This is a genomic window from Williamsia phyllosphaerae, from assembly GCF_014635305.1.
GTDB classification, from domain to species: Bacteria; Actinomycetota; Actinomycetes; order Mycobacteriales; family Mycobacteriaceae; genus Williamsia_A; species Williamsia_A phyllosphaerae.
In genome coordinates, this window is record NZ_BMCS01000002.1 from 748015 (window position 1) to 803670 (window position 55656).

Below are 55656 nucleotides of genomic sequence, written 5' to 3' on the forward strand. Positions count from 1 at the left end.
GGTGGCCGGTCGCCCGTGGCGGCTCCGCGTCCATCACCGATGCCCTCGCCGCGATGCTCACCGCGCACGGCGGGACCATCGTCACCGGTACCCCGATCCGCACGGCGGCCGACATCCCCGCGGCCGATGTCGTCCTGCTCGACGTGTCCCCCGCAGTCGCCCTCGACATCTACGGCGACGCGATCCCGAGGCACATCTCGAGGTCCTTCCGACGGTTCCGGCGGGCGCCGGGCGCCTACAAGGTCGACTTCGCCGTCGAATCCGGTGTGCCGTGGGCGGACCCGGACAGCGGCCGGGCCGGGACGGTCCACGTCGGGGGCAGTGCGGCGGAAGTCGCCGACGCCGAACGTCAGGTTTTCGGCGGCTCCATGCCCGAGCGCCCGTTCGTCCTGGTCGGTCAGCAGTACGTCGCCGATCCGAGTCGGTCCCGCGGCGACGTGCATCCGCTGTACGCGTACGCGCACGTGCCGAACGGCTACACGGGGGATGCGACGGAGGCGGTCACCGCCCAGATCGAGCGGTTCGCCCCGGGCTTCCGGGATCGGATCCTCGCGACGACGGTGACCACACCGGCGCAGCTGGAGAGTTCCAACGCCAACTACGGCGGCGGCGACATCGTCGGCGGGTCCAATTCCGGTCTGCAGGTGTTGTTCCGGCCCCGCGTCGGCATCGACCCGTACAGCATGGGCATCCCGGGCACCTACCTGTGTTCGGCGTCGACCCCGCCGGGCGCGGGTGCGCACGGGATGTGCGGGTACAACGCGGCCGAGTCCGCCCTGAAGTACCTGCGCACGCGCTGAGTCAGCGTTCGGCGCGAGAGGCGCGCTCGTAGAACGCGATCGCGGCGGCCGTGGCCACGTTGAGCGAGTCGGTGCCACGCGCCATCGGGATGCGCGCGCGGATGTCGCCGGCCCGCATCGCCGTCTCGGTCAGACCGGGCCCCTCCGCCCCGACCATGAACGCGACCTTCGCGCCGGTGACCGCCTGCGACAGCGGCACCGCTGATTCGTCCGGCGTGAGCGAGACGATCTCGAACCCGTTGTCGCGCAGCATCGTCAGGTCGTGCGGCCAGTTCGCTGCGGACGCGAACGGGACCAGCAGCGCGTGCCCCATCGAGACGCGCACGCAGCGGCGGTAGAGCGGGTCGGCGCAGCCCGCGCCGAAGAGCACGGCGTCGACGCCCAGGCCGGCGGCGTTGCGGAACACACTGCCGATGTTCTCGTGGTCGTTGACGCCCTCCAGTACCGCGATCGTCGAGGCGGTCGTCGCCAGGTCGGCCGCGGCCAGGGTCTCCGGACGTCGGGCGACACCGAGCACGCCGCGGTTGAGGTGGAACCCGACGATGTCGGCCATCACCTCCGCCGACGCGCGGTAGAACGGCAGGCCCGCCACCGATGGATCGGACAGATCCGCCCGTAACTCGGTGAGACGTTTGTCGACGCCGAGGAACGCGTGCGGGGAGAACCGGGAGGCGATCATGCGGGCCACCACCAGCACGCCCTCCGCGATGACCAGGCCCTTACCTGGGCGCCCACCGGGCAGGACGGGCAGGTCGGGGCGTCGGTCCACGGAGTTCAGGTCGCGGAAGTCGTCGACGCGCGGGTCGTCGCGGTCGGTGATGTCGATGACGTCGACGGCGAGGTCGCCCGTCTCGATGGGGGAAGGTGGCACGCGATCAGTGTGCCGCAGGCTCCGGATCGGACTCGACGCCACTCGAACGGCGTTGTTCGATCGCGGTGAGCGCACCCGCGGCCAACGCGAGCACGATGATGACGCTCGCGAAGACGATCCCGGCGGTCTCGACCCCCACCGCCCGCGACAGCAGCCCCTCGGCGACCACCGGGACGCTGATGCCGATGTAGGCGATGACGAAGTACGCGGAGGTGATGCCGGCCTTGTCGTCGGCGGGGGCGGCCGCGCTCACCCCGGCCAGCCCCTTGGAGAAGGCGATGCCCTGGCCCAGACCACCGACGACGCCGGCGACGGCGAGCAGCGGCCACTGCCCCACGATCAGGGTCACGATCAGCAGGACCATGCCGAGCACGAACAGCGCGATCGACAGCGGGTCGGCCACCCGGGAGGTCAGTCTGCGGGCCGCGATCTGTCCGATGATGGAGCCGCCGAAGGTGGTGGCCACGAGGAACGCGGTCCCGATCAACGACTCGACCCCGGCGATCTGGGTGGCGATGGTCGGGGCGACGGCGGTGAACAGACCGAGCACCGCGAACCCGGCGAAGCCGAGCAGCGACGCGCGGATGAAGTAGGTGCGGATGTCGGCGGGCACCGACAACGGCATCGGGCGCAGCGGCTCGTCGCGGTGCCGTGACCGTGTCTCGGGCACCACCACGACGATGAGGACCGCCACCACCATCAGGCCCAGGTGGACCCAGTAGCTCGTGCGGGTGGGCGCGGGGGCCACGGTGACCACGACGGCCGCGAGGATTGGCCCCAGACCGAGCCCGCCGATGTTGGCCATCGATGCGAACAGCGGGGCCCGGGCGGACAACCGACCGCGCGCCATCTCGATGATGGCCACCGACGCCGTCCCGACGAAGATGCCCGCCGACATCCCGGAGATCAGACGCCCCACCAGCAGCAGAGCGGTGTTGTCGGCCAGCAGGAACACCACATCGCTGAGCGCCGCGAACCCGATACCGGCGAAAAGCAGAGGTCGCCGACCCAGCGCATCGGACCACTTGCCGAAGGCCAGCAGCGTCGCGAGGACGCCGACCGCGTACGTCGCGTAGATGACGGTGACGGTCAGCAGGGAGAAGTGCAGCTCACGCTCGTAGGTGGCGTAGATCGAGGTGGGCATCGTGGTGCCGACCATCACCAGGGCCAACACGAGCATCAGCCCGGCGGTCTGCGGAGCCCGCGTCGTGTCGGATCGGGTCGATGTCGCGTCGGTCATGGTGTCTTCAAGGATGTCGGACCCCGGGATATTTCGCGAGGCGAGCAACCGGCGGCGGATGCGATATGAAAACGTAAAGATCGTGACCGATTCCGATCTGACCATGCGCCGCGCGACCGACGAGGACTGGCCCGCCATCATCGCCGCAGATGCGCGCGCTTTCGCGTTCATCCATCCGCTCGACGACGAGGCCCAGGCCGACATCCGCAGCAAGCTGCGTGACTCCGACGTGGTGGTGGTCTACGACGAGTCCGGATCGGCCGGTCCGGTGCTGGCGGGCGTGGCGATGTTCTATCGGATGACGCTCACCCTGCCCGGCGGCGTGCGCACCGAGCTCCCGGGTCTGTCCTGGGTGTCGGTGGCGGCCACCCACCGGCGGCGCGGAATCCTGCGCCTGATGATCACCGAACTGTTCGAGCAGTGGGAACGCGAGCAGAGCGTGTTCTCGATCCTCACCGCGAGCGAGGCGACCATCTACGAGCGCTTCGGCTACGGTCCCGCCTGCTTCGAGGAGCAGGTGAAGATCGACCTCGCCAAGGCCGAACTGCGCGAGCCCACACCCGCCTACTCCCCGGTCCACTTCGCCGACGAGCAGCAGGTCCGTGACATGGTTCCGGACCTGCACGACCGGTGGGCATCGATGAGCCCCGGCGCGATCGTGCGCTCCCGGGTGTGGTGGAACATGATCTTCGCCGACCGGGAGATGCTGCGTGAGGGCCGCAGTGCGCTGCACTATCTGGTCCATCCCGACGGCTACGCCAGCTACCGCATCCACCGCGACAACGGATCCGCCGTGGCCGAGGTCTCGGAGTTCATCGCCGTCACCGACCAGGCGCACACCGACCTCTGGCGGGTCCTGCTCGGGCTCGACCTCATCCCCCGGATCACCGCATCGATGCCCGTCGACGATCCGCTGCCGATGAAGCTGACGAACCTGCGCGCGCCGACGGTGACCGCCATCTCGGACTCGATGTGGCTGCGCATCCTCGACGTGCCGAAGGCGCTCGAGGCCCGTACCTACTCCGAGGACGTCGACGCGGTTCTCGAGATCACCGACACGTTCCGCGACAGCGGTGGCCGCTTCGCGTTCACCGTGCGCGACGGCGCGGCGACGGTGTCGGAGACCGAGGAGCCGGCGACGGTCCGGATGGACATCTCGGTTCTCGGGAGCATCTACCTCGGCGGGTACCGCGCCACCGAGTTCGCCGCGGCCGACCGGCTGTGGTCTGCCGACCACACCACCCTGTGCGAGCTCGACCAGGCGTTCCTCACCGACCGGAAGCCGTTCTCCGGCACGTTCTTCTAGACGCCCACCTTGTGCAGCCCGATCCGGCCGTGGTCGATCGTCGGGCGCAGGTGGTGGGCACGCATCAGCAGCGCGACGCAGACGATCCCGGCGACGGCGGACACCACCCCGCCGATCAACAGCGACGAGCGGGGTCCGTAGACGCCGGCGAGCCAGCCGAGAAGGGGGCTCCCCACTGGGGTGCCGCCCAGGAAACAGAGCATGTAGATGCCCATGACCCGGCCGCGCATCGACGAGTCCACCGACAGCTGCACGATGTTCATCGCGGTGGTGCTGAACGTGATCACCGCCGCGCCGGCCGGGATGAGCATGATCGCGACCAACCAGAAGGTCGGCATCAGTCCCACGACCACCTCGAGGACACCGAACACGGTTGCCGCCGCGAGGAAGTGGCGTAGCCGGGCGGGGGATCGGCGTCGCGCGGCGAGCGTCGCACCGGCGAGGGTGCCCACGGCCAGCATCGTCGAGAGCAGGCCGTACCCGCCCGCCGATCCCGCGAAGGTGTTGCGGGTCATCAGTGCGAGCGACAGCGGGAAGTTCATCCCGAACGTCGCGACCACGAACACCGTGGACAGCACCACCACCAGGTGCGGATGTCCACGGACATAGGCGATCCCGCTCCGCACCGACCCCCGGCCCGCGGGTTTGTCCGAACGGATCAGGTCCCCGGGTCGCATCATCAGCAGACCGATGATCACCGCGACGAAACTGACGACGTTGACCAGGAAGACCGGTCCGGTGCCGATCAGGTTGATCAGCACGCCCGCGATCGCGGGGCCGATGATGCGTGCGAGGTTGAACGTCATCGAGTTCAGGGCAACGGCGTTGGGCAGATGTTCGGGACCGACCATCTCGATGGCGAAGGACTGCCGCACCGGTGCGTCGATCGCCGAGATGGCCCCGAGCGCGAACGACAGGACGTAGACCTGTCCCAGGGTGGCCATGCCGAGGGTGTCCGACACCCCCAGGACGAGCGCGCACACCGCCATGCCCACCTGGGTGCCGAGGAGGATTTTGCGTTTGTCGTAGCGGTCGGCCAGTGCGCCCGCCGGCATCGACAGCACCGCGGTGGGACCGAACTGCAGCGCCATGACGATGCCGACGGCGAGGCCGTTGCCGCCGGAGAGGTGCAGCACCAACCAATCCTGGGCGATGCGCTGCATCCACGTACCGACGAGTGAGACGACCTGGCCACCGGCCCAGAGTCGATAGTTGCGCACCCCGAGCGAGGAGAACATCAGGGGCAACGGCACACACTGATGTTACCGCTGCTAAAAAGCGGATTTTTCGGACGACCGGCTCACGTGGTGAGACCTGCGCCGGTCACAGCGACCGGCGGTGCAGAGTCAGTCGCTGCTGGAGACGAGCGTCGACATGATCTCCACGGCCTTGCGCAGCGTGGTGAGATCGTCGCCGTCGAGCTTGCCGAGTTCCCCGCGGAGCCACTCCTCGCGGGCATTGGCCTCGTCGGTGATGACCTCGTTGCCCAGATCCGACAGCGTGACGATCACCTGGCGTCCGTCGGTCGGGTGCGGATCGCGCTTGACCATTCCCAGGTCGGCCAACGACGCGATGACGCGGGTCATCGACGGCGGCTGGACACGCTCCTGAGCGGCCATGGCGCCCGGCGTCATCGGCCCTTCTCGCTGCAGCGTCGACAGTGCGGACAGCTGCGTCAGCGACACCGTCGACGATGCCCGTCGGCCACGAAGGTGCCGGGCCAGCCGTACCACGGCCAGAGCCAGGTCACTGGCCAGTTTGTCGTCTTTGGCGTTCACGGGCTCAACAATAGGTCACACATTGTGTAATGCATGCCGAACTAGCGATGTGGCGCGCATTCTCGTCATGCTCACGGGCACTTGATCAACCGTCCAGTAGCGACTCGATCGGGCCCTTTGCGAAATACAGGACGAACAGGACGGCCACCACCCACAACAGCGGGTGGACCGACCGGATCCGGCCCCGCGCGGTCGCCAGGACCACCCAGGTGATGAACCCCACGCCGATCCCGTTGGCGATCGAGTAGGTGAACGGCATCACCACGATGGTGAGGAAGCACGGCAGCGCCACCTCGAAACGCGTGAGGTCGATCGACCGGATCTGCGCGATCATCATGGCGCCCACCACGACCAGCGCCGGCGCGGCCGCCTCGAGGGGGACGACCGAGTACAGCGGCGTGAAGAACATCGCGACCAGGAACAGCAGGCCGGTGACGACGTTGGCCAGTCCGGTCCGAGCACCCTCGGCGATACCGGAGGCCGACTCGACGAAGACGGTGTTCGACGACGAGGACGCCGCACCGCCGACGATCGCGCCCGCTCCCTCGACCACCAGTGCGCGGCCGACGTTCGGCAGGTTGTCGTCGGGGTCGGTGAGACCGGCCTCCTTGCCGAGGCCGGTCATGGTGCCCATGGCGTCGAAGAAGTTCGACAGCACCAGCGCGAACACGAGCACCGACGCCGACAGGACCCCGATGCGGACGAACGCCCCGAAGATGCTGACGTCGCCGACCAGGCTGAGGTCCGGCAGACCGCCGACGCTGCCCGGCCACTGCGGGATGTTCAGGCTCCAGCCGGAACGGTCGGTCGTCGACGGCCCGAGATCGGCGAAGGACTGCACGATCATCGCGATGGCGGTGGTGACCACAATGCCGATCAGCAGTCCGCCACGGACCTTGCGCACGACCAGGATTCCCATCAGCAGCACACCGATCACGAAGATCAGGGCGGGCAGGGTGGTGACCGAGTTGCCGACGCCGAGGCCCACCGGGACGGTGGTGTCGGCGGCGTCCGGGACACGCGTGACGAAACCGGAGTCGACCAGCCCGATGAACGCGATGAAGCAGCCGATGCCTGCGGCGATCGCCGCCTTGAGTTCCGGCGGTATGGCCGTGAAGACGCGTGTGCGCAGGCCGGTGACGGCGAGCAGCACGATGATGATGCCGTCGATGACGACCAGTCCCATGGCCTCGGGCCAGGTGACGTCGGGGACGATGGTCACCGCCAGCAGGCTGTTGATGCCCAGGCCGGTCGCGATCGCGAAGGGGTAGTTGGCCACCACGCCGAACAGGATCGACATCACGCCGGCCACCAGCGCCGTCACCGCGGCGACGGCGGCGATCGGGAGGATGTTGCCCAGCACGTCGGCGTTGCGGTTGCTGCCCGCGACACCGCCGATGATGATCGGGTTGAGCACCACGATGTAGGCCATCGTGAAGAACGTGACGAGTCCGCCACGCATCTCGCGGCCGATCGTCGACTCCCGTTCGGTGATCTTGAAATATCGGTCGATGCGTCCCGACACGGCGGTGGGGACGGCGGCGGTGCGGCCACTCAGCGACACGGGCGCAAACCTCTCTCGGTGGGCTCGATCATTGTCCGGTGTGCGCGGGTGACCTTACCCTGGGCGCATGACCACTCCCCCCGATCCGGCCTCCACCGGGCCTGCGCCCGCGGCCCTGCCCGCATTACCGGCGTGGCTGGGTTCACCTCAGGTGGTGATCTACATCGGGATGCCGCTCTGGCTCATCGCCACGATCGTCGTCGGGGTCACCGGCATCGGCAGCACCACGACGCTCATCAGCTGCCTGATCGGGCTCGGCGTCGGGTTGTTCGGTACGACGATCTTCCTCGTCCAGAGGCGCGCCAGCCGACGCGGCGACCGTTCGGCGCAGCAGGGTCTGGGCTAGGAACCGCTGCGCCGCGACCGCGACACCGATCCAGACGAGCGCGAACAGCCACCCGCCGACCACGTCGGACGCCCAGTGCACCCCGAGGTACACCCGGGACGCGCCGATGAGCAGCGACGCCGCGGGGGCGATCAGCAGGACTGCGCGGTGGCGGCGGATCCACGGCGTGCCCTGCAGCAGCGCCACCGCGATGAGGCCCAGCACCAGGGCCGACATCATCGCGTGGCCGGACGGGAACGCGTAGGTGTCGATGTCGACGAGGCGGTCGGCCCGCGGTGGTCTGTCCCGGGCGAAGAGGTGTTTGAGCCCGACCATCACGAAATAGCCGGTGGCGGAACCGGTCACGATCAGCCAGGCCTGCGAGCGTCGGTCCGACCGGGCGAACAGCAGACCTGCGACGATCGCGATGATCGTCATCGACAGGGTGTTGCCGACGGTGGTGATGACATGGAACGGGGTCTCGAGCCAGTCGAGACGGTGATCGACCACCCAGTCGGTGATGTCGTGGTCGATCTCCAGTGCGGGGAACTGCATTCTGCTGGTGCCTAGGCCTTCGGTGTCGTCGGTGTCGTCGGGGCGGGGGCGAGGAGATGGTGGATCCCGGTGTCGTCGACCCACCAGGTCACGTCCACGAGTCGGCGTCGCTCACCGCGGCGCACCTCGATCCGCAGCCGGTCGTGGATCACCACCGTGCCCGACGCGGCGGGCGCACCCCGGGTGATCGCGTCGGCGAGTGCGGTCGGCGAGTCGCGCCACGTGGTCGTCACGGCATCGTGATCGACGATCTCGGTGCGCAATTCCTCGCTTGCGGTGGGGATGTCGAGGACCGTCGCGAGTCCGGCCGCCGCTCCGGCGTCGATCGGCGGGGCGCAGATGACGGTCTCGGCCGGGTCGAGGACCTGCAGCATCCACGGGCGGTCGAGGACGAGCGCGGTGTCGGAGGTCGTCCCGGCCAGCGTGCGGACCGCGGTCGGCGCGTCGAGCCGGTCGAGGTCGATGATCCGACGCCGGTGGGCGAGCATCAGGGCCGAATGTGCGTGGGCGGCGACGCCCGGGGCGATGGCGCGGTCCGGGTCACCGAGGTGCCGGAGGACCAGTGCGGCATGGTCGTCGGACTCGATCGTCGCCCCGGCCAGCGCTCCGGCGAAACGGTCGGCGTCGGGATGGTCGATCGGGTCGAGGAGTCCGGTCAGGTCGACGTCGTCGGGGGCCCTGAGATGTCCGAGTGGGCGACCGTCGATCTCGGCGAAGGTACGCAGCCACCAGGCGGTGTAGCCGGTGCGGTCGGTCAGGGTGGCGGCGATCGTCGGGTCGTCGACCAGCAGACTCAGCGCACGATGCCAGCGGTCGGAGTCGACGAGGTCAAGGTCACGGACGGCGGTCATCTGCTGCGGCTCGGTGTCGAGGGAGTCCCACCATCGGTTCTCGTCGGGCAGGTCGTGGTCGGGGCCGGCCGGGAGTTCGTCGGCGATCAGGGTGAAACCCCACCCGATGCCGATGCGGCGCAACACCTCCGGCCCGTGACGGGCCACGGTGGCGGCGTCGACGATGCCGAACGGCGAGTCGGGCGCGAGCACCGAGGCCAGCGGACTGTCCGGCAGCAACAGTTCGTCGGCGGGTCGCAGTTCGTCGTCGGTGTCGGGGACGAGGAGGCCGCCGAGCCACTCCGGTACCGGCGCGTGCGGATCGGTGGCGAGGAGCGCGAGCACCTCCTCGGTGACCGCATCGTCGTCGGCGGTGTCGATGGCGGCGCGCAGAGCCGGGTCGTCGACGATCTCGCCGACGGTCATCCGCCGTGCACCGAGCCGTTCCAGCAGCGGATGGGCGGCGTCGGGGTGCACGGTCGGCAGCCACGAGATCGCCACTCCCGGTGCGTCGTCGGAGGTCGTCTCGTGCGCATCGGCGATGACCAGACCGCGCGCCCCGATGGACACCCGCCCGTCCGAGCGCGGGACCGGTATCGCCCCGATCTCACCGGCGGCACGGTCGTCGACGATGAGTGGCGTCAACGCGTCGTAGAGCGAACTCCACCACGCCGGTTCGCGCGTCATCCCGGTCAGCCGCTCGACGACATCGGCGAGGGTGATCTGCTCCACCCGCAGCGACCTCAGTGCAGGCAGGGATGCGGTGTCGGACAACGACGGGTGCACCAGACCGTCGAGAACGTCGGCGAGCAACGCGCCGAGGCTCTCGGTGAGACCGGCGAGGACCACCGCCCGGTCGGGTTGCGCCAGAGAGTCGTCGGCGGTGGGCAACCACCGGGAACCGATGAGGTCGTCGAGGACCGCGGTGCGCAACGCGTCGTCGACCCGGCCGGCCGCGAAGCCCGGTGTCGGCACGACGGCCAGGCGCTCGACGGGGTCGAGCGCCAGGGCGAGATGGTGGTATCCCGTTGCCACACCGGCGATGTCGGCGTCGGGGTGCAGCCCGCGTCGGTCGGGGGTGAGCGCGATGTCGGCGATGCAGAGCGCGGGCAGGGTGAGTTCGACGTCGGTGCGGGTCGGGGCATGGAGGACCTCGCCGTGCAGCGGACGGGGTCGGGTGGGCGTTCCCGGCATCAGCCATCGCGCGTGGGGTGTCCGCACCCCTACCCACGACCGCTCGCCGACGACGACGGTGTCGACACCGTCCGCGGTCGTGACCGTCCGCTCGACGCGCCGGGATCCGCATGTGATCGCCCGCAGCGCGGTCAGTTCGAGCAGCAGGGTCTCGACCTGCGCGTCCATCGCGGCGACGAGGTCGGCGGCATTTAGACCGGGTCGGAGCTCGATGACCACCTCGGTGTCGAAACCTGCAGTCGGAGAGACAGGATCGGGCCACGGCAGCCGCAGCATCGGCACACGCTCACCGGCCGGGATGCCGGCGTCGGCGAGCGCGTCGGCGGTCCGACGTGTCCCAAAGACCACGCCGCCGCGAGCGGAGCGGATGGCGACCTCGACCCCGACCGCCGCGACCGAGCTGAACCCGACTCCGAACCGACCCACCGATGAGCGGGTGGACGAATCGGGTCCGGCGGTCTTGGCCGACACCCGCAGGGCCGCGAGTGCCGCGACACCCGACCCGCTCAGCGGCGCACCGGTGTTCGCCACGTGCAGCAGATTGTCGGGCGTGGCCCAGATCGCGAGTTCGCCGTCACGGTCGACGGCCGCATCGGCGGCGTTGGCCGCGAGCTCGGTGAGCAATCGGTCCCGATAGCCGATCTCGACGAGGTCGGACTCGGAGGCGGCGTCCTCGGCGAGACGGGTCGCCGAGAGTCGCCAGGACTCGAGGACCCCGTGTCGGATCGTGGCGGTGTCGAACGGATCGAACTCGGCCACGTCGGAGGTGGTCAGTCGCTCGCGGCGACGATCTCGATGGCGCCGTCGTCGTAGGCGTCGTATGCGGGTGACCCCTCACCGGACGGGGCCTCCGCGTCCGAGTGTGCGCCGCAACCGAACTCGGCCGAGACGACCTGTCCGTCGGAGGCGTATTCGTTGGCGCAGACGCCGAAGGCGACGCGCAGCGATCCGGCCACGGGGAGGTAGAAACCGCAGGTGCCGCAGTGCAGTCGGCTGGCCGTGGCCATGTCGGACTCGGGTCCGCGCGGGCCCTCGAACCACCGCTGGGCGGCGTCGTCGCGACCCTCACGGCTGAGCACGCGGCTGCGCCCGAGTCCGAGCTCGAGTGCCACGTCGGACACCTCGTCGAGATCACCTGTCGAGGTCAGCTCGGCGGTGTCGATGTGATTGGGCACCAGACGGACATCGTCGGCGGGCGCGGCGAGCACATCGCCGGGGCTGAGATCGCCGGGCGCGATGCGCTCGATCCACGGCACCCAGGACGGAGCGGTCAGTGCGTCGCCGCCCGGCAACAGGGCGATCTCGCTGACCGTGATCTCGCCGGGGCCGGACTCGGTGTCGGGAGAGGACGCCAGCACGGCGCACCAGACCCACCCGCGGTAACCGGTGATGTCGGCCTCGAAGTAGTGCGTGACGGTGCAGTCGCCCTCGGTCACCGCACGGATGTGCGCGCCGACCGCACCCTCACCGGATGCCTCCACCGCCGACCGGGCCGCATCGACGGCAGCGGTCAGCCGGGCCTCGACCTCAGCAGGCATGTCGCTGCCCACCGAATCGACGGCAGCCGGGCTCGTCACAATATCCACGCCCCCATTCTGCCGTATACCGGCCGACACAGGGTGTTGCGGGTTGGTCGCTGTCTGGGGATAGGGAACAATCGACACGGTGAACCGACCCCACCAGCGTCGCGTACCGCGACCCACGCCCCGCCGCGGCCGTGCTCCCGGTGGAACCTCGACGGGTCGGCCCTCCGAAACACGTCGGATGCCGACGGTGGAACACCCCGGAGCGGCGAACTATCCGGCCGACACCCCTCATCGCGCGTCGGCCTACCGCCCGCCGCCGACCCACAACCCGCATCTCGATCCGTTGGATCCCGCCGACGGGCATCCCGGTGCGGCCGGTCATCGTCCCCCTCCCGGCCCCGGACCCGACGACTCCCTCGCACCCGATGCGTCGAGGGCGATGCCCCGCAAGCTGACCGTCACCCGCGTGGCGGCGTTCCGGGGACGCGAGCTGACATCGAAGGGCATCAGCCGGATCCATCGCGCCGCCACCGCCGACGGCGCCGACCGCTCAGGGCTGACCGCGCTCACCTATCCGACGATCGTGAACTTCGCCGTCGACGCGGCGATGACCGTGGCCCTGGCAAACACCCTGTTCTTCGCCGCCGCGAGCGCGGAGTCGAAGGGCAAGGTCGCGCTGTACCTGATGCTGACGATCGCACCGTTCGCGCTCATCGCACCCTTGATCGGCCCGGCCCTCGACCGGTTCCAGAAGGGTCGACGCATCGCGATGGCGTCGACCTTCGGTGTCCGTGTCCTGCTGGCGTTGCTGATCATGGCGAACTGCGGATGGGACTCCGCGTCCAACCAACTCGTCTACGACCCCTGGGTGCTCTATCCCTGTGCGCTGGGGCTCCTGGTGCTGTCCAAGTCGTTCGGTGTGCTGAAATCGGCGGTCACCCCACGGGTGTTGCCGCCGACGATCGACCTCGTCCGGGTGAACTCCCGACTCACGACGTTCGGGTTGGTCGGCGGGACCATCCTGGGCGGCGGTCTCGCCGCACTCTTCGAGACCCTGCTCGGCCGGTTCCTGCCGCTGCATCTACCCGGGGCGATGGTGTTCCTGGCCATCATCGCCACCGCGGGCGCTGTGCTGTGCATGCGGATCCCGTCGTGGGTGGAGGTCACCGAGGGTGAGATCCCCGCGACGTTCACCTATCACGGTGAGCCCGAGGCGCAGCCGGGCAAGCAGCGGACCTTCACACCGGCCGCACTGGCCGCGAAGATGCGACAACCGTTGGGCCGCAACGTCCTCACCGGACTGTGGGGAAACGCGACCATTCGCATCCTCACCGGGTTCCTGGTTCTCTACATCGCGTTCTACGCGAAATCGAACCAGGGCACCCATTCCGGGTGGATGCAGTTCGCGTTGCTCGGCGCGGTGGGTGCCGCCGCCGGCGTCGGAAACTTCGTCGGCAACGCCACCGGCACCCGACTGGAACTGAAGAACCCGCAACGCATCGTCGTGTCGGTGACCGCGGCCAGTCTCGTGGCGGCGGTTCTCGCGGCCGTCTTCGGGTCGATCCTCTTCGCCGCGCTCGCCGCGTTGGTCGCCTCGGGGACCAGCGCGATCGGCAAGGTGTGCCTCGACTCGTCGATCCAGGACGACCTGCCCGAGGAATCGCGTGCGTCGGCGTTCGGGCGGTCGGAGTCGGTACTGCAATTGTCGTGGGTGTTCGGTGCCGCGCTCGGGGTGTTGCTGCCACCGACACTGTGGATCGGGTTCACCGTCGTCTCCGTGCTGTTGGCTCTCGGGTTCGCGCAGACAGCCATCACCAATCGCGGTTCCACGCTCGTCCCCGGCTTCGGCGGCAAACGTCCCGACCAGGCGATGCCGACCGGCAGCATCCGCATGGACCCACACATGACCCGCCCCAGACCGTCGCATCCCGACACCCGCGTCGACACCCACGAGAACGGATTCTGACCGCACCGTGTTCACCCTCAAGGCAGGCGAGAAGAAGTTCCTCGCCATCGCCACCATCGTCGGTTTCCTGTTCGTCGCCGTTGTCGGCACCGCGGTCACTCTCCTCGTCCTCAACAACGACGACGAAGAGGTGCCGTACCTGCAGGCGACCACCGGCAAGTCCCTCGTGCACGTCGAGCCGACCATCCTGTGCGAGATCGACCTGTCGAACTGCAAGAAGGGTGCCGAGGGCACGTTCGCGCCCCGCGTCCCGGTGCCCGCCGGGAAGTCGATCATCGTGGCGCTCTCACGCGGCATCTTCGACGCGCCGTGGGCCCTGACGCTGGAGTTCCTGACGCCCAGGGGTTTCGAGCAGCAGCCCCCGGAGTTCTACGGGCCGGACGAGAAGTACTCGTTCACGGTCCGCTCGACCAAGGAACGTCTGCTGACCAACATCGAGGTACGCCTGCCGTCCGGCCGTACCGACACGGCAGGGGCACCGATCACCCGAGGCTTCTGGTCGATCAACACGCTGCCCGAGGGCACGCAGGTGCCGCAGGCGTTCATGGCAACCAGCGGTGTGGAGCTTCAGCCCTACAACGGTTAGAACTCGCCCTGCCTCGCCCGACTGTGCTCGAGTTCCGGGGTGCCCGCTACACGCGCTGACTGTGTGGAAACGGTCGCCGAGTGTGCTCGCAGCGGTACGTGACATGCCCACGAGACAGCGCACACTCGACGATCGGCTTCCGCACCGTCGGCGGCTTTTTTGCCGACCACCGCACGAGTTTCACACGCTGACGGTGCGGAAGCCCCGCAGTCAGCAGACCTAGTGCTCGAGCTCCTTGGCGACCGCACGAACGACCTCGGAGATGCGCTGCGCGGTCTTGCGATCCGGGTATTTGCCGTGGCGTAGGTCGGGCTGGATCTTGTTCTCGAGCAACGTGATCAGATCGGCGACCATGCCGTGCAGCTCGTCGGGCGAGTGGCGCTTGACCGGCTCACGAGCCGCCGCGGCAGCCTCGCGCGCGTTCTTCGCGACGCTGGGCGCGGGCTCGAGCACCGTCACCGACAACGCCTGCGGACCACGACGGCCCGCGGCCATGCCGAACTCGACACGCTGCCCGGGCTTGAGCGCTTCGACCCCGCCCGCGAGGGCGCTCGATCGAACGTAGACGTCCTCGCCGTCCTCCTGGGACAGGAAGCCGAAGCCCTTCTCCGCGTCGTACCACTTCACCTTGCCGGTTGGCACCGAACTCACCCTCAACTTTTGTCTGTGTCGGATCGTGCCGCGATACGTCGACGACGAACCACGGCACGAATAAAGCGCCCGACGTGGCGACCTGGGTCCCACACGTCGGAGCGCTACGGGACCATTCTACGCAGGGAATGTCCAGGTTTTTACGCGACCGAGCGGCCAGGCGCCCGCCGCGTGGAGTTCGGTTGGCAGGCGCGGCGTCCCCTGCTCTACCGTCATCGGTATGCCTGGACAACCCGGGGATCGTCTGCTGCACGCAGCTCTGGTCCTGTTCGCGATCGGCGTCGTCGCCATCGTCACGATGTTCGCCTACCCCGCCCTCGCCGACGGCGACCGTGCCCCCATCGGGGTCTACCTCCTCACGCTGGGGACCCCGATCGGCTTCGTTCTGGCCATCGTGTTCGCATTGCGGTCGGGTCGGAGGCAGCGATGAGCGCCGACCACATCGATCTGGCCCCGGGCACGGACGGCGACGCCCTGCGCGCCGCCTACAGCTGCTTCCCGTCCGGCGTGGTCGCGGTGTGTGCGCAGATCGACTCCGCGCCGGTGGGCATGGCCGCGAGTTCGTTCGCGACCGTCTCCCTCGACCCACCGTTGGTGTCGCTGTGCGTGCAGCACACGTCGAGCACCTGGCCGAAACTGCGAGATGCGCCCCGGATCGGCGTGAGCGTCTTCGCGGCCAGCCAGGATCTGCTCTGCCGGCAGCTCGCCGGATCCGCCGAGCACCGTTTCGACGGCATCGCCCCCCAGGTCAGCGACAACGGCGCACTGTTCATCCCGGGCGCGGCCGCGGTGCTCTCCTGCAGTCTCTACAACGAATTCCCCGCGGGCGACCACAACCTCGTGCTCCTGGAGATCGAGGCGCTGAGTGCGGACCCGACGATCGAACCGCTGGTGTTCCACGCGAGCACCTTCCGAGCCCTCGAGGCGCGCGCCTGATCGGCACCCGTCAGTAGGCTGGGGACATGACAGCCATCGCCCTGGGTATGCCCACGGGCATACGACGTGGGCCGGACCCGGATGACGCCGACGTGTCGGGCACATCCGGTATGCCCACGTCGGGACCGATGGTGGACACGTTCGGTCGGACGACGCGTGATCTGCGGGTCTCGCTTACCGATCGCTGCAACCTGCGCTGCACCTACTGCATGCCGGCCGAGGGACTGGACTGGCTGCCCCGGTCGGACGTGCTCGACACCGCCGAGCTGGTGCGACTGATCGGGATCGCCGTCGGCGACCTGGGCGTGACCGCCATTCGCTTCACCGGCGGCGAACCCCTGCTGCGCAAGGATCTCCCCGAGATCATCGAGGCCGTTGCGCGTCTCGATCCGCGTCCCGAGATGGCCGTCACCACGAACGGGCTCGGACTGCGTCGCCACGCGTCCCGACTGGCCGCGGCCGGCCTCGACCGCGTCAACGTCTCCCTCGACACGCTCGATCGCGACCGGTTCGCCGCCATCACCCGCCGTGACCGCCTCGACGACGTGCTCGACGGGTTGGCGGCCGCGCGTGAGGCCGGACTGTCCCCGGTGAAGATCAACGCCGTCCTGAGCCCCGACGGCGGACTCGACGACGCTCCCGCGCTGCTGCGGATGTGCCTGGACAACGGCTATGCGTTGCGGATCATCGAGCAGATGCCCCTCGACGCCGGACACACCTGGTCACGGTCGGACATGATCACCGCCGACATGGTCCACGAGCGGCTCTCCCGCGAATTCGACCTCGACGCCGACCCGCGACCACGTGGTTCGGCCCCCGCAGAGACCTGGGTCGTACGGGGCCATCGGATGCCCGGACGCGACGGTGCGATGGTCGACGCCCGGGTGGGCATCATCGCCTCGGTGACGCGACCGTTCTGCGGCGATTGCGACCGGACCCGGCTCACCGCGGACGGCGCGCTGCGGACCTGCCTGTTCTCGACAACCGAGACCGATCTGCGCGGCCTCGTGCGCGGCGGTGCCGACGACGCCGAGATCGCGATGGCCTGGCGACGGGCCACCTGGGGCAAGCTACCCGGTCACGCGATCAACGACCCGTCCTTCCTACAGCCGACACGGCCGATGTCGGCCATCGGCGGCTGAGATGACCGTCGAGGCCACCACGAGTTCGGTGCTGCGCATCGAGGTCCGGTTCTTCGCCGCCGCCAAGGCCGCGGCGGGTCGCGCGACCGATGTCGTCGAACTCCCCCACGACGCCACCGTCGGCGATCTGGAGACCGCCCTCGGCACGGACAACCCCGACCTCGCGCGCGTCCTGCTCCGCTGTTCGTATCTGCGGGATTCGATGGCCGTCCGCGACCGCGACAGGGCGCTCGCACCGTGCTCGTTGGTCGAGGTCCTGCCGCCGTTCGCCGGCGGCTGATCACTCTTCTCTGCGACCGCGTTGCGCTCTGCGAAACTCGTATTCCCACCTGAGGACGTCATCCGTTCGGATGAGGTGTGGCGTTGGTCACATCACAGAAGGGTCACAGGGAGGACACGAACTTGCTGTCAGCCCCGTGGCCTGCGGGGACGCACGGGTACTCGCCGAGACCAGCTCGCGACACTTGAAATCCTTTGCGCGACGAACGTATGACACGTACGCGAGGACCACGTAGCGTCTGCGACGGCTGCACCTGCTGCCACACCCGAAACACAAACTCCCCGTCCTCCGCGCCAAACCTCGTTCCGTGGACAGGGTCACCGATCACGAATTCAGGAACGAGGACGGGGGACCCACATCTCCTTTCGAGAACCGGGATCCCGGCGAGTCATCGCCGAGATCCCTTGGGGTGAAGCTCCACCTGTGGAGCCGGGCAACCTCTCAGCCCGAACCCGACAGCTCACTTCGTAGGCGCGTGGAGAGAGGAATACCTGTATATGTCCGGACGTCATCGCAAGCCGACCTCCACCACCCGTACCGTCGCCCGCGTAGCGGTCACCTCCGCTGTCCTCGGCGGCGGCGCCAGCATGCTTCTGGGAGTCGGCAACGCAGCTGCAGCCACCGATTCCGAGTGGAGCCAGGTCGCTCAGTGTGAGTCAGGCGGCAACTGGGGTATCAACACCGGTAACGGCTACCAGGGCGGGCTGCAGTTCAGCCCCAGCACCTGGGCCGGCCACGGTGGTACCCAGTACGCCCCCTCGGCCAACCAGGCCACCAAGGAACAGCAGATCGCAGTGGCCGAGAAGGTCCTCGCGGGCCAGGGCAAGGGCGCATGGCCGGTGTGTGGCACCGGGCTCGGCGCACCGACCCCCCGCAGCACCACCCCGGTCGACCTGCCGAAGCTGCCGAGCGTGAAGGCACCGGAGCTCAAGACCCCGGAGGCACCGGCCGCTCAGTCCGAGGCCAACAAGAAGGTCGACGAGGCACTCGCCGAGCAGAAGGTCGACCCCGCGGTCACCGCGCTCTGGGAGCAGGCCAAGAAGAGCGGCGTTCAGCTCGACGACGGCCAGCTCGCGCTGTTCAACCAGTTCAAGGGACTGCTGCCCTGATCTGACGCACTGCGTCGATCACACAGACGAAGGACCCCGCACGAGGACATCTGTCCCGTGCGGGGTCCTTTTCCAATTCCCGGGCCGCCGAGCCTGAACACGCCCCGACCGTGCCGTAAACACCCGTCGATCGTGCCGTAATCACCCGTCGAGCGTGCCTAAGAGCTCCGCCCGGGCGACCAGCGCACGCTCGACGGGTCGTTTCGGCACGTTCGGCGGGGTGTTTCGGCCCGCTCGGCGGGAGGGCGTCAGGCCGAGCCGACCCATTCGTCGCTGCCGTCGGCGAAGATCTGGTGCTTCCAGACCGGTAGGGCGTCCTTGACCGCGTCGACCATCCGCGCGCACGTCGCGAACGCCGCACCGCGGTGATCGGCCGCGACGGCGACGACCAGAGCCGCGTCACCGATCTCCAGGTCGCCGACCCGATGCGACACCGCGACGGCGCGTACCCCCTCGGCGGTCGCGGCGACGTCGGCGACGACACGGGCGATGACCTCGCCTGCGCTCGGATGGGCGGTGTAGTGGAGCGCGCCCACGTCCCGACCGCCGTCGTGGTTGCGTACCGCGCCCACGAAGTCGACGACGGCTCCCGCGGCGCCCTCGGACGCCGCCTCGACCGCGGTCCGGTGCTCATCGACATCGAGCGGCGCCTCGGTGACCATTGCGCGCACCACGACGGCGCCCATCAGTGATCGCCGCCGGCGATCTGGTCGAGCGCGTGGGTGAGGACCGGCTCGATCACGGCCAGTCCGTCGCGGACCCCACCGGTCGACCCGGGGAGGTTGACGATCAGGGTTCGCCCGGCGAGACCCGCGACCCCGCGCGAGAGGATCGCCGTCGGCACGGCATCGGATCCGGCCGCGCGGACCGCGTCGGCGAGTCCGGGAATCTCGCGATCGATGACCCCGCGGGTCTGTTCGGGGGTTCCGTCGGTCGGACTCAGCCCGGTGCCCCCGGTCGTGATGATCAGCGACACCCCCGCAGCGACACCGTCGCGCAGCTGCGCCCCGACCTCGTCGCCGTCCGGGACCACCGAGACCGCGTCCACCGCGATGTCGTGCGCAACCAGCCAGTCGGCGATGACGGGTCCGGTGCGGTCCGGGTAGGTGCCCGCCGCGGCGCGCGTGGAGGCGACGACGACGCGGGCGGTGCGCCGGCTAGTCACGGGTCCAGTGTCCGTGCTTACCGCCGAACTTCTCGACCAGACGCACGTCGTCCATGCGGGCGCGCGGATCGAGGGCCTTGACCATGTCGTGCAGGGTGAGTCCGGCGACGGCGACCGCGGTGAGCGCCTCCATCTCGACCCCTGTGCGGTCGGTGGTCTGCGCGGTGGCGGTGACGGCGATGCTGTCGGCGGCGATGTCGAAATCGACGCTGACCGACGACAGTGCCACCTGATGGCACAGCGGGATCAGATCAGGTGTGTGTTTGGCGCCCATGATCGCGGCGACGCGGGCGGTGGCCAGCGCATCACCCTTGGCGAGGGTGCCGTCGGACAGGTGACCGACGACCTCGGCGGTCGTGCGGAACGTCCCCGCGGCGACGGCGGTCCGATGGGTCACCGACTTGCCTCCGACATCGACCATCCGGGCCGCGCCCGAGGGATCGATGTGTGTCAGACCGCCCGTCGACTCGCCGTCAGGGCTCGTCGACTCGGAGTCGGGCACCGATCAGCGGTTGACGTGGGTCTCGGGGTGCACGTACGAGAGGTGCTCGACGGGCAACGGGAACTCGACGTCCCCGAACGGGGAGAGCGCACCGGAGATGCTCGCCGCGAACTCCGACACCGCGTGCTCGTGATCACCGTCGTCCGACTGGGGCCAGCCGTTGTCGACATACCGCTTCTTTTCAGCCACGGGCTCATTCTGCCATGACCCCCATCTGGTCGGTGTCACAGCCAGATAAGATCGCTTCGATGAGTTCTGACGATCGTCCCGGCACGGGCGCCGGCCCCGAGCGTCACGTGGGTCTGGCCCAGGACCTGGCCGGTCGCACGGACGAGCAACTCGTCGAACTGCTCCTCGCCCGCCCCGACCTCGCGACTCCCCCACCGACGAGCACCGCGGTCCTCGCGCAGCGGGCGCTGGCCGGTCCGTCGATCAGCCTGGCCGCCGAAGACCTCGACCTGCTCGCCGCCGCGGTCATCGAGCAGGCGATCACGGCGACCACCGACGCCGCACACCGCACGATCCTCGCCCCGACGTCGGCGAAGGCCGTCCTCTCCGCACTTGCCGGCCGAGCCGACAAGGACGACATCCGCGAACGCATCGCGTTGCTGCGCAGCCGTGCACTGCTCTGGGGTCCAGATTCCGCCCTCGAGACCGGCTCGCACACCCCGAGTGCCCTCTCGACGAGGGCGATGCACCTGAACGGTCCGCTCTCGACGATGACGCTGGCCGAGATCGCCGACGTGCTGGCGGGACTCAGCGATCGGGAACGCGAACTCATCGAGACCCTCGCCACCGGTTCCGCGTTGGGGCGCACCCGCGACGCCGCGCCCGACGCCGACCCGGCCCGCCCTGTCCCGCACCTGATCTCACTCGGACTGCTCGCCCGGGTGGACGACCAGACCGTCGAGCTCCCACCGGTCCTCGGTCAGTTGCTGCGCGGCGAGAAGCCGGCCGAGCCGAACGACCTGCGCGCACCGGCGCTCGTCCCGGCCGACACGACCCGCAAGTTCAAGGCGGCCGACGTCGAGGCCGCGGCCGGCGGTGAGGCCCTCGAACTCCTGCGCCATCTCACCGACACCGTCGAGGTCCTCGGCCGGTCGCCGGCGCTCGTGCTGCGTGCAGGCGGGCTCGGGGTCCGCGAGATGCGACGACTGTCCAAGGCAACCGGAATCGACATCGTCCGGCAGGGTTTCGTGATCGAGCTGCTCGCGGGCGCCCGTCTGATCGACAACGGGTTCCCCGACCCGCCGATCGACAGCGGCGAGACCGCGTGGACGCCGACCGTGACCGCCGACCAGTGGCTGCACCAGCCGCCCGAACGTCGGTGGTACGCCATCGCCGACGCGTGGATGACGTTGCCGCGCCGGCCGTGGCAGATCGGCGAGGACAGCGCCGAGGGGTCGGCGATCCCGTCGTTGGCGGGTGACCTCTATGACGTGCAGGCCCCGGTCGAGCGCCGGATGTTGTTGAGCGCGTTGGCCACAGGTACCTCCGGCGTGTCGGTCGACGTCGACTCCCTGGCCCGTCTGATCGGCTGGCGACACCCGCGGTGGCAACGTCGGATGTCGCGACGACTCATCGACGCGACCCTCGAGGAGGCCCGGTCGCTCGGACTCGTCGCCCATGGCGCGCTCACCGCTGCGGGACGGGCCATCATCGCCGACCCGGCCACGCAGAACGGCGATCCGGAGAAGGCGGTGTCGACGGTGATGGGGCGCGCGTTGCCCGACCCGATCGACTTCTTCCTCACCCAGGCCGACCTGACCGTCACCGCACCCGGACCGTTGACACCGGAGCTCTCCGCCGAGCTGGCCCTGGTCGCCGACCTGGAATCCGGTGGTGCGGCGTCGGTCTACCGCGTCACCGATTCGACGGTGCGTCGCGCGTTGGACACCGGCCGCACCGGGACCGAGCTCACCGGCTTCTTCACCGCGCATTCGAAAACCCCGGTTCCCCAGTCACTCGAATACCTCATCGACGACGTCGCCCGCCGACACGGCCAACTCCGCGTCGGCGTCGCCTCGGCGTTCATCCGGTGCGAGGACCCCACGACGCTCGCGGCCGTTCTCGCCTCCCCGGTCGCGGAGACGCTCGCCCTGCGTGCGCTGGCCCCGACCGTCGCGATCTCCCAGGCCTCACTGAAGACGGTGCTCGACGAGCTCCGCGCGGCCGGGTTCGCCCCGGCCGGCGAGGACAGCTCCGGCGACCTCGTGGATCTGCGTGAGCGCGGCGCCCGGGTCCCGGCCCTGCGGGCGGTGCGCCGGTCGCCGCGCCGACCGGTCGCGAGCCCCGAGCAGATGACGACCGTGGTGTCCCGGATGCGCACCCAGGACGCCGCGGTCTCGGCCGTACCGTCGGGAGCGACGGGCAACTCCGTCCGCGCCGGCGGCGGCGAACCGGCGACGGCGCTGCTCCAGCTCGCGATGCGGGTGGGCCGCAAGGTCCGCATCGGTTACGTCGACGCGCACGGCTCGGCGAGCCGCCACATCGTCGTCCCACGTCTCGTCGGCGCAGGTCAGCTGATCGTCACCGAGGACGACGGCCTCTCCGACCAGCACTACGCCCTGCATCGGATCACCTCGGTGGAGCTGATCGAGGAGTAGCCGTCGGGGACGCGGCGACGCGGTGTCACAGAACCGTGGACAATGGACAGGTGACCGAAGGCCCACTGATCGTCCAGTCCGACAAGACCCTGCTCCTCGAGGTCGACCACCCGCGAGCCGCCGAGGCGCGTGCCGCCATCGCGCCGTTCGCCGAACTCGAGCGCGCCCCCGAACACGTGCACACCTACCGGGTGACGCCGCTCGCACTGTGGAATGCCCGTGCCGCGGGCCACGACGCCGAGCAGGTCGTCGACGCTCTGGTCAGCTTCTCCCGCTACGCCGTGCCGCAGCCCCTGCTGATGGACATCGTCGACACGATGGGACGCTTCGGCCGACTGCAGCTGGTCAAGAGCCCGGTACACGGACTGATCCTGGTCAGCTACGACCGCGCGGTGCTCGAGGAGGTGATGCGCCACAAGAAGATCGCGCCGATGCTGGGCGCGCGTATCGACGACGACACGATCATCGTCCACGCCTCCGAGCGTGGACACATCAAGCAGATCCTGCTCAAGATCGGCTGGCCCGCCGAGGACCTCGCGGGCTACGTCGACGGCGAGGCCCACCCGATCGAGTTGGCCGAGACCGACTGGGAGCTGCGCGATTACCAGCAGATGGCGGCCGACTCGTTCTGGGCCGGCGGTTCGGGCGTCGTCGTACTCCCCTGTGGTGCGGGCAAGACGATGGTCGGCGCCGCGGCGATGGCCAAAGCCGGTGCCACCACCCTGATCCTGGTGACCAACACCGTCGCCGGTCGGCAGTGGAAGCGCGAGTTGGTCGCGCGGACCTCGCTGACCGAGGAGGAGATCGGTGAGTACTCCGGTGAGCGCAAGGAGATTCGTCCGGTCACCATCGCCACCTATCAGGTGATGACGCGTCGCTCCAAGGGTGAGTACCGCAACCTCGAGCTGTTCGACTCCCGCGACTGGGGTCTGATCATCTACGACGAGGTCCACCTGCTGCCCGCACCCGTCTTCCGGATGACCGCCGACCTCCAGTCCCGTCGCCGCCTCGGCCTCACCGCGACGCTCGTGCGCGAGGACGGGCGCGAGGGTGACGTGTTCAGCCTCATCGGACCGAAGCGCTATGACGCGCCGTGGAAGGACATCGAGGCGCAGGGCTGGATCGCCCCGGCCGACTGCATCGAGGTCCGGGTCACCCTGACCGACGAGGAACGTCTGCAGTACGCCGTCGCCGAGCCGGAGGAGAAGTACAAGCTCTGCTCCACCGCCCACACCAAGGTCAACGTGGTGAGGTCCATCCTGGCTCGCCACGAGGGGTCGCCGACGCTGGTGATCGGCGCCTACATCGATCAGCTCGAGGAACTCGGGGAGGCGTTGGGCGCGCCGGTGATCCAGGGGTCGACGAAGAACAAGGACCGCGAGATCCTTTTCGAGCAGTTCCGCCGCGGCGAGGTCTCGACCCTCGTGGTGTCGAAGGTGGCGAACTTCTCGATCGACCTACCCGAGGCGTCTGTCGCGGTGCAGGTCTCGGGAACCTTCGGTTCCCGTCAGGAGGAGGCCCAGCGACTGGGCCGACTGCTGCGTCCGAAGAAGGACGGCGGACAAGCCCACTTCTACTCGGTGGTCTCCCGCGACACCCTCGACGCCGACTACGCCGCGCACCGTCAGCGTTTCCTCGCCGAGCAGGGCTACGCCTACCGGATCACCGACGCCGACGATCTGCTAGGGCCGGCGATCGGCTGATCCCCGGCGGATCAGGACGACGCGGGGGCCAGGCAATACGACACCGGTTCCGGCACCGGGAAGGCGAGGACCCGTCCCGTCGGGCAGAAGTTGGGTGACGTCGTAGACTGCTGGTCGAGGACCTTCACGATCACCTCCGTCGATCCGGACGGGGCGGAGCAGTCCGACTCCTTGACCCCGGACAGGGCCGCATCGTCCTGAGCGGGAAAGCTGTAGCACTTCCCCACCCGGAAATTCGGTGCGAGACACAGCTTCCCGAAGTCGGGGGACGTGATCTGCGCGAAGTTCTCCCCCGCGCACGGCAGTGATGTCACCGAGAACTTCTGGACCACCTTGAAGGTGAACGACGAGTCACTGCAGCTCGCCTGCTTGGGGGTGAGGGCGGCGTTCTCGCCCGAGACGGTGATGCAGTCGCCCACCGACACGTCCTTGTCGGTCGAGACGACATCGTCGGCGAGCACTGCTCGGGCCCCGGCCAGGATCAGTGCGATCGCGATGACCACACCGACGATGATCCAGACGATCCGCTTGCTCGACTTCCGCGGCGGGGGTGGTGGCGGGCCACCGAACGCCGGATAGGGGTTCGGACCGAAGCCACCGAGGCCGGGCGCCGGGTACCCGGCCGGTGGCGGACCGAAGCCGGGTGGCGGCGGACCGTAACCGGGTGGTGGGGCGTGACCCCCGGGCGGCGGGCCGTAGCCAGGCGGCGGTGGGCCGTATCCGGGAGGTGGTGGACCGTATCCCGGCGGCGGGTACTGCGGCCCGTTCTGATCTGGACGGTTCTCGGGCCCCACCATGGTCGCACTCCGCTCTCGTCGGCCGTTCGGCGTCGGCTCACGGTAGCGGACACAGCCGGTCACTGCGTGGGCAACACCTCGGCGCAGTAGCTCAGCGGCTTCGGCAGGTCGAACGCCAATGACTGCCCGGAGCACGATGACACATCGGTCGAGTCGGTGCGGTCGGTCACCCGCACCACCTCGGCACCGGATGACGGATCGGGCGACGAACAGTCGACGATCTTGAAGTCGGAGAACGAGCCGGTTGACGACGGGAACTGGTAGCACTTGCCGACCGTGAGATTCGGTACGAGGCAGAGCTTTCCCTTGTCTTTTTGTGTCAACGACGAGTACTTCCGGTCCTGGCACGAATCGGTGGTGTTCTCGAGTTTCTGGGCGACGATGAAGGTGAAGGCACTCGAGTCGCACGGCGTCGACTTCGGTTGCGCATCCCCCCTTTCCTCGGTGACCGAGATGCAGTCCCCGACGGACGCGTCGTCGATGTCGTTGATGTTGTCCCTGGTGGCGATCACCGCGACGACGATTATCGCGATAATCAGGACGATGATCACCCCGAGCGCGATGAACAGCAGCTTCTTGCGGGAGCGTTTCGGCGGCGCACCGTAGGCTCCCGGAACCCCGGTGGCGTAGGCAGGCATGCCGCCGGGTCCGCCCGGCGGCGGGAACTGTTGTCCACCCGGCGGCGGGTAGAACGGGGGTTGGCCACCCTGCGGCGGGAACTGTTGCCCGCTCACAGGCGGGTAGGACGGAGGTTGTCCACCCGGTGGCGGATACGACGGAGGCTGGCCACCCGGCGGCGGGTACTGCGGTGGTTGTCCACCCGGCGGCGGATATTGGGGGCCATCCTGCTGTGCGGGATCGTCGGGGGATGTCATCGGTGTTCTCCGCTCGCTCGGTAGGCGATACAACGCGCGAAGATTACCGCGCATATCGCCCATCGGCGACCGTTATCGCAGGTTGAGCGCGCGCACGATTCTCAGGCGGGGATGTCGGAGGCGGGCGCGTAGCAGTAGCCGACGGGCCGGGGCAGCGCGAACGACACCGAGGCCTCGGACTCGGCGCAGTCCGGGTCCGACGTTCCGTCGAGCCGTTTGGTGATCTCGAGGATCGGGTGGCCACTGCCCGAAGGCGGCGTCGCACAGCTCCGTTCGCGGTACGTGGCGTCCGGATCCGTCGCCCGGGGCACCTCGTAGCAGTGGCCCGCGCGCCAGTTCGGCGCCAGACAGAGGATGCCGCCGCCCTCGAACGAGATGCGCGAGTAGTCGTTGGTCGCGCAACGGACTCCGGACTGCGACGACCTGGACGCGACATAGAACGTGAAATCGTCGGAATCGCAGTCGGCCGTCCGCGCTTTCACCGTCCCCTCGCCCGTGGTGGTGACGCGGACGCAGTCTCCGGCCGACACATCGGTGGCGTCGGTCACCAGGGTGCGCGCGGTGAGGGCGAAGACGACGGCGATGGCCACGGCGAGCGCGACGATGACGGCCAGCGCGACGAGCGGAGCCCGGAACGGGTGGCTCCGCCTCGGGGGCAACGGCGCGCCCGGAGGCGGGCCGTACGGGTACGGATTCGGCGGTGAGGTCATCGGATTCGACAGTATCGAAAGACCGGCAACGACGCCCCGGGCGGTCCCGTCGATGTGACAACCTGTGATCCATGCGCACCGTCACGCGACTGGCTCCGTTCGCCACCACGATCTTCGCCGAGATGTCCCAGCTGGCCGCCACCCACGACGCCATCAACCTCGGTCAGGGGTTCCCCGACACCGACGGACCGCAGGCGATGCTCGACGCGGCACGGGGCGCCATCGCCGAGGGCCACAACCAGTACCCGCCCGGTCCCGGCATCCCCGCGCTGAGGCAGGCCGTGGCCGACCACCAACTGCGCTGCTACGGACTCGAATACGATCCGGCCTCCGAGATCCTCATCACCGTGGGCGCGACCGAGGCGATCGCCGGATCGCTCGTCGGGTTGGTCGAGGCCGGTGACGAGGTGGTGATGATCGAGCCGTACTACGACGCCTACGCCGCCGCGACCGCGATGGCCGGCGGCGTCCGACGCACGGTTCCGCTCGTCGCCGACGGCGACGGGTTCGTCCTCGACCGCGACGCGCTGGCGAACGCGATCACCGACGCCACGCGTGTGCTCATCGTCAACAGCCCGCACAACCCGACCGGCACGGTGCTCGGCGACGACGACCTGGGTGCCATCGCCCGGGCCTGCATCGATCACGACGTCATCGTCATCAGCGACGAGGTCTACGAGCACCTCGTCTTCGACGGCCGCGCCCACACGACGATCGCCGCACTCCCCGGGATGCGCGAGCGCACGCTGCGGATCTCCAGTGCCGCGAAGACGTTCAACGTGACCGGCTGGAAAGTCGGGTGGGTCAGCGGGCCCGCCGATCTCGTCGCGGCCGCCCGCACGGCCAAGCAGTTCATGTCCTACGTCGGCAGCGGACCGTTCCAACCGGCCATCGCCGTCGCCCTGAACACCGAGATGGACTGGGTGCGCGAGTCCTGTGCCTCGCTGTCGGCCAAGCGCGACCTGATCTCCGGCGCCCTGCGCGACGCGGGCTTCGGAGTGCACCGCACGGAGGGCACGTTCTTCGTCTGCGCCGATCCCCGACCGCTCGGATACACCGACGGGGAGCAGTTCTGCCGTGACCTGCCCGCACGGGTCGGCGTGGCCGCGGTCCCGGTCAGCGCCTTCGTCGACCACCCCGAACCGTGGGCACACCTGGTCCGGTTCGCCTTCGCCAAACGCGACGAGGTCCTGCTCGAGGGCGTCGAGCGACTGCGACGCCTCCAGCCCTGACCCGCGTCGGCCCTGCCGCGGACCGTCGAACCTGCTCGCACAGGTGTTCGATCATCGCTACAGTGGGGAGATGAACGCGGTCGGCCTGCAGGGATCTCTGTTCGACGAGGGTGTCGAGGCACCTGACCTCGGCGAGCTGGGTCCGCGTGTCCGACGCCGCGTGCTGACCGACGGCGCCTGGGTCGACATCCGACCCGGTTGGATCGCCGGGACCGATCCACTGTTCTCCCACCTGCGCGACGAGGTGCCCTGGCGCTCGGAACGCCGTCAGATGTACGACCGGGTGGTCGACGTCCCCCGCCTGGTCCGCAACTATCAGGCCGACGCGGCGTTCCCCCACCCGATCCTGACCGAGGCGCGCGACGCCCTCAGCGCCCACTACCGACCCGAGCTGCCCGAGGGCTTCGCGACCGCCGGTCTCTGCTTCTATCGGGACGGTTCCGACAGCGTCGCGTGGCACGGTGACAACATCGGTCGCGGCAGCACCGAGGACACCATGGTGGCCATCGTCTCGCTCGGCGCTCCACGCGCGCTGATGCTGCGTCCGCGCGGCGGCGGCGCGTCACTCAAATTCGTTCTCGCGCAGGGCGATCTGCTCGTCATGGGTGGGAGTTGCCAGCGAACATGGGAACACGCGGTACCAAAAGCCGCAGGCGTCGGACCGCGCATGAGTGTGCAATTCCGACCCCACGGGGTCTGGTGACCGGTCGGTCTCAGATGTCGTAGGAGACGCCGGTCAGTTTCTCCGACGCGAGCCAGAGCGCCTGTGCGACACCCTCGTCGCGGGCCTTGGGCATCGCCTTCGTCAGAGTCGGTGCTCCGCGAAGACCGCCCAGCCCGCTAGGACCGTAGAACGCACCCGATGCCGCGTCCGGCGAGGCGGCCGCATACAACTCCGGCAGCGCGCCGTCAGCCGCCGACTGTCCGATGAGGTTGGTGACCTTCATGATCCGGTCGTAGATCGACTGCGTGTGCGACTGCAGTTCCGTGCGCGCATATCCGGGGTGGGCGACCATCGACGACACGGCTGATCCGGACCGACCCAGCTTGCGGGCGAGTTCGAAGCCGAACAGCAGGTTCGCGAGCTTGGACTGGCCGTAGGCCGACCAGCGCTCGTAGCGGCGGTGGTCGTAGTTGAGGTCGTCGAGATCGATCTTGCCGAGCACGTGGGCGAACGACGACACGGTGACCACGCGGTCGGTGATCTTCGGCAGCAGCAGACCGGTGAGCGCGAAATGCCCCAGGTGGTTCGTCCCGAACTGCATCTCGAATCCGTCGGCGGTCCGCTTCTTCGGCACCGCCATCACACCGGCGTTGTTGATGAGAACGTCGACGGTGTCGATGCCGTCGGCGAATCGGCGGACCGACGCGAGGTCGGCCAGGTCCAGCTCGGCCACCGATGCATTCGACCCGATGGCCGCCGCCACCGGTTTTGCCTTCTCGACGGTGCGGCACGCCAGGATCACCGTCGCGCCCGCGGCCCCGAGAGCCTTCGCCGCCTGCTCACCGAGCCCACTGTTGGCGCCGGTGATGACCACGGTGCGGCCCTGCTGATCCGGGATGTCCCTACTCGACCAATTCGTCACCGCAACGATGCTACGCGGGCTGTGGGGCGGACCCGGTACCGTTTGCCCATGCCCGCCAGCCCGACGTTCGACGATGTCGCCGCGGCCGCCGACACCCTCGACGGTGTCGCGCACCGCACCCCGGTCCACACGTCGCGGATCGTCGACGAGCAGGCCGGCATGTCGCTGTTCTTCAAGTGCGAGAACTTCCAACGCATGGGCGCGTTCAAGTTTCGCGGCGCATACAACGCGGTGAGCAGGCTGACCGCAGAGCAACGCCGGGCCGGGGTGGTGACCTTTTCCTCCGGCAATCACGCCCAGGCACTGTCGCTGGCGGCTCGCCTGCACGACACCACCGCGACCATCGTCATGCCGCACGACGCGCCGCGGCCGAAGGTCGAGGCGACACTCGGATACGGCGCGACGGTGGTGCGCTACGACCGTTACACCGAGGACCGCGAGGCCATCGCCACCGACATCGCGCAGTCGCAGGGCCGGTCGGTTATCCCGCCCTACGACCATCCCCACGTACTGGCCGGGCAGGGCACCGCGGCGGCCGAGTTGTTCACCGACGTACCCGGTCTCGACGCACTCCTGGTCCCACTCGGCGGCGGCGGGCTGCTCAGCGGGTCACTGCTCGCCGGTGTGGGCCTGTCCCCCGACACCCAGGTGTTCGGGGTGGAGCCGGCGGCCGGCGACGACGGGGCGCAGTCGCTGCGGGCCGGCGAGATCGTCCACATCGATCCTCCGCGGACAATCGCCGATGGCGCCCAGACCACCCACCTCGGTCGGCATACCTTTCCAATCATCGCCGAGCTCGTCACCGACATCCTCACCGCCACCGACGAACAGCTGATCGCGGCGATGCACCTGGTGGCCACGCGGATGAAACTGGTGATCGAGCCGACGGCGGCGCTCGGGCTCGCCGCGGCCATGGCGAACCGGGACCGCTTCGCCGGTCAGCGGGTGGGGCTGCTCGTCTCGGGCGGCAACGTCGACCTCACTCGGTTCGTCTCCCCCACACCTTGATCTGATCCGTCGCGGATCGATCAGCCGCGACGGCCCTTCAGCATGGCCAACGGCAGGCGGATCAATCCGTCGACGATGTCGGAAAGACTCGACGCGTCGGCCTCCTCGTCGTCGTCGTCGACAGGGGCGAACAGTTCGGTCTGCGCCGCGCGGCCCCGCAGCGCGACGCTACCCAGCGAGACCCAGTTCCAGACCTCCGCGTACTCATCGGCACCGGACTCGAGCTCGCCGGCCTCGGAGTACTCGAGATCGGTGTCGTCGAGATCGGTGTCGTGGCCCCACGCGGACTGCTCACGGTCATCGATGTCGTCGTCGCTGACGGTGCTCGCCGCGATCGCCGCCCCACTGGCCAGGACATTGGAGCGTGCGGTCTTGGCGATCTCGGCCAGGCGCGCGCATTCGTTGACCGGGTCGCCGATGACCGTGTACTCGTATCGGGTCTCGGCACCGATGTTGCCAGCGAAGACGGCTCCGGCCGAGGTACCGATGCCGCAGCGCAGCGGGTGCAGCGCCTCGAGTTCGGGTCCCAGCTCGCGGGCGGCCCGCAACGCCGCTCCTGCGGGATCGTCAAGCGGGGTGGGGGCGCCGAACACGGCCAGTGCGGCGTCACCCTCGAACTTGTTGATGAAGCCGCCGTGGCGGGCCACCACCTCGGCGACGATCGTGAAGAAGCGGTTCAGCATCTCGGCGACGGTCTCGGGATCGGTCGACTCGGCGAAGCGGGTGGAGCCCTCGATGTCGACGAACAGGACCCCGACGTCGGTTTTCACGCCGTGCATGCCGGACTCGCGACGCATGGCCTGGTCGGCGACCTCGCTGCCGACGTGCCGGGCGAACAGGTCCCGCATCCGCTCACGCTCGCCGAGACCGTCGACCATCTCGTTGAAGCCGTGCTGCAGGATGCCGAGCTCGGAGGAGTCGTAGACGTCGACCTTCGCGCCGTATTCGCCGACGCTGAGCTTCTCCACCGCGCGCCGCATCCCGCGCAGCGGATCGGTGATCGACTTGGATATCAGCGCGATGGCGCGGGCGCCGCTGAGCAGGCACACCGACGCCAGCACGACCGTGGGGATATCCAGAGCTGTGCTGCTCGTGGGCACCCAGCCGATGGCGCGCCCGATGTTCATCATCAGCATGCCGATCAGCGGCACACCGCTGCAGACGATCCAGAGGACGATCATCCGCTCGCGGACCCCGAGCATCGGCCGACGAGGTGGGGCATCGCGCATCGCGGCGGCGACCACGGGACGCCCGGCACGCTCGAGGATCATGTAGGTGACGCAACCCGACGACGCGCCGGCGAGCGTGAACGCGCTGAACACGACGATGAGCTTGATCAGTCCGACGTCGTACCCGATAGCGATGTAGGTGAGGACGCCCGCGGCCCATCCGAAGGCGGTCGCGAGAACGCCGAGCATCGGCAGCTTCTGCACGGATCGTCGACGGTCGGTGTCGGCGGGGGTGCCGCTCACGAACCACCGAATCTGCGGCATCAGCAGGAACAGGCCGGCGATCAGATCGACGACGACCCCGACGAGCAGGGCGGCGATGATCGCGGCGATGTTCTGGCCACCGGTACCGGGCTGGGCGACGAGGTCGCCGCCGGTGGTCACCAACGCGACCAGGAACACCGTCTCGATGCCGACGATCACGTTGGTCAGGACGATGCCGACGGTGGCCACCGTGATCAGGCGCCGCGCGGCCGATTGACGCTCGGCGACGTCGATGGTCGACCAATCCCGACCGGCGTACTGATAGTCACCCGCAACCGACTGCAGGAGATCGAATCCGGGCAGACGTGAGGGACGGAGCAGGCGCTCACGCGGAGTCCTGCCCCCGAACTTCCGCACGTTTGCGGTTGCCCGTCGATTCATGTCGGTCACCCGCAATCCCCTGATCGGCGGCGTCGCGTTCGCCGTGACGGCGCATTCGAATGACACCCCGTGGGCTGCTAACGCAATACCTGTTGCGCAAATGCTACATAACGCAACACCACTTGCGTTAGGCTCGGCCGCGTGACCAGCCCTCCCACGTCCCACAAACGCGGGAAAGCCGTCCGTGACGGGGTTCTCGCCGCGGCGGTGAATGAGCTGCTCAACACAGGTTTCGACGGTGTGACGATCGCCTCGGTGGCCGAGTCCGCCGGCGTACATGTGACATCCGTCTACCGACGGTGGAAAACCAAGGAACAGCTCATCACCGACGCCTTGCTGAACCACATCGACCCTGCCGTCGAGGTCCCCGACACCGGCGATCTCCGACGCGACCTCGTAGAGCTGACGAGCAATCTGCACGAGTCGCTGTCCTCGCCACAGAGCAAGGCGATGCTGCGGTTGGCGAGCATGCCGTTGGAGATCGACCGGCTCGAGGAGGCCCGCAGGCGGGTTCTCGACGCTCGGATGGACGCCATGGGCGTTGTTCTCGACCGGGCGGCGGAGCGCGGCGAGATCGACGCCGCGGTCGACCGGCGTCTGGCCCTGGAGTTCCTGCACGCGCCGATCTACACGCGCGTGCTGCTGACGCGAGATCAGGTCGACGAGGCCTACATCGGCGGCCTCGTCGACCTGTTGCTCGACGGCGTACGCGCGCGTTGACGCATCGGGTCAGCGTCGCGCCCAGAACTGGCTGAGGGCAACGCGATACGCCTCTTCCTGCATGCACCTACGGTTCTCGCGACGCAGGCGAGCCTGCTCACGCCGCGCTGCCGCCGATTCGATCGGAGTGTCCCGCCTGCGTCGCATACGCGTCAGCGAGGCTCCGACCCCCAGGGTCCAGGTGATGGTCGAGGTGGTCATGGCTTTCCTCCAATCGGTGAGTGTGCGAACTGCTTTCACCGATGAAGGTAGAGACTCGACCCTCGATCTGTCGCCTGATTTATTGCCCTGGAAAACAATTGGCGCGGCCACCCTCGCGAATGCAAGGATGGCCGCGCCAGAGTGCGCCTGGGGGTAAAGATCAGGCCTTGTTCGCCTCGATCTCGAGGACGATCTTGATCTTGTCGCCGACGACGGTTCCACCGGTCTCCAGCGGCATGTCGATGTCGATGCCGAAGTCCTTGCGGTTCAGCTCGATCGAGGCCTCGAAGCCCGCGACCTCGCCCTGGCCCATGCCCGGGTTCACGCCGTTGAACTCGAGGTCGAGATCGACGGTCTTGGTGACGCCCTTGAGGGTGAAGTCACCGGTCAGGATGTAGTCGCCACCCTTCTTCGCAACCGACTTCGAGGTGAAGGTCGCGGTGGGGTGCTTCTCGGCGTCGAAGAAGTCGCCCGACTTGATGTGGCCGTCGCGCTGCTCGTTGTTGGTGTTGATCGACGTGACGTCGATCTCCGCGGTCACCGACGGGGTGCCGTCCTCGGCGATGGTGATCGCGCCCGAGAAGGTGTCGAAGGTCCCGCGGACCTTGCTCACCATGAGGTGGCGGACGGAGAACGAGATCGCGGAGTGCACCGGATCGATGGTCCAGGTGCCTGCGGACAGTTCGGTGGTGGTGATGGTGTCGGACATGGGGTTCTCCTACGGGTCTGGCGGGCGAACCGGGACGGTTCGTGGTGCTTACCCCTCATCTAACCGGACCACGGTCCGATTGTATTCCGGCCCCCGGCAAATTCTCGAAAAACTTTCGTCTGCTCTGGTCAGCGCCACGCGAAGACGGGCTGCTCGAGCTCGTCGACCCGGGTGTGGCGGCCGCGCAGAACCACCTCGGCGAATTGGTAGATGACCGCCGCGGTCGGGGCGTGGACCAGGGACCCGACAATCGGGAGCTGGATCACCGGGCGCGGTGACTCGGGGATGGAGATGAACCGCGGGGTGACCGCGACCTCCTGCATCGGGACGAAGAACAGGTGCTCGACCTCGTCACGACTCGGTGTGGTGTCGCGATCGGCGCCGGCCCAGCAGACGATCGGGGTGATGACGTACCCCGACCGGGTCGGATAGTCGTCGAGGCGACCGAGGACCTCCGAGCGGTCCACCGCGACGCCGATCTCCTCGTGCAGTTCACGCAGGGCCGCGGTCTCGACATCTTCGCCGGAGTCGAGCCGCCCACCGGGCAGCGCGAACTGGCCCGGGTGCTCCCGCATCTTCGACGGGCGCTTGGTGAGCCAGATGCCGTAGGTCCCCTTCGCCGAGGTCACCGCGACCGCGACGGCCGCACGTCGGGAGTCGCCGAGGGCCGCGTCGGTGGGCGTGAACCCCTCGAGCCGCGCGGTGATCTGCGCGCGGATGCCGGCATCGTCGGCGGTCAGGTCGATCATCGCTCCACTGTGCAACGCAGGTCGGTCGCCGCGCACGGCAGGGTGCGTCGCCACAATGATCGCCGGCCCGGTCAGGGAATCGTCCCACCATCGGGCGAGACGTTCCCGAGCGATCTGGAACACGTTATTGTCGGATGACCGCGTGCCGCGCGGATCCCGTACGCGCGAAAGAGGTCCGATGACGTTCACCCTTGCCCTCACCGACGATCAGGTCCAGTTGCGAGACTGGGCACACGAGTTCGCCGAGAAGGTCATCCGCCCGGCCGCGCCGGAGTACGACGAGAGCGAGTCCACACCGTGGCCGGTCCTGCAGGAGGCCGCGAAGGCGGGTCTGTACGGCTTCGACATCATGGCGTCGCTGCGTGAGGACAAGACCGGGCAGAGCTTCCCGATCCTCACCGAGGAACTGTTCTGGGGTGACGGCGGCATCGGGCTGTCGATCATGGGAACGGGGCTCGCAGCCGCAGGCATCGCCGCGGCGGGCACCATCGAGCAGGTCATCGAGTGGGTGCCGCAGTGCTACGGAACCGAGACCGAGGTGAAGGTGGCCGGGTTCTGCTCGTCCGAGCCCGAGGCCGGCTCGGATGTGGCCAACATGCGCACGTCGGCCAAGTACGACGAGGCTGCCGACGAATGGATCATCTCCGGCCAGAAGGCTTGGGTCACCAACGGCGGCATCGCCGATGTCCTGGTGGTCCAGGCCGTGGTCGAGCCGGGTCTCGGATCGCGGGGCCAGGCTGCGTTCGTCCTGAAGTCCGACACCGCCGGGATCGCGTCGCCGAAGAAGCTGCGCAAGCACGGCCTGCGGGCATCGAACACCGCCGACATCTTCTTCGATGACGTGCGCGTCCCCGGCAGCGCACTGCTGGGCGGCAAGGAGAAACTGGACGAGAAGATCGCCCGCGCCAAGGAGGGCCAGAAGACGGGCGGGCAGGCCGCGATGGCGACGTTCGAGCGGACCCGTCCGCTGGTGGGCGCGATGGCGATCGGCATCGCGCGCGCCGCCTACGAGTTCGCCCTCGACTACGCCAAGGACCGCGTGGTGTTCGGCCGACCCATCATCGAGAACCAGGCCATCTCGTTCATGTTGGCCGACATCGCCACCGAGATCGACGCCGCTCGCCTGCTGGTCCGGCGGGCGTCGTGGATGGCCGAGAGCGGTCAGCCGTTCACCGCCGCGGAGGGGTCGATGAGCAAGCTCAAGGCCGGCCGCGTCGCGGTCTGGTCGACCGAGCGTGCGATCCAGATCCTCGGCGGCGTCGGTTACACCCGCGAGTACCCGGTGGAGCGGATGCACCGCGACGCCAAGATCTTCGACATCTTCGAGGGCACCGAGCAGATCCAGCAGCTCGTCATCGCGCGGTCGATCTCGGGTGTGCGCCTGTCCTAGACGGGTCAGATCCGTAGCTCGTCGGTGCTGACCGCCGCACGCTCGCGTGTCGCGACGGCCAGGTGGTGACTGATCACGGCAAGGGTGAACAACCCGACGGCCAGGCTCGCCAGCGCACCGAAACCCTGCTGCGCGAAATCGACGAGTGCGTTGAACGTCGTGAAGATGAGCGCTGCCGCACGCAGGAAGCGCAACGGCCACAACGCCGTCGTCCGGCAGCGCGCGAGCAGCGACGGCAGGGCCAATGCGACGGTGACACAGCCGGATCCGAACAGGATCAGGTTGGAGATGGTCGGTGGCGTGAACACCAACTCGACGCTGTCGCGCGCGGTGGTGATGCCGTCGACGAACATGCCCAGGGCGCCGGAGACCACCGTGACGATCGACGTGACGACCATCAGCCACCCCATCACCGACACCCAGCGGGGACTGCGCAGGAACCCGGGCACCAGTGACGGCACCCGCAACCGCAGGCGGCGCAGGCGATCCGACGACGGCGGGCACGCGTCGAGGGTGGCCCGGATCCCGGCGGTCGCGCGCGGGTCGGCGCCCTGTTCGGTGGCCCGGTCGAGGAACTCGACCGCCCACTGACGACGCGCGTCGGGCAGTCCGTGGGCGACCCCTTCGGCGGCGATGGCCGCGGCGTTGGCGAGACTCTCGGTGACCGACGGGTGCCGGAAGTCGCGGATGAGTCGGGCCGCGACGAGCACGACGACGAGGCAGATGTACATGATCTCGGCCGACGGTCCGTAGAAGTAGTCGTTGGTCTTCGTGACGAACTTGCCGATCTCGTCGAGGAACAACCCGAGGCCGATACCGCCGGCGACGATCGCCGTCACCCGCGCGGCGAACCCGATCATCAGCCAGCCCACCACGAGCGCGACGGTCATCAGTGCGCCGCCGTAGAGGGCGTGCGCGATGTGCAGCGATCCGCTGCCGACCTGCGGGTAGTCGGTGATCCACAGATACAACCGCGTGATCAGGATGGTCACGATCGCGATGATGACGAACGACTCGACCGCCGGTGACCCGTAGACGCTGCGCACGAGCAGGGATCCCCGTGTGCCGCGAGCCGCGCCGACCTTCGTCGTCATCGCCCGTTTCTAGCACCTGCACCACCCGCCGACGCCCGGTTTCGCACCCGGGAGCGACTCCGGGAGCCTCGGCGATTCGCCAACGCTCCTGCGCGGGAGTCGGCCTCCGTTGCACGATGTCTCCCATGGCGCACACCGACGACAACCTTTCCGCCGACCGCACATCTGACGAGCTGGCCTCCCGCCGGCGCGCGGTGGTGATCGGTGGGGCATCGGGTCTGGGACGGGCCATCGCGGTCGCCCTGGCCGCCGACGGTTGCCGGATCACCGTCGCCGACCGGGATCTCGAGGCAGCGACGGCGGTCGCCGAGGCCCTGGGCGACGGACACGATGCGCATCCGGTGGACGTGACCGACGAGGCCTCGGTGGCCGCACTGTTCGACGAACGCGACGCACCCGACATCGTCGTCAACAGCGCCGGCATCAGCACCTTCGGGCTCATCACCGACCTCGAGGTCGACCAGTTCCGATCCGTCGTCGACGTCAATCTCACCGGCGGGTTCCTGGTGCTCAAACACGCCGGGCGTCGACTCGTCGACGGCGGCGCGCTGGTGTCGATCACGTCGCTCAACGCACGCCAACCCGCCGTCGGGATGAGCGCGTACTGCTCGGCCAAGGCCGGGTTGGTGATGCTGACGCAGGTCGGCGCGATGGAACTGGGCGCACGCGGTATTCGGGTCAACGCGGTCTCCCCCGGTTTCGTCCCGACCCCGCTGACCGACCCGGCCACCGCAGTCCCCGGAGTCGTCGACGATTACCTCGCGAACACGCCGTTGGGACGCGTCGGCACACCCGAGGACGTCGCGAACGCGGTGGTCTTCCTCTGCTCGGCGAACGCGTCGTGGATGACCGGCGAGGTCATCGACCTCAACGGCGGGGCGCATCTGATGCGCTACCCAGACCTGCACGGACACATCATGGCGTTGACGGCGCCGCAATAGATCGCGACATCACGGCGATAGGTTGGCCCCCATGACCGTGCACAGCACCACCACCGACCGTGTGACGACGATCAGCATCGACCGGCCCGAGGTCCGCAACGCCGTCGATCGCGCGACCGCGCAGGCGCTCGCCGACGCGTTCCGGGCCTTCGACACCGACCCCGATGCCGACGTCGCCGTGCTGCACGGCGAGGGCGGGACATTCTGCGCGGGAGCCGATCTCAAGGCGGTCAGCGCCGGCGACGGCAACCGGGTGGCCGTCGACGGCGACGGCCCGATGGGGATCTCAAGGCTGCGGCTGTCGAAGCCGGTCATCGCCGCCATCACCGGCCACGCCGTCGCCGGCGGTCTCGAGCTCGCGCTGTGGGCCGACCTCCGTGTCGCCGAGGAGGGCGCGGTGCTCGGCGTTTTCTGCCGGCGCTGGGGCGTCCCGTTGATCGACGGCGGGACCGTCCGTCTGCCGCGTCTGATCGGCGAGAGCCGCGCAATGGACCTCATCCTCACCGGCCGTCCCGTGCAGGCGCAGGAGGCCTTCGACATCGGCCTGGTCAACCGCATCGTCCCTGCAGGAGAAGCGGTTTCGGCCGCGCACCAGCTCGCCGCCGAACTCACCGCGTTCCCCCAGCTGTGCATGCGTGGTGACCGGATGTCGATGCTGGAGCAACACGGTCTCACCGAGGAGCAGGCCATGCTCAACGAACTGCGCCACGGCGCGGTGTCGCTGACCCACGAGACCATCGACGGGGCCACGCGTTTCGCCGACGGTGCGGGCCGCCACGGACGCTTCGCCTGAACCGGACGCGGAGACGACGAACGCCGGGAGTGCGTTGTGCACTCCCGGCGTCCGTGTCGTACTGCGGCAGGAGATCAGCCGATGAGGAACCCGTTCGGGCGGCAGACCAGCGGGGTCTTGCCACCGTCGAGGGCACGCTTGATCAACGAGACCGCGCGCGGCGAGTACGACATCGACACGTGATCGGACTGATCGAGCGGGCACAGGTTCTGCAGCGTGACGTTGTTGACCGTCGCTCCCGGTCCGGCGGTCAGGAAGGTCGACTGCGACGGGGTGGTCACCTCGTCACGCAGGGTGCGGATGACCGTGTAGTCGACTCCGGGCACCGTGTCGCCGCCGGCGTTGACCGCGTTGATGACGTCGGATCCGACGACCTGCTGGATGCCGGACACACCGACAGGCAGCTGCGCGACGCTGAGGATGTCGATCCCCAGGTTGTTGATCGCACGCCCCAGGGTGCCGATGCCGTCGAGCGTGGTGCCGTGGTGCGTGGCGCCGAGCGTGATCAGCTTCTGGACCTTGGTGGCTCCACCGTTGAACTTCATGTACTGCCGGGCCAACAGGCCGCCCTGCGAGTGTCCGACGATGTCGACCTTCGACGCCCCGGTCTTCGACAGGACGCTGTCGATGAAGGCCTGCAGCTGACCACCCGAGCGGGGGATGTCACCGGTGCCGTTGGCGCCGGGGATCAGCGAGATGATGCCGCCACCGCTCTGGATGTTGGTGATGCCGTAGTTGAACGTGTACGTGCAGTACCCGGCGTTGGTCAGCTCGGGCGAGATCATCGCGAAGTTGTCGTACGCGCTCTCCCAGGTGCCGTGGACCATCACGATGGGGCGATCGCCCTGACGGACCTTGCAGTTGTAGTTGTTGGCGCCGGGAGGGGCGACGTCGGGATGCGTGGCCGAGTACGCGAACGCCGGGATGAACCGGGTCTGTGCCGGACCGACCCCGGAGGTCTCCCTCGACGTGCTGTTGGTTCCGGCGGGCAGGGACACCGGACCGGATGCGGCGGCGGCGTTCGGCGTGACCGAACGCTGATTGGCGGTCGTGCCGGCGCTGGGCGCCTTGACGCCGGCCTTGATGTTGGCGGTGAGCTGATCGACCGACGGCGCGGCGGTGGCGGGCCCGGCGAGAGCGAGTGCCAGTCCGGCCGCGGCGAGGACCGACGCGCAACTCACCGACGCGCGGCGAAGCGAAGACGACTTCATGGGTATGCCTTTCACAGGTCATGTTCTATGGCGGTCTCGCAGCCAATCCGCGGTCCGCTCATCGCAAACTAACTTCGCCTCGCTCATGACCGGAAGGACTTCGCAACATTTCTGTGATCTCACCCACAAAAACCACAGAACTTGTCGTGCGACACAACGGCTCGGCCCAAGAATCTCAACGCCTGTTGCTGGTCCGTAGCAACTGGTTGACCCGATAGTCGAGGAGTTCACGCATCACCAGCGACGTGCTGGTGCGCTTGACCCCTTTGATGTCGAGGATCCGGCCGGCGATCCGATAGAGATCGTCACCGTCGCGGGCGACCACCTGGATCAGTAGATCCGCACCACCGCTGAGCCCGACGACCTCGGTCACCTCGTCGATGTCGGCCAGTGCCGCGGCCACGTCGCCCAGTCGACGCTGTTTGACGTTGGTCATCACGAACGCCCGCAGCGGGTACCCCAACGCGCCGGGGTCGATACGCCGCTCGAACGGCAGCACCGCACCGGAGCGGTCGAGCTTGTTGAGGTGCGCCTGGGCGGTGTTGCGGGAGACGCCGACCTTCTCGGCGAGAGCGATGGTCGTGCCCCGCGGGTCCTCGGACAGCGCAAGCAGCAACCGCACGTCGACCCCGTCGACGGCCGCCGCGACGGGCACAGTGCGCACTTCTGCTGCATCGTCCCGGTCCGAAGTTGTCATACTGCGCAACCCTACGTCGGTTGATTGCGCACACCTGAAGTGCGTGCTGCACTCGATGGGACAGTGTGCCCAACGAATCGGCCGACAGCGAGATGTCGAGACCGCAGGCAGGAGTCGTGACATGAGCACCACCACGTCCGAATCCGTGGCCGCCACCCTCGGCGACGACGGCGACCCGCTCGACGAGATCGCCCGGCACGTGCTGTGGCTCTCGACCGCGATCATCCACCACGCGAACGTCATCCGACCGAATCCCACGGGCCTGAAGGTGGGAGGTCACCAGGCGTCCTGCGCGTCGATGGTGACGATCATGACCTCGCTGTGGTTCGAGCAGCTGACCTCGGGCGACCGGGTGTCGGTGAAGCCGCACGCGTCACCGGTGCTGCACGCCATCAATTACCTGCTCGGCAGCCTCGACGAGAAGTACCTGACCACCCTGCGTGAGTTCGGCGGTCTGCAGAGCTACCCGAGCCGCGCCAAGGACCCCGATCCGGTCGACTATTCGACGGGCTCGGTGGGCATCGGTGCCACCGCACCGATCTGGGGCGCCTTCGCGCGCCGCTACGTCGACACCGCCCTGGGCGGAACCGGCCGCGGCCGGCAGTACTCGTTGGTCGGCGACGCAGAGCTCGACGAGGGCGCGGTGTGGGAGGCGATCCTGGACACGTCGGTGTCCGAGCTCGGCGAGATCGTCTGGATCGTCGACCTCAACCGCCAGTCGCTCGACCGGGTCGTGCCGAACATCGCCCCCGGACGCCTCTCGGCCATGTTCTCCGCGGCCGGTTGGCAGGTCATCACCGTCACCTTCGGCAAGCACCTCGAGGCCCTGTTCCAGCGCCCCGGCGGACCCGCCCTGCGGACGCGCATCCTCGACATGCCGAACGCCGAATATCAACGGCTGCTGCGCTGCTCACCCGACGAGATCCGTCAGCGGCTGCCCGGTGACGGTCCCGGGGCGTCCGACGTGGCCCGTGTGATCGCGGATCTGGACGACGCCGAACTGGTGCGCGCCATCTCGAACCTCGGCGGCCATGACCTCGACGCACTGCGGGCCGCGTACGCGCAGATCGACGACACCCGGCCGACGGTGATCATCGCCTACACGATCAAGGGCCGCGGACTCCCGACCCAGGGACATCCACAGAACCACTCGTCGCTGCTGACCGTCGAACAGTTCGACCAGCTGGCCACCGACCTCGGCATGGACGCGACGTCGCCCTGGCACCGGTTCGACGACGAGACACCGTCGGGACAGCTCTGTACCGCGACCGCCGCACGACTGCACCGCGACCCGATCGAACACGTCGCACCGCCGACCGTCCCCACCGACATCGGCCGCAAACCGCCCGCGACCTCCACGACGCAGGCGGCTCTCGGACGGACCCTGCTCGACCTCACCCGCGAGGCACCGGAGGTCGCCGAGCGGGTCGTCACGTGCAGCCCGGACGTCAGCTCGACGACCAACCTCGCCGGATGGCTCAACAAAGTCGGCGTGTGGTCCACCGGCGAGCGCCGCAACTGGTTCGACGACGACGGCGAGACGATCATGCACTGGCGGGAGCGGCCGTCGGGTCAGCACATGGAACTCGGGATCGCCGAGACCAACCTGGTCGGGTTGCTCGGCGAACTCGGGGCCACCTGGAGCCGATGGGGGCAGCCCCTGTTCCCCATCGGAGTCCTCTACGACCCGTTCGTCGAACGGGCTCTGGAACCGTGGTCCTACGGCATCTACGCGGGCGGACAGTCGATCCTCGTCGGCACGCCTGCCGGCGTCACGCTGGCCGCCGAGGGCGGAGCCCACCAGTCGATCAAGACGCCCTCCATCGGACTCGAGCAACCCGGATGTACCAGCTACGAACCGGCTTTCGCCGTCGAGGTGGAGTGGACGCTGCTAGCGTCGATGGCCCGACTCGGGCGACCCGACGGCGGCTCGGCCTACCTTCGGCTGTCCACCCGACCGGTGCAGCAGTCGCTCGCCGACGTGCCGAGCGATCCCGCCGCGCGTGAGCGCCGCCGCCGTCAGGTGGTCGCGGGCGCGTACACCCTGCGCGCGTGCGCCGAGCCCGACGTCACGATCGTCGGCATGGGCGCGATGGTCACCGAGGCGCTCGAGGCGGCCGACCGGCTCGCCGATCTCGACATCGCCGCCGAGGTCGTCTGCGTCACCAGCGCCGGACTGCTCTTCGAGGCGCTGCAGGCACGCAGCGGCCACGGCGATGCCGAGTCGTGGATCCTCGACCAGGTGTTCCCGGCACACCGGGCCGCCCCGATGGTCACCGTCCTCGACGGCCATCCGCACACGCTGACGTTCCTCGCGACGATCAACCGGGTGCGCACCGCGGCGTTGGGGGTCAGCACCTTCGGCCAGGTCGGGGCTCTACCCGATGTCTACCGACTGCACGGGATCGACACCGATTCGATCGTGCGCGCAGCGCTCGACCTGACCAGCTGAGGCCGGGGCGTATCACCACCGACGGTTCGAGGCCTTCGACGCGCACGTGATGCAGAGACGCGCGGCCGGCAACGCCTCTAACCGCGCCTCGGCTATGTCGGCGCCGCAGTTCTCGCACCGCCCGTAGGTCTGCGCGTCGAGGCGTTCGAGGGCGGCGTCGACCTCGGCGATCCGGACCTTCGACCGCTCGATCTGCGCCACCAGCTGTCCACGCTCGAAGGCGAGGGTCGACCCCTCCGGATCGTGCTCGTCGTCGGAGCTGGCGTCGGCACCGGCGTCGACGACGCTGGTCAGGCGGGCCGCCATCGTGGTCAGCAACGCATGCGTCTCCGCGCGTTCACCGGCGAGCGCCGCACGCGCCTGATCGGGGTCCATCTGCCCGATGCTACGGTTCGCGCTGGTCACAGCCGATGCACCGTCGATTCTTGGGGTTCTCTCACGAAGCGACGGCAGCATGGACGCCACACACCGACGAGCCAGGAGGGTCCATGGACACGATCGTTGCGATCTGCGCCATCGTGATCGCCGTCTGGTGCGTCGCCGCCTGCGTGGTCGCTGTGGTGGTCGCGCGATCGATCCGGATCGCCGATGAACGGATGCTCGCCGAGGCCGACGGACCCAACGAGGTCACGCGACCTGGAACGACCTCTTCGACAACCCGCCGAAGATGAACCCGTCGATGGCCGTGGTGACCGGCGCGGTCGGGTCGGTGGCCGCGCCCAGCGTGACGAACAGCGGCGTGAAGTGTTCGACGGTGGGATGGGCGTATCGCAATCCCGGAGCTCGAGTGGAGAAGCGAGCGAGTTCGTCGACGTCGCCGCGGTCGAGCGCGCCTGCGGCCCAGGTGTCGAACTCCGACGACCAGGCCGGCACGACGTCAGGGCGTCGCCAGTCGATGTAGGGCAGCCCATGGGTCATGAAGCCGGACCCCATCACCAGCACGCCCTGTTCGCGAAGACCACGGAGGCGGGCGCCCAGCGCGAGCAGGCGCGTCGGATCCGACGTCGGCAGGCTGAGCTGCAGCACCGGGATGTCTGCGTCGGGGTACATGACCTTCAGCGGCAGCCACGCGCCATGGTCGAGTCCGCGGTCGCGGTGTTCGTGGACGTGGACGGTGTCGGGGAGCGCGTCGAGCAGCAGCTGGGCCAACGGACCCGAATCGGGTGTGTCGTAGCGCATCCGGTAATACATCGGGTCGAAACCGCCGAAGTCGTAGACCAGCTCGGTGGGGACCGTACTGGTGATCCCGATGCTGTCGGACTCCCAGTGAGCACTGACGATCAGGATCGCCCGTGGCGTGGGCATCGTCGAGGCCCACTCGTACATCTGGTTCATCCACGCGGCGTCGGTGAAGGTCGGCGGGGCGCCATGGCTGATGTAGAGCGCGGGCAGGATGCCGTCGTCGGGGGTCCACTCCCGCCGCGGCGTGTACGCCTGTGAACGCGCGTGGTGCACGAGGTGCCGCGCGAACGGGTGGTCGGCCGGGACGAGTGCGTCGGCGGCTGCGGTCGAGGTGCTCATGGTCGTTCCAATCACTTCACGATGCAAGTTATTCCGCACGGCGTCATCCCCGCCCTGACGTAGGCTGCCGGAATGGCCGCTTCCCGCCCCAGACGCTCCTCGGGCCACCCCGGACCCCACGCCGAGGGTGACACCCGCTGGCTCGACAAGGACGAGTTGGCGACGTGGATGGCGGTGACCGGGATGATGGTTCGACTCCCCGCGCTGCTCGATCGGCAACTGCAACGCGATTCCGGCTTGACGCACTTCGAATACCAGGTGCTGGCGGGGCTGTCACAGGCTCCCGAGCGGACGATGCGGATGAGCACACTCGCGGAGTTCACGGAGGGCCAGCTACCGCGGTTGTCCCAGGTGGCGGCGCGAATGGAGAAGCGCGGGTGGCTCACTCGCCGACCGGACCCGACCGACGGCCGGTACACCCTCGCCGAGTTGACCGACTCCGGCATGCAGGTCCTGCTCGACAGCGCACCCGGACACGTCGCCATCGTCCGCCGACTCATCTTCGACTCGCTGACGCAGGCGCAGATCCGCCAGCTCCGCGAGATCGGTCATCGCATCGGGGCCGCGATGAGCGCCGACCACGATGCGTGAGACGTAGCGGTCAGGACACCGACGCAGGCGATGTGGTCGAGTCGCGGTCGGAGGCAACCCACGGCAATCGCGAGCCCAGCACACCGTCGACACTGAACTTCCCGGCCCCGACGGCGGCGATCAGCAGCGAACCCACGCCGAGCGCGAGCACGAACTCGTATCCACCATCGGCGACCCAGATGCCGTTGCCGGTGTGGGCGATGAGGTACGCGCCGACCATGTCCAGGAACAGGACCAGACCCACGATCGGGGTGAGAACACCTGCGATCAGAGCGATTCCTCCGAGGATCTCGATCCACGTCGCGAGGAACGCCGAAACGCCGGGCACCGGGGCGCCCATACCGTCGAACGCGGCCTTGGTCCCGGAGTAACCCCAGACGTTGACCTTCTGCAGACCGTGGGCCAGGAAGATGGCGCCGAGACCGATACGAGCGAGCAGGGTGGCGATGTCACGGGGAAGGGTGGAAGTCATCGAGGAGCCTTTCGTCAGAACACACTTGCCCGGCGCGACACGATGCCGCCAGGGGCCGGAAATACTTCAAGAGTGAACTGAAACCTACCGTCGGTCACTTCACGACGCAAGTGAAGCGTCGGCGAGAGCACGCACTGCGGGTCAGGAACCATCTGACACATGTCGCAGGGGCGAGCGCACGGCCACCACCGCGGCGACCGCGAAAATCGCGGTTACACCGATGAGAGTGAGGCGATCACCGATGAGCCCGACGAGGGCGCCTGCCGAGATCGCTCCGAGGGCGGCCGCCGTTCGATTGATCGAGCGTCTGGTGCCGTTCACTCGACCGAGGAGTTCATCCGGGGTGAGCGTCTGCCAGAAGCCCATCTCATTGGAGTTCTCGACGCCGGCGGCTACTCCCAGGAGCCCCAACGCGACGAACAGGAGAGCGAGACCGCCGCCGGTTGCGGGGGTCGCGGCCACGAGAAACCAAGCGATCGGGTAGATCACACGCGCAAGGATGACCACCCGCCCCGAACCGATCCGCCTGCCACACCGTGGGGCGATCGTTGCGCCGATCAGACTGGTGATCCCGAAGACTGTCAGCAGCAGCCCGAAGGCGAGAGCAGTCAGGCCGATCGACCGTAGGGCCAGAAGTGAAAGCACCGTCATCGCAGCGCCGTTCGCGAGGAACCAAACATGCGTCGACACCGCGAGCGGCCTCAGTACGCGGTGGCGGTAGGTCCACTGCACGCCGTCACGGATCTCCGCGCGAAGGTTTCGAGTACGGCAGTCGTTACGAGTCTCGGCAACTCGCACCCCCGCGACGAGGGCGGCATCCGCGAGATAGCTGATTGCGTCGACAACAATCGCCACAGGGGCTCCCAGCAGCCCGACAAGACCGCCGCCAACGGCTGGGCCCATGGTCGTCGCGGCGGCGTCGGCCTGATCGAGGCGCGCGTTGGCCGCAACCAGTTCCGATCGGGAAACCAGGCCCGGGAGCAACGACTGTGTCGCAGCGAACGCGAAAACCGAGAACGCACCGAACAACACCAGCGCGATGACCAACATCCAGATCTGCAGCGCCCCGAGAAACCACAGCACCGGCACGACACCCAATGAGATGGCGCGACCGACGCCGGCCCACACCAGAACCGGTTTGCGACGCCACCGGTCGACGTATGCGCCGGCGATCAGACCGAGCACCGCATACGGCGCGAACTGAGCCGCGTTCACGATGCCCACCTCGAACGGCGAGGCATCCAGTTGTCGAACCACCAGTATCGGCATCGCGACGGCGGTCACCGCCGAGCCGATCGCGCTGATTGCCGCGGCCGCCCAGAAGCGTGGAAACGACGACCTCGGCGCCACCATGGAGGACACGCTAGCCGTTAGACCATAGGCTGGCTAACGGCCGACACTGCGACCTCGGACTACTGGCCCATCCAGATCCGGCGGCGACACACCTCGATCATGGACGAAACCACGGGCGCGGGCAGATCCCCGGGCGGATGCGTGCTGAGCAGCTGCTCGAGCTCGGTGAAGAACCGGTCGGAGGTCCACCCGAACTCGACCATGATGTCCTCCGCGGGCCCGCCGCCGTAGGCCGACCACCGTCGGCCGAACGCGAGCACCGCTGCTGCGGAAACAACCGGGGCGGACGTGTCCGACGTCGTCATCACTGCACTCGATCTGCCACGGCTCATGCAAGAAGTACACGCCATCTGCGTCTACAGCTGATGTCTCGCAGGTGAACACTGTGTCGCACGCCGCGGGCGGCGATTACCCTCGGACACATGGACCGCGACCGCGACATCGACGGTCGACCGCGGAACGCACGTCCCCGCGACGGACTGGGTCGACCACTTCCGTACGGCCGACAGGGCGAACCGAGGCAGCCCGAGGGGGTGGTCCGGACTCCGGACGAGACCATCACCCAGGCGCAGGAGCTGTTGGATCGCGGCCGACCGTTCCACGCCCACGAGGTGTTCGAGGACGCGTGGAAGTCGGCGCGTGATCGCGGCGAGACCGACGTCGAGCTGTGGAAGAGCCTGGCGCAGTTGGCCGTCGGGTGCACTCACCGGCTGCGGGATCGGCCCGTCGGAGCCGACCGTCTGCTGGCACGCGCCGTCATCGGACTCACGCCGTACGCCGGGACCACCCCACACGGCATCGACATCGACGCCCTGCTCCGGTGGGCCCGCACCCCGGACGACGGACCCATGCCACCGCTGCGGCCTCGGACACAGAATAGCTCGCCGCCACCGAGGTGACGACGAGCTGTTCTGTGACGGGGTCGGGTCAGTTGACCCCGACGATGTCCTTCGCGATGGACGCGAGCTGCGTCTGCGCGGCGGAGATGATCCCGCTGCGGTTCTTGTGCGCCTCTTCGTAGGTCACGACGAGACGGATGTCGGCGGGCTGCTCGAGCTCCTTGACCGCTGCGACCGCGCTGGAAACGTTGAGCGCGTCGTAATCGGCGATCGGGAGGTCTTCGGCCGCAACCGTTCCGGTGGACTCGCGGATCTCGTGCAGCGAGTCGGCCAGTCCGGGGGCACCGCTGTCGCGGGCCGCGGTCTCGGCGGCCTCGAGAGCTGCGTCTCGGCCGGCGACCAAAGTCTTGGCTGCGGTCTCACCCGCGTCCTCGGCCTGCTTGCGCCATTCGGTGAGGGTCTGGGCCGCGGTGTCACCGGCGTCCTCAGCCTGCTTGCGCCATCCGGTGAGGAGACTCGGCACCTGGCGGGCGGTGTCGATGACCCGATCGGCGCCGTGGGCGACGACAACACTGGGCGCGGTGGCCGCACGTGCCGCAACGCCGCTGATCCACTGCACCGGAGTGCGACGCAGAGCGACGGGGCCACCGAGTGCCTCCTCGGCCAGGACGATGGTCAGCCACTCGACGGTCGCGGTGTGCGCGGTGATGAGACGGTCCGCCAGCGCGACCACGTCGCTCTCGTTGGCGGCGGTGGCCAGCGCCTTGATGTAACGCGACCGGTCGAGGAGCTGGCGCTCGAGGGCGAGATCGCCGAGCAGGGCCTCGTCGAGCGGCTGAGCCTGCTCGATGAACGTCTTGCCGAGGGCAGCGGTACGGCCGACCAGCGGGCTGATGAGGGCGGGGAGTCCGCCCAGTCCGCGTAGCGCCTCGTCGATCGCGACGGCCCGGATACGCCCGTTCTCGGCGTTCTTGGTGAGTTCTTCGCGGACGGCCTCGGTACGGGCCTGTGCGACGCGGGTCTGTGCGACCTGGATCTCGGTGTTGGTCAGCGTGAGTACGGTGCGCAGCTGCTGGCGGAGTCCTGAGGTTGATGCAGTCATGTGAAACCTTTCGGTCGATGTCTTCTCGGCGATGGCTTCGCTTTCTCTTCCATCGTGACCACCAGAGATCGATCTGTGAACCACCTGGCGGTATTACCAGCAGTTCTGATCCAAAAGACGTTCTCCACCAGCAGATTCCGCCCGTCGTGCGATACGTCACTAACCAGGCGAAACACATGGTGGCGGAATAGCGGACACCCCGCAGACGTCCTACCCTGTATGACCTCGAGCACAGACACGACCTCATCCGCTGACGCCGCCCAGACCTTCCTCCTCGGTGGCGACCTGGAGATCAACCGTCTCGGATTCGGAACGATGCAACTCCCCGGCGAGGGCGTCTGGGGTGACCCGGACGACCGCTCGGGCGCTCTGCGCGTGATCAGCCGCGCCGCCGAACTGGGCGTCAACTTCTTCGACACCGCCGACAGTTACGGCCCGGACGTGGCCGAGAACCTGCTGTTCGAGGCCCTGCACCCGTACGCGGACGACATCGTCATCGCGACCAAAGCCGGTCTCACCCGTCAGGGCCCCGGCGAGTGGACACCGGTGGGTCGGCCCGCCTACCTGCGTCAGCAGGCCGAGTTGAGCCTGCGCAAGCTCGGAGTGGACCGCATCGACCTCTTCCAGCTGCACCGGATCGACCCCGATGTCGCCCTCGAAGACCAGGTCGGCGAGCTCAAGAAGCTGCAGGACGAGGGCAAGATCCGCCACATCGGCCTGAGCCAGGTGTCGGTCGATGAGGCGAAGGCCGCGCAGGAGATCGCGACGATCGCCTCGGTGCAGAACCTCTACAACCTCACCGACCGCTCGTCGGAGGACCTGCTCGACTGGGCCACCGAGAACAACGTCGGGTTCATCCCGTGGTTCCCGCTGGCCACCGGCAAGTTGACCGGCGAGGGCAGCCCGCTGACCGAGCTGGCCAAACAGCACGAGGCGTCGCCGTCACAGCTCGCGCTGGCGTGGCTCCTCAAGCGCTCGCCCGTGATGCTGCCGATCCCGGGGACGTCGAGCGTCGAGCATCTCGAGGACAACCTCGCCGGCGCCACCGTCGAGCTGAGTGACGACGAGTTCGACGAGCTGTCGAAGGTCGGCGCCTGACAACCCTCCGAGACACCACGACGCCCCGTCCGATCTCCGGACGGGGCGTTGTGCGTGAGGGTTTCAGTCACTAGGAGACAAGTGGCTTGCCGAGAGGAAGCGGACGTCCGCCGGTCTCCTCCCAGAGCGCTGCCGCGTAGTAGTAGATGACGAAGGCGACGAACCCGAAGACGAACACGCCACCGGCCTGCGTCGCGAGCCGGCTGTCGGCCACCGTGCCGATCAGCAGCAGCGCCAGCGCGACGTCGACGACCGCCAGCAGCGCGGGATAGGTCCACGGCAGACGAACCAGCAGCACGGTCAGCAGCGTGATCGTCACCAGCCAGCTGCCCAGCCACAGCGCCGTCGTCTCCTGTGCACCGGAGGACGGGATGCCGAACCAGTTGTGCGTCTGACCGATCGAGAGCACCGCGTAGCTGCCGTAGAAGCCGAAGAACACCGCGTAGACGGTGGCGTTGACGTTCTGTCGCAGCGCCGCCGCCCAGATCGTCGCCAGCAGTAGGCCGACCGCCGTGGCGGACAGCAGGATCGGAACCGCGGCGGCACCGCTGTCGACGATCCCGGTGTTGGTGAAACCGAGTCCGAGTGCGCCCGCGATGATCAGCGGCAGCGCGATGAGACCCGGATTGCCCTCCGGGGCCGCCGCCTCGGCAACCGGGGTCACGTCGGTCGCGGCCAGAGGGGTCGCCGATACATCGGTGGGTCGGTCAGAGATCGCGGTCATGGGCACCTTTCGAGGGACATGTGGTCATCATGTCGACCCGCCGCCCGGCTCCCCAGGTTTGCGATCAGCGAGGTGCGAAGTGACCACCTCGGGACCGGTGGACCGAAACAGATAATGCACGATTGAATCGTGTACGATCTAATTCGTGACCTCTCCCCCGCTCGTATCCGCGTCCGATGACCTGCTCCAGCTCGACCGACAGGTCTGTTTCGCGCTCGCGGTGACCAACCGGACGGTGCTGACGATCTACCGGCCGCTGCTCGAGCCCCTCGGCCTCACCCACCCGCAGTACCTGGTGATGCTGGCCCTGTGGGAGGAGTCCCCCCGGTCGGTGCGTTCGATCGGCGACGTCCTGATGCTCGATTCGGCGACGCTGTCGCCACTGCTCAAACGGCTCGAGAAGGCCGACCTGATCACTCGGACACGGTCGGCGTCCGACGAGCGGCAACTGGATCTACACCTCACAGCCACCGGGCGCGCTCTTCGCGAGCGCGCCCTGGACATCCCGCCTGCCGTGGTCGCGGCGCTCGACGTCTCTCTCGAGGACCTCGAGGAACTGCGTTCGGTCCTGTGGCGTATTAATCGCGCCGCCAGGGACGCGACGAACCCGACGGAGGATGTCCGATGAAGCGTCCGAGCATGATCCGGTGGATCGGGTATGCATTCGGTCGACAACTCCCCCGGGAACATCAGTCCTGGGTGCTGCGAGATCTGACCGGGCGCAACGCTTTCGGCCGTCACCTGTTCCGCGGAATGGTCCCGTTCCTCCCGATCTTCGTCGTGTTCATGCTCATCCCCGGACCCTGGTGGTTGCGCGCGGAGATGGTTGCCCTCGGGCTCAGCCTGGCGCTCATCTACTCGGCCGCGTACATGGGCCAGAACCGCCGCCACCGCCTCGAGAAGCACGGACTGGACCCCGATCTCCGGCCCGCGCGGCAACAGCAGGAGAAGGATCTCGACCGGAAGCGATATGAGGCCATCTACGGTCGCAGCCAGGTCGTCGGCACAGCTCAGCTCCCGCGTGACACCGGGGGTGCGATCAGTTCGCAGGAAACGCGACGGCAGGGTTCTGTGTACAGAAGCCACTCCGGCAAGCTCGAGCGCTGATCCTCCGAGCGCCGCAGGAGGTGGCAGTGCGATCTGCCGACACCGGCTCATCGACAACGGCAGCGACGACGAGGTTTCGGCTCACCGCGCACCGACCACACCGGTGCCCTACTGGCGTCGATTACCGGTCCCCATCAGGCGGGTTGCGCGGCGACCAGTCCCCATTCGCGGGCCAGCAACTCGTGCGACCGCTTCCGTGCCTCGAAATCGTGTGTGACGCTGGTGATCACCAGCTCGTCCGCTCCCGTCACCCGGGCCAGGGTGTCGAGACCGTCGGCGACCGTCGACGGGGTTCCCACGAACTGCGTCCGTATGCGATCGTCGACGACCGCCCGCTCGGCGTCGGTGAGAGCCGGCGTGGTCGCTGGATCCGGGTACGGCGGCGCGCCCTCACCCGAACGGATCCCGCAGACCCAGTGACCGAAGGTCGACGCCAGTTCGTATGCGGTCGAGTCGGTGTCGGCGGCAACGACATCCGCCGATACCACGACATACGGCTCGGTCAGATCCCGCGAGGGCACGAACGCCTCGCGGTACGCCTGCACCGCCTCCAGCGTCGTCGCGGGGCTGACGTGGTAGTTCGCCACGAACGGCAGACCACGGGCGCCGGCAACCTGAGCGCTCTGGCCCTTGCTGCTGCCGAAGATCCACACCTCCACCTCGGCGTTCTCGCCCGGCACCGCGGACAGCGGCACCCCGTCGGCGACATAGGTGCCGTCGAGCAACGCGAGGATGTCGTCGACCGCCTCGGTGAAGTCCGGGACCTCGGCGCCGGCGATCTGCAACGCGGTGGCCGTGGCCGCCAACTTGGGCGACGCCAGCAGACCGGCGAGTGAGAACGGTTTCGGGATCAGCAGGCCGTCGACCTCGTGTTCGGCGGCGGGCTCGGGCGGCGCACTCTTCCGTTCCGGCGCGCTTGTCGACGTGGCCTCTTTGCGTCTCTGACCTGATCGTCCGAGGCCCAGGTCGAGCCGACCGGGGTGCAGAGCGTCGATGGTGCCGAAGGCCTCCACCACCGAGGCCGGCGTGTGGTGCCCCAGTTGGACGGCGGCCGAACCGACGCGGATCGACGATGTCGCGGCTGCGACGAGGCCGATCAGTGTCATGGTCGAGGAACTGGCAACCGCGGCGAAGTGGTGCTCGGCCAACCAGAACCGCCGGTAGCCGAGAGCCTCGCTGTGCTGGGCGAGTTCCACCGAACGACGCAACGCGGTGGCGGCATCCGATCCGGCGGTGACCGGTGAGAGGTCGAGAACGGAGAGCGGTATCGCGCTCATCGGACGTACTCGCGAGCGGCGTGGTCTCCGAGTTCGGCGACCGGCCCGTTCGACGCCGACGTCCAGACCGTCGACGCGTCGGGGTTGAGGGCGGCTGCTCCGGACATGAGATCGACCGGGCGCAACGCGGCGATCCAGGTGGTCACAGACATGGATCAAGTCAGCTACGTCAGGCTCTGACAGTCCAGGGTTGAACTCACCGTGATTCTCACGCCCGGTGACGGAATCGACCCGGGCGCCGGGTCGTTGGCCCGTGGAGTCCATTACTGCCCGGTCGGCTTTCACGACCGGACGAGGAGGTCATAGAAGTGCCCGAACCCATCCGTGTCGCCATCGCGCTCGAGGGTGCCGGCGCGCACCCCGCCGCCTGGCGCGAGGAGAGTGCCCGCCCCGACGAACTGCTCACCCCGCAGTATTGGACCGAGCAGATCCGCCATGCCGAATCGGCCGGTGCCGACCTGGTGACCATCTCCGACTCGTTCAGTGTGCACCGGACGCTGCCGGACTGCCGGCGCACCGACCTGCTCGTCGGCCACCTCGACGCGACGCTCATCGCGGCACGGGTGGCGCCGGTGACGCAGTCCATCGGACTCATCCCGACCGCGACGGTGACCCACTCCGAACCGTTTCATCTGAGCAAGGCGATCGCGACCGTCGACCACGTGTCCCACGGTCGTGCCGGGATTCTGTTGCGGCCATCCGGTCGCACCGACGAGGCCGCACTCTTCGGACGTCGCGATGCGAGCGGGTTGTCGCCCGAGGACCACCGGGTGGAGGTCGCCGATTACGCCGAGGTGCTGCGTCGACTGTGGGACAGCTGGGAGGACGACGCCGAGATCCGTGACGTCGCGACCGGTCGGTTCATCGACCGCGACAAGCTGCACTACATCGATTTCGAGGGCCGGTACTTCTCGGTGCGAGGACCATCCATCACGCCACGTCCCCCGCAGGGCCAACCGGTGGTGGCGGTGTCGGTCGAGAACGCCGACGATCATCGGCTCGCGGGTGAGTCGGCCGACGTGGTGTTCGTCGCAGGCCGGACCGCCGACGACGTCCGCACCACGGTCGACGGTGTCGAGGCGGCTCGATCGGCGGCCGGTCGGGACGGACGAGAACACGTCTTCGTCGATCTGACCGTCTATCTCGGCGCGACCACCGAGGCCGCGACGGTTCGCAAGAATCGACTCGACAACCGTGCACCGGTCGATGTCACTGCGATCGGCAACCGTGACGACGCCGCGGTGTTCGTTGGCACCGCAACAGATCTCGCCGATCGGGTCACTGAACTGGTCGGCCCGGACACCGGGGCCACCGGCGTCCGGCTGCGGCCGGGCACCATCCCGGACGATCTCCACGCGGTGACCACCGATCTCATCCCGGAACTCGCTCGTCGAGGTCTCGCCGACCCCGCTCGCACCGCGTCGACGCTGCGCGGACGGCTCGGCCTCGACTCCCCCGTCAACCGCTATGCAACCGGAGGTGTTCGATGACCGTCGATTCCACCCGCAAACAGGTCCACCTCGCCGCGCACTTCCCCGGCGTCAACAACACGACGGTGTGGAGTGACCCCGCGGCAGGCAGCCACATCGACTTCTCGTCGTTCCAACAGTTCGCGCAGACCGCCGAACGCGCGAAGTTCGACTTCCTGTTCCTCGCCGAGGGACTGCGACTCCGTGAGCAGAACGGGCAGATCTACGACCTCGACGTGGTGGGACGACCCGACACGTTCGCCATCCTCGCCGCGATCGCCGCCGTGACCGATCACCTCGGACTGGCGGGGACCATCAACTCCACGTTCAACGAGCCCGTGGAGGTGGCCCGACAGTTCGCGTCGCTCGACCACCTCTCGGGCGGCCGCGCCGCGTGGAACGTCGTGACGTCGTGGGATGAGTTCACCG

59 protein-coding genes, 1 pseudogene and 1 riboswitch (2 of these 61 cut by a window edge) are annotated in these 55656 nt (G+C 68.4%); of the genes and pseudogenes, 27 read left to right on the forward strand and 33 right to left on the reverse strand.

Going from position 1 to position 55656, the window contains the following annotated elements; translation table 11 throughout:
- Positions 1–800 carry the 3' portion of a phytoene desaturase family protein gene (locus IEV93_RS17365; protein WP_188491193.1) on the forward strand. Its footprint begins 619 nt before the window's first position, so only the last 800 of its 1419 coding nucleotides appear in the window; its start codon lies beyond the left edge, outside the window; the stop codon is at positions 798–800.
- A gap of 1 nt (position 801) precedes the next feature.
- Here IEV93_RS17365 and IEV93_RS17370 read toward each other — a convergent pair whose 3' ends face one another.
- On the reverse strand, positions 802–1671 hold the full coding sequence (locus IEV93_RS17370) for a TrmH family RNA methyltransferase (protein ID WP_188491194.1): 870 nt from the start codon (positions 1669–1671) through the stop codon (positions 802–804).
- A gap of 4 nt (positions 1672–1675) precedes the next feature.
- The gene (locus tag IEV93_RS17375) at positions 1676–2911 is read right to left on the reverse strand and encodes an MFS transporter (protein ID WP_229705271.1); all 1236 of its coding nucleotides are present in this window, start codon (positions 2909–2911) and stop codon (positions 1676–1678) included.
- Positions 2912–2969: 58 nt separating this feature from the next.
- On the opposite strand from IEV93_RS17375, the gene IEV93_RS17380 reads away from it, so the two are divergent.
- The gene (locus tag IEV93_RS17380; protein WP_188491195.1) at positions 2970–4217 is read left to right on the forward strand and encodes a GNAT family N-acetyltransferase; all 1248 of its coding nucleotides are present in this window, start codon (positions 2970–2972) and stop codon (positions 4215–4217) included.
- On the opposite strand, the gene IEV93_RS17385 is transcribed toward IEV93_RS17380, so the two are convergent.
- The 3 genes from IEV93_RS17385 to IEV93_RS17395 form a co-directional block, all read right to left on the reverse strand.
- Positions 4214–5455 (reverse strand): MFS transporter, encoded by a 1242-nt coding sequence (locus IEV93_RS17385; protein WP_188491740.1) that lies wholly within the window; start codon positions 5453–5455, stop codon positions 4214–4216. The genes IEV93_RS17380 and IEV93_RS17385 overlap by 4 nt on opposite strands.
- A 108-nt stretch (positions 5456–5563) precedes the next feature.
- Complete coding sequence (locus IEV93_RS17390) at positions 5564–5995, reverse strand: Rv0880 family HTH-type transcriptional regulator (protein WP_188491196.1); 432 nt, start codon at positions 5993–5995, stop codon at positions 5564–5566.
- 85 nt (positions 5996–6080) lie between these two features.
- The gene (locus IEV93_RS17395; protein ID WP_188491742.1) at positions 6081–7520 is read right to left on the reverse strand and encodes an NCS2 family permease; all 1440 of its coding nucleotides are present in this window, start codon (positions 7518–7520) and stop codon (positions 6081–6083) included.
- Positions 7521–7728: 208 nt separating this feature from the next.
- Here IEV93_RS17395 and IEV93_RS22720 point away from each other — a divergent pair, with 208 nt between their 5' ends.
- Positions 7729–7905: a DUF2530 domain-containing protein gene (locus tag IEV93_RS22720; protein WP_371873864.1), complete on the forward strand. Its 177-nt coding sequence runs from the start codon at positions 7729–7731 to the stop codon at positions 7903–7905.
- Between the two features lie 21 nt (positions 7906–7926).
- Here the strand turns inward: IEV93_RS22720 and IEV93_RS22615 are convergent.
- From IEV93_RS22615 to IEV93_RS17415, 3 genes and pseudogenes are all read right to left on the reverse strand, one after another.
- A pseudogene (locus IEV93_RS22615) lies at positions 7927–8439 on the reverse strand (phosphatase PAP2 family protein); the annotation flags it as partial.
- An 11-nt stretch (positions 8440–8450) separates the two neighbouring features.
- The gene (locus IEV93_RS17410) at positions 8451–11222 is read right to left on the reverse strand and encodes a sacsin N-terminal ATP-binding-like domain-containing protein (protein ID WP_188491198.1); all 2772 of its coding nucleotides are present in this window, start codon (positions 11220–11222) and stop codon (positions 8451–8453) included.
- Positions 11223–11233: 11 nt separating this feature from the next.
- Positions 11234–12001 carry a DUF3027 domain-containing protein gene (locus IEV93_RS17415; protein ID WP_188491744.1) on the reverse strand — a complete coding sequence of 256 codons (768 nt, stop codon included), beginning with the start codon at positions 11999–12001 and terminating at the stop codon, positions 11234–11236.
- A gap of 226 nt (positions 12002–12227) precedes the next feature.
- Between IEV93_RS17415 and IEV93_RS17420 the strand changes: the two genes are divergently transcribed.
- Positions 12228–13955 (forward strand): MFS transporter, encoded by a 1728-nt coding sequence (locus tag IEV93_RS17420; RefSeq protein ID WP_188491199.1) that lies wholly within the window; start codon positions 12228–12230, stop codon positions 13953–13955.
- Positions 13956–13962: 7 nt separating this feature from the next.
- The gene (locus tag IEV93_RS17425) at positions 13963–14541 is read left to right on the forward strand and encodes a DUF2771 family protein (protein ID WP_188491200.1); all 579 of its coding nucleotides are present in this window, start codon (positions 13963–13965) and stop codon (positions 14539–14541) included.
- A 219-nt stretch (positions 14542–14760) separates the two neighbouring features.
- On the opposite strand, the gene IEV93_RS22690 is transcribed toward IEV93_RS17425, so the two are convergent.
- Positions 14761–15183, reverse strand: coding sequence for a cold-shock protein (locus tag IEV93_RS22690; protein ID WP_188491201.1), 423 nt, complete (start codon positions 15181–15183; stop codon positions 14761–14763).
- A gap of 229 nt (positions 15184–15412) precedes the next feature.
- On the opposite strand from IEV93_RS22690, the gene IEV93_RS17435 reads away from it, so the two are divergent.
- The 5 genes from IEV93_RS17435 (at position 15413) to IEV93_RS17455 (ending at position 18659) form a co-directional block, all read left to right on the forward strand.
- A complete protein-coding gene (locus IEV93_RS17435) occupies positions 15413–15622 on the forward strand; it encodes a hypothetical protein (RefSeq protein ID WP_188491202.1) in 210 nt (69 codons plus the stop codon).
- Positions 15619–16128 carry a flavin reductase family protein gene (locus IEV93_RS17440; protein ID WP_188491203.1) on the forward strand — a complete coding sequence of 170 codons (510 nt, stop codon included), beginning with the start codon at positions 15619–15621 and terminating at the stop codon, positions 16126–16128. The genes IEV93_RS17435 and IEV93_RS17440 overlap by 4 nt, the downstream gene beginning before the upstream one ends.
- 110 nt (positions 16129–16238) lie before the next feature.
- Positions 16239–17270 carry a GTP 3',8-cyclase MoaA gene (gene moaA, locus IEV93_RS17445; RefSeq protein ID WP_229705324.1) on the forward strand — a complete coding sequence of 344 codons (1032 nt, stop codon included), beginning with the start codon at positions 16239–16241 and terminating at the stop codon, positions 17268–17270.
- Between the two features lie 31 nt (positions 17271–17301).
- Positions 17302–17550 carry a MoaD/ThiS family protein gene (locus tag IEV93_RS17450; protein WP_188491746.1) on the forward strand — a complete coding sequence of 83 codons (249 nt, stop codon included), beginning with the start codon at positions 17302–17304 and terminating at the stop codon, positions 17548–17550.
- Positions 17551–17858: 308 nt separating this feature from the next.
- Positions 17859–18040, forward strand: a riboswitch (cyclic di-AMP (ydaO/yuaA leader).
- A 7-nt stretch (positions 18041–18047) separates the two neighbouring features.
- Positions 18048–18659: a transglycosylase family protein gene (locus IEV93_RS17455; protein ID WP_188491205.1), complete on the forward strand. Its 612-nt coding sequence runs from the start codon at positions 18048–18050 to the stop codon at positions 18657–18659.
- 248 nt (positions 18660–18907) lie between these two features.
- Here IEV93_RS17455 and IEV93_RS17460 read toward each other — a convergent pair whose 3' ends face one another.
- Genes IEV93_RS17460 through IEV93_RS17475 form a run of 4 tightly spaced genes read right to left on the reverse strand, consistent with a single transcriptional unit; the run spans position 18908 to position 20515 of the window.
- Positions 18908–19345: a molybdenum cofactor biosynthesis protein MoaE gene (locus tag IEV93_RS17460; protein ID WP_188491206.1), complete on the reverse strand. Its 438-nt coding sequence runs from the start codon at positions 19343–19345 to the stop codon at positions 18908–18910.
- Positions 19345–19824: a MogA/MoaB family molybdenum cofactor biosynthesis protein gene (locus IEV93_RS17465; protein WP_188491207.1), complete on the reverse strand. Its 480-nt coding sequence runs from the start codon at positions 19822–19824 to the stop codon at positions 19345–19347. The genes IEV93_RS17460 and IEV93_RS17465 overlap by 1 nt, the downstream gene beginning before the upstream one ends.
- Positions 19817–20326 carry a cyclic pyranopterin monophosphate synthase MoaC gene (gene moaC / locus IEV93_RS17470; protein ID WP_268237507.1) on the reverse strand — a complete coding sequence of 170 codons (510 nt, stop codon included), beginning with the start codon at positions 20324–20326 and terminating at the stop codon, positions 19817–19819. Before moaC ends, IEV93_RS17465 begins: the two co-directional genes overlap by 8 nt.
- A 3-nt stretch (positions 20327–20329) precedes the next feature.
- Positions 20330–20515: a hypothetical protein gene (locus IEV93_RS17475; protein ID WP_229705272.1), complete on the reverse strand. Its 186-nt coding sequence runs from the start codon at positions 20513–20515 to the stop codon at positions 20330–20332.
- Positions 20516–20574: 59 nt separating this feature from the next.
- Here IEV93_RS17475 and IEV93_RS17480 point away from each other — a divergent pair, with 59 nt between their 5' ends.
- Positions 20575–22932 carry a helicase-associated domain-containing protein gene (locus IEV93_RS17480; protein ID WP_188491209.1) on the forward strand — a complete coding sequence of 786 codons (2358 nt, stop codon included), beginning with the start codon at positions 20575–20577 and terminating at the stop codon, positions 22930–22932.
- Between the two features lie 50 nt (positions 22933–22982).
- Complete coding sequence (locus IEV93_RS17485) at positions 22983–24635, forward strand: DNA repair helicase XPB (RefSeq protein ID WP_188491210.1); 1653 nt, start codon at positions 22983–22985, stop codon at positions 24633–24635.
- A gap of 11 nt (positions 24636–24646) precedes the next feature.
- On the opposite strand, the gene IEV93_RS17490 is transcribed toward IEV93_RS17485, so the two are convergent.
- From IEV93_RS17490 to IEV93_RS17500, 3 genes are all read right to left on the reverse strand, one after another.
- Positions 24647–25432: an LppU/SCO3897 family protein gene (locus IEV93_RS17490; RefSeq protein WP_188491211.1), complete on the reverse strand. Its 786-nt coding sequence runs from the start codon at positions 25430–25432 to the stop codon at positions 24647–24649.
- A 59-nt stretch (positions 25433–25491) separates the two neighbouring features.
- Positions 25492–26307 (reverse strand): LppU/SCO3897 family protein, encoded by an 816-nt coding sequence (locus IEV93_RS17495; protein ID WP_188491212.1) that lies wholly within the window; start codon positions 26305–26307, stop codon positions 25492–25494.
- Between the two features lie 101 nt (positions 26308–26408).
- Positions 26409–27017 carry an LppU/SCO3897 family protein gene (locus tag IEV93_RS17500; protein ID WP_188491213.1) on the reverse strand — a complete coding sequence of 203 codons (609 nt, stop codon included), beginning with the start codon at positions 27015–27017 and terminating at the stop codon, positions 26409–26411.
- A gap of 71 nt (positions 27018–27088) precedes the next feature.
- Between IEV93_RS17500 and IEV93_RS17505 the strand changes: the two genes are divergently transcribed.
- Complete coding sequence (locus tag IEV93_RS17505; RefSeq protein WP_188491214.1) at positions 27089–28249, forward strand: pyridoxal phosphate-dependent aminotransferase; 1161 nt, start codon at positions 27089–27091, stop codon at positions 28247–28249.
- A gap of 70 nt (positions 28250–28319) precedes the next feature.
- On the forward strand, positions 28320–28952 hold the full coding sequence (locus IEV93_RS17510; protein ID WP_188491215.1) for an alpha-ketoglutarate-dependent dioxygenase AlkB: 633 nt from the start codon (positions 28320–28322) through the stop codon (positions 28950–28952).
- Between the two features lie 10 nt (positions 28953–28962).
- On the opposite strand, the gene IEV93_RS17515 is transcribed toward IEV93_RS17510, so the two are convergent.
- Positions 28963–29835 carry an oxidoreductase gene (locus IEV93_RS17515; RefSeq protein WP_188491216.1) on the reverse strand — a complete coding sequence of 291 codons (873 nt, stop codon included), beginning with the start codon at positions 29833–29835 and terminating at the stop codon, positions 28963–28965.
- A gap of 48 nt (positions 29836–29883) precedes the next feature.
- Here IEV93_RS17515 and IEV93_RS17520 point away from each other — a divergent pair, with 48 nt between their 5' ends.
- Entirely contained in the window at positions 29884–30843 is a 960-nt protein-coding gene (locus IEV93_RS17520) for a threo-3-hydroxy-L-aspartate ammonia-lyase (RefSeq protein WP_188491217.1), read from the forward strand.
- A 20-nt stretch (positions 30844–30863) separates the two neighbouring features.
- Here the strand turns inward: IEV93_RS17520 and IEV93_RS17525 are convergent, their stop codons facing one another.
- Positions 30864–32717 (reverse strand): adenylate/guanylate cyclase domain-containing protein, encoded by a 1854-nt coding sequence (locus IEV93_RS17525; RefSeq protein ID WP_188491750.1) that lies wholly within the window; start codon positions 32715–32717, stop codon positions 30864–30866.
- Positions 32718–32858: 141 nt separating this feature from the next.
- Here IEV93_RS17525 and IEV93_RS17530 point away from each other — a divergent pair, with 141 nt between their 5' ends.
- Entirely contained in the window at positions 32859–33437 is a 579-nt protein-coding gene (locus IEV93_RS17530; protein ID WP_188491218.1) for a TetR/AcrR family transcriptional regulator, read from the forward strand.
- A 361-nt stretch (positions 33438–33798) separates the two neighbouring features.
- On the opposite strand, the gene IEV93_RS17535 is transcribed toward IEV93_RS17530, so the two are convergent.
- Positions 33799–34347: a YceI family protein gene (locus IEV93_RS17535; RefSeq protein WP_188491219.1), complete on the reverse strand. Its 549-nt coding sequence runs from the start codon at positions 34345–34347 to the stop codon at positions 33799–33801.
- Between the two features lie 128 nt (positions 34348–34475).
- Positions 34476–35096: an NUDIX hydrolase gene (locus IEV93_RS17540; protein ID WP_188491220.1), complete on the reverse strand. Its 621-nt coding sequence runs from the start codon at positions 35094–35096 to the stop codon at positions 34476–34478.
- 178 nt (positions 35097–35274) lie between these two features.
- On the opposite strand from IEV93_RS17540, the gene IEV93_RS17545 reads away from it, so the two are divergent.
- Positions 35275–36486, forward strand: a complete 1212-nt coding sequence (locus IEV93_RS17545; RefSeq protein WP_188491221.1) for an acyl-CoA dehydrogenase family protein — start codon at positions 35275–35277, stop codon at positions 36484–36486.
- Positions 36487–36491: 5 nt separating this feature from the next.
- Here IEV93_RS17545 and IEV93_RS17550 read toward each other — a convergent pair whose 3' ends face one another.
- Complete coding sequence (locus IEV93_RS17550) at positions 36492–37580, reverse strand: hypothetical protein (RefSeq protein ID WP_229705273.1); 1089 nt, start codon at positions 37578–37580, stop codon at positions 36492–36494.
- A gap of 125 nt (positions 37581–37705) precedes the next feature.
- Between IEV93_RS17550 and IEV93_RS17555 the strand changes: the two genes are divergently transcribed.
- The gene (locus tag IEV93_RS17555) at positions 37706–38521 is read left to right on the forward strand and encodes an SDR family NAD(P)-dependent oxidoreductase (protein ID WP_188491222.1); all 816 of its coding nucleotides are present in this window, start codon (positions 37706–37708) and stop codon (positions 38519–38521) included.
- 31 nt (positions 38522–38552) lie between these two features.
- Positions 38553–39314 (forward strand): crotonase/enoyl-CoA hydratase family protein, encoded by a 762-nt coding sequence (locus IEV93_RS17560; protein ID WP_188491223.1) that lies wholly within the window; start codon positions 38553–38555, stop codon positions 39312–39314.
- A 74-nt stretch (positions 39315–39388) separates the two neighbouring features.
- Here the strand turns inward: IEV93_RS17560 and IEV93_RS17565 are convergent, their stop codons facing one another.
- Together IEV93_RS17565 and IEV93_RS17570 are read right to left on the reverse strand one after the other, a co-directional pair.
- Positions 39389–40525 carry an esterase/lipase family protein gene (locus IEV93_RS17565; protein WP_188491224.1) on the reverse strand — a complete coding sequence of 379 codons (1137 nt, stop codon included), beginning with the start codon at positions 40523–40525 and terminating at the stop codon, positions 39389–39391.
- A gap of 175 nt (positions 40526–40700) precedes the next feature.
- Complete coding sequence (locus IEV93_RS17570; RefSeq protein ID WP_188491225.1) at positions 40701–41222, reverse strand: Lrp/AsnC family transcriptional regulator; 522 nt, start codon at positions 41220–41222, stop codon at positions 40701–40703.
- 121 nt (positions 41223–41343) lie between these two features.
- Between IEV93_RS17570 and IEV93_RS17575 the strand changes: the two genes are divergently transcribed.
- Entirely contained in the window at positions 41344–43674 is a 2331-nt protein-coding gene (locus tag IEV93_RS17575) for a thiamine pyrophosphate-binding protein (RefSeq protein ID WP_188491226.1), read from the forward strand.
- 12 nt (positions 43675–43686) lie between these two features.
- On the opposite strand, the gene IEV93_RS17580 is transcribed toward IEV93_RS17575, so the two are convergent.
- From IEV93_RS17580 to IEV93_RS17590, 3 genes are all read right to left on the reverse strand, one after another.
- Positions 43687–44049, reverse strand: a complete 363-nt coding sequence (locus IEV93_RS17580; RefSeq protein WP_188491227.1) for a TraR/DksA family transcriptional regulator — start codon at positions 44047–44049, stop codon at positions 43687–43689.
- A 61-nt stretch (positions 44050–44110) separates the two neighbouring features.
- Positions 44111–44305 (reverse strand): hypothetical protein, encoded by a 195-nt coding sequence (locus tag IEV93_RS17585; RefSeq protein ID WP_188491228.1) that lies wholly within the window; start codon positions 44303–44305, stop codon positions 44111–44113.
- Positions 44302–45195 carry a dioxygenase family protein gene (locus tag IEV93_RS17590; protein ID WP_188491229.1) on the reverse strand — a complete coding sequence of 298 codons (894 nt, stop codon included), beginning with the start codon at positions 45193–45195 and terminating at the stop codon, positions 44302–44304. The genes IEV93_RS17585 and IEV93_RS17590 overlap by 4 nt, the downstream gene beginning before the upstream one ends.
- 72 nt (positions 45196–45267) lie before the next feature.
- Here IEV93_RS17590 and IEV93_RS17595 point away from each other — a divergent pair, with 72 nt between their 5' ends.
- Complete coding sequence (locus IEV93_RS17595; protein WP_188491230.1) at positions 45268–45786, forward strand: MarR family winged helix-turn-helix transcriptional regulator; 519 nt, start codon at positions 45268–45270, stop codon at positions 45784–45786.
- Positions 45787–45796: 10 nt separating this feature from the next.
- On the opposite strand, the gene IEV93_RS17600 is transcribed toward IEV93_RS17595, so the two are convergent.
- From IEV93_RS17600 to IEV93_RS17610, 3 genes are all read right to left on the reverse strand, one after another.
- Positions 45797–46258: a DoxX family protein gene (locus tag IEV93_RS17600; protein WP_188491231.1), complete on the reverse strand. Its 462-nt coding sequence runs from the start codon at positions 46256–46258 to the stop codon at positions 45797–45799.
- Positions 46259–46399: 141 nt separating this feature from the next.
- Positions 46400–47608: an MFS transporter gene (locus tag IEV93_RS17605; protein ID WP_371873858.1), complete on the reverse strand. Its 1209-nt coding sequence runs from the start codon at positions 47606–47608 to the stop codon at positions 46400–46402.
- A 62-nt stretch (positions 47609–47670) separates the two neighbouring features.
- A complete protein-coding gene (locus tag IEV93_RS17610) occupies positions 47671–47916 on the reverse strand; it encodes a hypothetical protein (protein ID WP_188491233.1) in 246 nt (81 codons plus the stop codon).
- 117 nt (positions 47917–48033) lie between these two features.
- Between IEV93_RS17610 and IEV93_RS17615 the strand changes: the two genes are divergently transcribed.
- Complete coding sequence (locus tag IEV93_RS17615; RefSeq protein WP_188491234.1) at positions 48034–48510, forward strand: DUF309 domain-containing protein; 477 nt, start codon at positions 48034–48036, stop codon at positions 48508–48510.
- Between the two features lie 28 nt (positions 48511–48538).
- On the opposite strand, the gene IEV93_RS17620 is transcribed toward IEV93_RS17615, so the two are convergent.
- Positions 48539–49552, reverse strand: coding sequence for a ferritin-like domain-containing protein (locus tag IEV93_RS17620; protein WP_188491235.1), 1014 nt, complete (start codon positions 49550–49552; stop codon positions 48539–48541).
- 219 nt (positions 49553–49771) lie between these two features.
- On the opposite strand from IEV93_RS17620, the gene IEV93_RS17625 reads away from it, so the two are divergent.
- Entirely contained in the window at positions 49772–50650 is an 879-nt protein-coding gene (locus tag IEV93_RS17625; RefSeq protein ID WP_188491237.1) for an aldo/keto reductase, read from the forward strand.
- Positions 50651–50720: 70 nt separating this feature from the next.
- Here the strand turns inward: IEV93_RS17625 and IEV93_RS17630 are convergent, their stop codons facing one another.
- Positions 50721–51374: a GPR1/FUN34/YaaH family transporter gene (locus IEV93_RS17630; RefSeq protein WP_188491239.1), complete on the reverse strand. Its 654-nt coding sequence runs from the start codon at positions 51372–51374 to the stop codon at positions 50721–50723.
- Positions 51375–51519: 145 nt separating this feature from the next.
- Between IEV93_RS17630 and IEV93_RS17635 the strand changes: the two genes are divergently transcribed.
- Positions 51520–52002 carry a MarR family winged helix-turn-helix transcriptional regulator gene (locus IEV93_RS17635; RefSeq protein WP_188491241.1) on the forward strand — a complete coding sequence of 161 codons (483 nt, stop codon included), beginning with the start codon at positions 51520–51522 and terminating at the stop codon, positions 52000–52002.
- Positions 51999–52481, forward strand: a complete 483-nt coding sequence (locus tag IEV93_RS17640) for a DUF5313 family protein (RefSeq protein ID WP_188491243.1) — start codon at positions 51999–52001, stop codon at positions 52479–52481. The genes IEV93_RS17635 and IEV93_RS17640 overlap by 4 nt, the downstream gene beginning before the upstream one ends.
- A gap of 134 nt (positions 52482–52615) precedes the next feature.
- On the opposite strand, the gene IEV93_RS17645 is transcribed toward IEV93_RS17640, so the two are convergent.
- Together IEV93_RS17645 and IEV93_RS17650 are read right to left on the reverse strand one after the other, a co-directional pair.
- Positions 52616–53758: an LLM class flavin-dependent oxidoreductase gene (locus IEV93_RS17645; protein ID WP_188491245.1), complete on the reverse strand. Its 1143-nt coding sequence runs from the start codon at positions 53756–53758 to the stop codon at positions 52616–52618.
- Positions 53755–53910, reverse strand: a complete 156-nt coding sequence (locus tag IEV93_RS17650; RefSeq protein WP_188491247.1) for a hypothetical protein — start codon at positions 53908–53910, stop codon at positions 53755–53757. Before IEV93_RS17650 ends, IEV93_RS17645 begins: the two co-directional genes overlap by 4 nt.
- Before the next feature lie 156 nt (positions 53911–54066).
- Between IEV93_RS17650 and IEV93_RS17655 the strand changes: the two genes are divergently transcribed.
- A complete protein-coding gene (locus IEV93_RS17655) occupies positions 54067–55248 on the forward strand; it encodes an LLM class flavin-dependent oxidoreductase (RefSeq protein ID WP_188491249.1) in 1182 nt (393 codons plus the stop codon).
- Positions 55245–55656, forward strand: the 5' portion of a protein-coding gene (locus IEV93_RS17660) for an NtaA/DmoA family FMN-dependent monooxygenase (RefSeq protein WP_188491251.1). It continues 950 nt past the right edge of the window; the window shows 412 of its 1362 coding nt (coding positions 1–412); the start codon lies at positions 55245–55247; the stop codon falls past the right edge of the window. Before IEV93_RS17655 ends, IEV93_RS17660 begins: the two co-directional genes overlap by 4 nt.

Bases quoted from the DNA above. Each gene is read 5' to 3' on its own strand.
- IEV93_RS17560 (WP_188491223.1), top strand. From the start codon at position 38,553: ATGACCGTGCACAGCACCACCACCGACCGTGTGACGACGATCAGCATC.
- IEV93_RS17535 (WP_188491219.1), bottom strand. From the start codon at position 34,347: ATGTCCGACACCATCACCACCACCGAACTGTCCGCAGGCACCTGGACC.
- IEV93_RS17490 (WP_188491211.1), bottom strand. From the start codon at position 25,432: ATGGTGGGGCCCGAGAACCGTCCAGATCAGAACGGGCCGCAGTACCCG.
- IEV93_RS17385 (WP_188491740.1), bottom strand. From the start codon at position 5,455: ATGTTCTCCTCGCTCGGGGTGCGCAACTATCGACTCTGGGCCGGTGGC.
- IEV93_RS17455 (WP_188491205.1), top strand. From the start codon at position 18,048: ATGTCCGGACGTCATCGCAAGCCGACCTCCACCACCCGTACCGTCGCC.
- IEV93_RS17550 (WP_229705273.1), bottom strand. From the start codon at position 37,580: ATGACGACGAAGGTCGGCGCGGCTCGCGGCACACGGGGATCCCTGCTC.
- IEV93_RS17440 (WP_188491203.1), top strand. From the start codon at position 15,619: ATGAGCGCCGACCACATCGATCTGGCCCCGGGCACGGACGGCGACGCC.
- IEV93_RS17415 (WP_188491744.1), bottom strand. From the start codon at position 12,001: ATGCCTGCTGAGGTCGAGGCCCGGCTGACCGCTGCCGTCGATGCGGCC.
- IEV93_RS17420 (WP_188491199.1), top strand. From the start codon at position 12,228: ATGCCGACGGTGGAACACCCCGGAGCGGCGAACTATCCGGCCGACACC.
- IEV93_RS17615 (WP_188491234.1), top strand. From the start codon at position 48,034: ATGGACCGCGACCGCGACATCGACGGTCGACCGCGGAACGCACGTCCC.
- IEV93_RS17610 (WP_188491233.1), bottom strand. From the start codon at position 47,916: ATGACGACGTCGGACACGTCCGCCCCGGTTGTTTCCGCAGCAGCGGTG.
- IEV93_RS17600 (WP_188491231.1), bottom strand. From the start codon at position 46,258: ATGACTTCCACCCTTCCCCGTGACATCGCCACCCTGCTCGCTCGTATC.
- IEV93_RS17435 (WP_188491202.1), top strand. From the start codon at position 15,413: ATGCCTGGACAACCCGGGGATCGTCTGCTGCACGCAGCTCTGGTCCTG.
- IEV93_RS17480 (WP_188491209.1), top strand. From the start codon at position 20,575: ATGAGTTCTGACGATCGTCCCGGCACGGGCGCCGGCCCCGAGCGTCAC.
- IEV93_RS17575 (WP_188491226.1), top strand. From the start codon at position 41,344: ATGAGCACCACCACGTCCGAATCCGTGGCCGCCACCCTCGGCGACGAC.
- IEV93_RS17540 (WP_188491220.1), bottom strand. From the start codon at position 35,096: ATGATCGACCTGACCGCCGACGATGCCGGCATCCGCGCGCAGATCACC.
- IEV93_RS17570 (WP_188491225.1), bottom strand. From the start codon at position 41,222: ATGACAACTTCGGACCGGGACGATGCAGCAGAAGTGCGCACTGTGCCC.
- IEV93_RS17525 (WP_188491750.1), bottom strand. From the start codon at position 32,717: ATGAATCGACGGGCAACCGCAAACGTGCGGAAGTTCGGGGGCAGGACT.
- IEV93_RS17520 (WP_188491217.1), top strand. From the start codon at position 29,884: ATGCCCGCCAGCCCGACGTTCGACGATGTCGCCGCGGCCGCCGACACC.
- IEV93_RS17590 (WP_188491229.1), bottom strand. From the start codon at position 45,195: ATGAGCACCTCGACCGCAGCCGCCGACGCACTCGTCCCGGCCGACCAC.
- IEV93_RS17375 (WP_229705271.1), bottom strand. From the start codon at position 2,911: ATGACCGACGCGACATCGACCCGATCCGACACGACGCGGGCTCCGCAG.
- IEV93_RS17580 (WP_188491227.1), bottom strand. From the start codon at position 44,049: ATGGACCCCGATCAGGCGCGTGCGGCGCTCGCCGGTGAACGCGCGGAG.
- IEV93_RS17640 (WP_188491243.1), top strand. From the start codon at position 51,999: ATGAAGCGTCCGAGCATGATCCGGTGGATCGGGTATGCATTCGGTCGA.
- IEV93_RS17495 (WP_188491212.1), bottom strand. From the start codon at position 26,307: ATGACATCCCCCGACGATCCCGCACAGCAGGATGGCCCCCAATATCCG.
- IEV93_RS17595 (WP_188491230.1), top strand. From the start codon at position 45,268: ATGGCCGCTTCCCGCCCCAGACGCTCCTCGGGCCACCCCGGACCCCAC.
- IEV93_RS17500 (WP_188491213.1), bottom strand. From the start codon at position 27,017: ATGACCTCACCGCCGAATCCGTACCCGTACGGCCCGCCTCCGGGCGCG.
- IEV93_RS17650 (WP_188491247.1), bottom strand. From the start codon at position 53,910: ATGTCTGTGACCACCTGGATCGCCGCGTTGCGCCCGGTCGATCTCATG.
- IEV93_RS22720 (WP_371873864.1), top strand. From the start codon at position 7,729: ATGCCGCTCTGGCTCATCGCCACGATCGTCGTCGGGGTCACCGGCATC.
- IEV93_RS17565 (WP_188491224.1), bottom strand. From the start codon at position 40,525: ATGAAGTCGTCTTCGCTTCGCCGCGCGTCGGTGAGTTGCGCGTCGGTC.
- moaA (WP_229705324.1), top strand. From the start codon at position 16,239: ATGCCCACGTCGGGACCGATGGTGGACACGTTCGGTCGGACGACGCGT.
- IEV93_RS17620 (WP_188491235.1), bottom strand. From the start codon at position 49,552: ATGACTGCATCAACCTCAGGACTCCGCCAGCAGCTGCGCACCGTACTC.
- IEV93_RS17625 (WP_188491237.1), top strand. From the start codon at position 49,772: ATGACCTCGAGCACAGACACGACCTCATCCGCTGACGCCGCCCAGACC.
- IEV93_RS17555 (WP_188491222.1), top strand. From the start codon at position 37,706: ATGGCGCACACCGACGACAACCTTTCCGCCGACCGCACATCTGACGAG.
- IEV93_RS17510 (WP_188491215.1), top strand. From the start codon at position 28,320: ATGAACGCGGTCGGCCTGCAGGGATCTCTGTTCGACGAGGGTGTCGAG.
- IEV93_RS17460 (WP_188491206.1), bottom strand. From the start codon at position 19,345: ATGGGCGCCGTCGTGGTGCGCGCAATGGTCACCGAGGCGCCGCTCGAT.
- IEV93_RS17545 (WP_188491221.1), top strand. From the start codon at position 35,275: ATGACGTTCACCCTTGCCCTCACCGACGATCAGGTCCAGTTGCGAGAC.
- IEV93_RS17645 (WP_188491245.1), bottom strand. From the start codon at position 53,758: ATGAGCGCGATACCGCTCTCCGTTCTCGACCTCTCACCGGTCACCGCC.
- IEV93_RS17630 (WP_188491239.1), bottom strand. From the start codon at position 51,374: ATGACCGCGATCTCTGACCGACCCACCGATGTATCGGCGACCCCTCTG.
- IEV93_RS17380 (WP_188491195.1), top strand. From the start codon at position 2,970: ATGCGATATGAAAACGTAAAGATCGTGACCGATTCCGATCTGACCATG.
- IEV93_RS17505 (WP_188491214.1), top strand. From the start codon at position 27,089: ATGCGCACCGTCACGCGACTGGCTCCGTTCGCCACCACGATCTTCGCC.